The 57671-nt window shown below is 67.3% G+C and carries 49 protein-coding genes and 1 pseudogene (1 of these 50 only partly in view); 28 read left to right on the top strand and 22 right to left on the bottom strand.

The window, feature by feature from the left end:
• Positions 1 to 18: 18 nt before the first annotated feature.
• The 5 genes from ACFXNW_RS17710 (at position 19) to ACFXNW_RS17690 (ending at position 5228) form a co-directional block, all read left to right on the top strand.
• A complete protein-coding gene (locus ACFXNW_RS17710; RefSeq protein ID WP_379418772.1) occupies positions 19 to 1050 on the top strand; it encodes a FecCD family ABC transporter permease in 1032 nt (343 codons plus the stop codon).
• Between the two features lie 46 nt (positions 1051 to 1096).
• Positions 1097 to 1900, top strand: coding sequence for an ABC transporter ATP-binding protein (locus tag ACFXNW_RS17705; RefSeq protein ID WP_379418771.1), 804 nt, complete (start codon positions 1097 to 1099; stop codon positions 1898 to 1900).
• A complete protein-coding gene (locus ACFXNW_RS17700) occupies positions 1897 to 2922 on the top strand; it encodes an ABC transporter substrate-binding protein (RefSeq protein ID WP_379418770.1) in 1026 nt (341 codons plus the stop codon). Before ACFXNW_RS17705 ends, ACFXNW_RS17700 begins: the two co-directional genes overlap by 4 nt.
• Positions 2923 to 3174: 252 nt before the next feature.
• Complete coding sequence (locus tag ACFXNW_RS17695) at positions 3175 to 3660, top strand: MarR family winged helix-turn-helix transcriptional regulator (protein ID WP_379418769.1); 486 nt, start codon at positions 3175 to 3177, stop codon at positions 3658 to 3660.
• Positions 3657 to 5228, top strand: a complete 1572-nt coding sequence (locus ACFXNW_RS17690; protein WP_379418768.1) for a DHA2 family efflux MFS transporter permease subunit — start codon at positions 3657 to 3659, stop codon at positions 5226 to 5228. Before ACFXNW_RS17695 ends, ACFXNW_RS17690 begins: the two co-directional genes overlap by 4 nt.
• Before the next feature lie 80 nt (positions 5229 to 5308).
• Here ACFXNW_RS17690 and ACFXNW_RS17685 read toward each other — a convergent pair whose 3' ends face one another.
• The 5 genes from ACFXNW_RS17685 to ACFXNW_RS17665 all read right to left on the bottom strand — a co-directional run bounded on the left by ACFXNW_RS17685 (position 5309) and on the right by ACFXNW_RS17665 (position 10841).
• On the bottom strand, positions 5309 to 6379 hold the full coding sequence (locus tag ACFXNW_RS17685) for a phage tail tip lysozyme (protein WP_379418767.1): 1071 nt from the start codon (positions 6377 to 6379) through the stop codon (positions 5309 to 5311).
• Positions 6380 to 6595: 216 nt separating this feature from the next.
• Complete coding sequence (locus ACFXNW_RS17680; RefSeq protein WP_379418766.1) at positions 6596 to 8191, bottom strand: GMC oxidoreductase; 1596 nt, start codon at positions 8189 to 8191, stop codon at positions 6596 to 6598.
• A gap of 244 nt (positions 8192 to 8435) precedes the next feature.
• Positions 8436 to 9116 (bottom strand): dethiobiotin synthase, encoded by a 681-nt coding sequence (gene bioD / locus ACFXNW_RS17675; RefSeq protein ID WP_379418765.1) that lies wholly within the window; start codon positions 9114 to 9116, stop codon positions 8436 to 8438.
• Positions 9117 to 9144: 28 nt separating this feature from the next.
• Entirely contained in the window at positions 9145 to 10293 is a 1149-nt protein-coding gene (locus tag ACFXNW_RS17670) for an 8-amino-7-oxononanoate synthase (protein ID WP_379418764.1), read from the bottom strand.
• 71 nt (positions 10294 to 10364) lie between these two features.
• Positions 10365 to 10841, bottom strand: a complete 477-nt coding sequence (locus ACFXNW_RS17665; protein WP_379418763.1) for a MarR family winged helix-turn-helix transcriptional regulator — start codon at positions 10839 to 10841, stop codon at positions 10365 to 10367.
• A gap of 60 nt (positions 10842 to 10901) precedes the next feature.
• On the opposite strand from ACFXNW_RS17665, the gene ACFXNW_RS17660 reads away from it, so the two are divergent.
• A complete protein-coding gene (locus tag ACFXNW_RS17660; protein ID WP_379418762.1) occupies positions 10902 to 11276 on the top strand; it encodes a cupin domain-containing protein in 375 nt (124 codons plus the stop codon).
• 62 nt (positions 11277 to 11338) lie between these two features.
• Here ACFXNW_RS17660 and ACFXNW_RS17655 read toward each other — a convergent pair whose 3' ends face one another.
• The gene (locus tag ACFXNW_RS17655; protein ID WP_379418761.1) at positions 11339 to 12610 is read right to left on the bottom strand and encodes an adenosylmethionine--8-amino-7-oxononanoate transaminase; all 1272 of its coding nucleotides are present in this window, start codon (positions 12608 to 12610) and stop codon (positions 11339 to 11341) included.
• A 197-nt stretch (positions 12611 to 12807) separates the two neighbouring features.
• On the bottom strand, positions 12808 to 13242 hold the full coding sequence (locus tag ACFXNW_RS17650) for a MarR family winged helix-turn-helix transcriptional regulator (RefSeq protein WP_379418760.1): 435 nt from the start codon (positions 13240 to 13242) through the stop codon (positions 12808 to 12810).
• 35 nt (positions 13243 to 13277) lie between these two features.
• On the opposite strand from ACFXNW_RS17650, the gene ACFXNW_RS17645 reads away from it, so the two are divergent.
• The 3 genes from ACFXNW_RS17645 to treY all read left to right on the top strand — a co-directional run bounded on the left by ACFXNW_RS17645 (position 13278) and on the right by treY (position 18564).
• The gene (locus ACFXNW_RS17645; RefSeq protein WP_379418759.1) at positions 13278 to 13820 is read left to right on the top strand and encodes a cupin domain-containing protein; all 543 of its coding nucleotides are present in this window, start codon (positions 13278 to 13280) and stop codon (positions 13818 to 13820) included.
• A 170-nt stretch (positions 13821 to 13990) separates the two neighbouring features.
• Positions 13991 to 16108 (top strand): glycogen debranching protein GlgX, encoded by a 2118-nt coding sequence (glgX, locus tag ACFXNW_RS17640; RefSeq protein ID WP_379418758.1) that lies wholly within the window; start codon positions 13991 to 13993, stop codon positions 16106 to 16108.
• A 59-nt stretch (positions 16109 to 16167) separates the two neighbouring features.
• Positions 16168 to 18564: a malto-oligosyltrehalose synthase gene (gene treY, locus ACFXNW_RS17635; protein WP_379419082.1), complete on the top strand. Its 2397-nt coding sequence runs from the start codon at positions 16168 to 16170 to the stop codon at positions 18562 to 18564.
• Positions 18565 to 18582: 18 nt separating this feature from the next.
• On the opposite strand, the gene ACFXNW_RS17630 is transcribed toward treY, so the two are convergent.
• Entirely contained in the window at positions 18583 to 19398 is an 816-nt protein-coding gene (locus tag ACFXNW_RS17630) for a helix-turn-helix domain-containing protein (protein WP_379418757.1), read from the bottom strand.
• 83 nt (positions 19399 to 19481) lie between these two features.
• Here ACFXNW_RS17630 and ACFXNW_RS17625 point away from each other — a divergent pair, with 83 nt between their 5' ends.
• The gene (locus tag ACFXNW_RS17625; protein ID WP_379418756.1) at positions 19482 to 20921 is read left to right on the top strand and encodes an MFS transporter; all 1440 of its coding nucleotides are present in this window, start codon (positions 19482 to 19484) and stop codon (positions 20919 to 20921) included.
• Between the two features lie 13 nt (positions 20922 to 20934).
• Here the strand turns inward: ACFXNW_RS17625 and ACFXNW_RS17620 are convergent, their stop codons facing one another.
• Positions 20935 to 22074, bottom strand: coding sequence for a DUF2235 domain-containing protein (locus ACFXNW_RS17620; RefSeq protein WP_379418755.1), 1140 nt, complete (start codon positions 22072 to 22074; stop codon positions 20935 to 20937).
• Positions 22075 to 22240: 166 nt separating this feature from the next.
• Between ACFXNW_RS17620 and ACFXNW_RS17615 the strand changes: the two genes are divergently transcribed.
• The 3 genes and pseudogenes from ACFXNW_RS17615 to ACFXNW_RS17605 all read left to right on the top strand — a co-directional run bounded on the left by ACFXNW_RS17615 (position 22241) and on the right by ACFXNW_RS17605 (position 24973).
• Positions 22241 to 23176: an alpha/beta fold hydrolase gene (locus ACFXNW_RS17615; protein WP_379418754.1), complete on the top strand. Its 936-nt coding sequence runs from the start codon at positions 22241 to 22243 to the stop codon at positions 23174 to 23176.
• Between the two features lie 66 nt (positions 23177 to 23242).
• A complete protein-coding gene (locus ACFXNW_RS17610; RefSeq protein ID WP_379418753.1) occupies positions 23243 to 23983 on the top strand; it encodes a MerR family transcriptional regulator in 741 nt (246 codons plus the stop codon).
• A pseudogene (locus ACFXNW_RS17605) lies at positions 23914 to 24973 on the top strand (FAD-binding protein). The gene ACFXNW_RS17610 and the pseudogene ACFXNW_RS17605 overlap by 70 nt, the downstream one beginning before the upstream one ends.
• Positions 24974 to 25337: 364 nt before the next feature.
• Here ACFXNW_RS17605 and ACFXNW_RS17600 read toward each other — a convergent pair.
• Positions 25338 to 26960: a DUF222 domain-containing protein gene (locus tag ACFXNW_RS17600; RefSeq protein ID WP_379418752.1), complete on the bottom strand. Its 1623-nt coding sequence runs from the start codon at positions 26958 to 26960 to the stop codon at positions 25338 to 25340.
• A 406-nt stretch (positions 26961 to 27366) separates the two neighbouring features.
• Between ACFXNW_RS17600 and ACFXNW_RS17595 the strand changes: the two genes are divergently transcribed.
• A complete protein-coding gene (locus tag ACFXNW_RS17595; protein WP_379418751.1) occupies positions 27367 to 27843 on the top strand; it encodes a DUF1772 domain-containing protein in 477 nt (158 codons plus the stop codon).
• A gap of 118 nt (positions 27844 to 27961) precedes the next feature.
• Positions 27962 to 28360, top strand: coding sequence for a PPOX class F420-dependent oxidoreductase (locus ACFXNW_RS17590; protein ID WP_379418750.1), 399 nt, complete (start codon positions 27962 to 27964; stop codon positions 28358 to 28360).
• 25 nt (positions 28361 to 28385) lie between these two features.
• Here ACFXNW_RS17590 and ACFXNW_RS17585 read toward each other — a convergent pair whose 3' ends face one another.
• Positions 28386 to 28595, bottom strand: coding sequence for a DUF397 domain-containing protein (locus ACFXNW_RS17585; RefSeq protein ID WP_379418749.1), 210 nt, complete (start codon positions 28593 to 28595; stop codon positions 28386 to 28388).
• Positions 28592 to 29473 (bottom strand): helix-turn-helix domain-containing protein, encoded by an 882-nt coding sequence (locus tag ACFXNW_RS17580; RefSeq protein WP_379418748.1) that lies wholly within the window; start codon positions 29471 to 29473, stop codon positions 28592 to 28594. Before ACFXNW_RS17580 ends, ACFXNW_RS17585 begins: the two co-directional genes overlap by 4 nt.
• A 290-nt stretch (positions 29474 to 29763) precedes the next feature.
• Between ACFXNW_RS17580 and ACFXNW_RS17575 the strand changes: the two genes are divergently transcribed.
• Entirely contained in the window at positions 29764 to 30084 is a 321-nt protein-coding gene (locus ACFXNW_RS17575) for a hypothetical protein (protein ID WP_379418747.1), read from the top strand.
• Positions 30081 to 30362, top strand: a complete 282-nt coding sequence (locus ACFXNW_RS17570; RefSeq protein WP_379418746.1) for a hypothetical protein — start codon at positions 30081 to 30083, stop codon at positions 30360 to 30362. Before ACFXNW_RS17575 ends, ACFXNW_RS17570 begins: the two co-directional genes overlap by 4 nt.
• 204 nt (positions 30363 to 30566) lie before the next feature.
• Here ACFXNW_RS17570 and ACFXNW_RS17565 read toward each other — a convergent pair whose 3' ends face one another.
• The 4 genes from ACFXNW_RS17565 to abc-f all read right to left on the bottom strand — a co-directional run bounded on the left by ACFXNW_RS17565 (position 30567) and on the right by abc-f (position 33919).
• Positions 30567 to 30983, bottom strand: coding sequence for a hypothetical protein (locus ACFXNW_RS17565; RefSeq protein WP_379418745.1), 417 nt, complete (start codon positions 30981 to 30983; stop codon positions 30567 to 30569).
• A gap of 30 nt (positions 30984 to 31013) precedes the next feature.
• Positions 31014 to 31373: a nuclear transport factor 2 family protein gene (locus tag ACFXNW_RS17560; protein ID WP_379418744.1), complete on the bottom strand. Its 360-nt coding sequence runs from the start codon at positions 31371 to 31373 to the stop codon at positions 31014 to 31016.
• A 223-nt stretch (positions 31374 to 31596) separates the two neighbouring features.
• Positions 31597 to 32253, bottom strand: a complete 657-nt coding sequence (locus ACFXNW_RS17555) for a CatB-related O-acetyltransferase (RefSeq protein ID WP_379418743.1) — start codon at positions 32251 to 32253, stop codon at positions 31597 to 31599.
• Positions 32254 to 32305: 52 nt separating this feature from the next.
• Complete coding sequence (gene abc-f, locus ACFXNW_RS17550; protein ID WP_379418742.1) at positions 32306 to 33919, bottom strand: ribosomal protection-like ABC-F family protein; 1614 nt, start codon at positions 33917 to 33919, stop codon at positions 32306 to 32308.
• A gap of 156 nt (positions 33920 to 34075) precedes the next feature.
• Between abc-f and ACFXNW_RS17545 the strand changes: the two genes are divergently transcribed.
• Positions 34076 to 34717, top strand: coding sequence for a TetR/AcrR family transcriptional regulator (locus ACFXNW_RS17545; protein WP_379418741.1), 642 nt, complete (start codon positions 34076 to 34078; stop codon positions 34715 to 34717).
• Positions 34718 to 34868: 151 nt separating this feature from the next.
• On the opposite strand, the gene ACFXNW_RS17540 is transcribed toward ACFXNW_RS17545, so the two are convergent.
• Positions 34869 to 35354, bottom strand: coding sequence for a carboxymuconolactone decarboxylase family protein (locus ACFXNW_RS17540; protein WP_379419081.1), 486 nt, complete (start codon positions 35352 to 35354; stop codon positions 34869 to 34871).
• A gap of 167 nt (positions 35355 to 35521) precedes the next feature.
• Here ACFXNW_RS17540 and ACFXNW_RS17535 point away from each other — a divergent pair, with 167 nt between their 5' ends.
• Positions 35522 to 36451 (top strand): RNA polymerase sigma-70 factor, encoded by a 930-nt coding sequence (locus ACFXNW_RS17535; protein ID WP_379418740.1) that lies wholly within the window; start codon positions 35522 to 35524, stop codon positions 36449 to 36451.
• A gap of 95 nt (positions 36452 to 36546) precedes the next feature.
• Positions 36547 to 39327: an AAA family ATPase gene (locus ACFXNW_RS17530; protein ID WP_379418739.1), complete on the top strand. Its 2781-nt coding sequence runs from the start codon at positions 36547 to 36549 to the stop codon at positions 39325 to 39327.
• A 128-nt stretch (positions 39328 to 39455) separates the two neighbouring features.
• On the opposite strand, the gene ACFXNW_RS17525 is transcribed toward ACFXNW_RS17530, so the two are convergent.
• Positions 39456 to 39692: a hypothetical protein gene (locus tag ACFXNW_RS17525; protein ID WP_379418738.1), complete on the bottom strand. Its 237-nt coding sequence runs from the start codon at positions 39690 to 39692 to the stop codon at positions 39456 to 39458.
• Between the two features lie 128 nt (positions 39693 to 39820).
• On the opposite strand from ACFXNW_RS17525, the gene ACFXNW_RS17520 reads away from it, so the two are divergent.
• Both ACFXNW_RS17520 and ilvA read left to right on the top strand, forming a co-directional pair.
• On the top strand, positions 39821 to 40255 hold the full coding sequence (locus tag ACFXNW_RS17520; RefSeq protein WP_379418737.1) for a nitroreductase family deazaflavin-dependent oxidoreductase: 435 nt from the start codon (positions 39821 to 39823) through the stop codon (positions 40253 to 40255).
• A 66-nt stretch (positions 40256 to 40321) separates the two neighbouring features.
• A complete protein-coding gene (gene ilvA, locus ACFXNW_RS17515) occupies positions 40322 to 41662 on the top strand; it encodes a threonine ammonia-lyase IlvA (protein ID WP_379419080.1) in 1341 nt (446 codons plus the stop codon).
• 114 nt (positions 41663 to 41776) lie between these two features.
• On the opposite strand, the gene treZ is transcribed toward ilvA, so the two are convergent.
• Positions 41777 to 43507 carry a malto-oligosyltrehalose trehalohydrolase gene (treZ, locus tag ACFXNW_RS17510; RefSeq protein WP_379418736.1) on the bottom strand — a complete coding sequence of 577 codons (1731 nt, stop codon included), beginning with the start codon at positions 43505 to 43507 and terminating at the stop codon, positions 41777 to 41779.
• Between the two features lie 211 nt (positions 43508 to 43718).
• Between treZ and ACFXNW_RS17505 the strand changes: the two genes are divergently transcribed.
• Complete coding sequence (locus tag ACFXNW_RS17505) at positions 43719 to 44333, top strand: class I SAM-dependent methyltransferase (RefSeq protein WP_379418735.1); 615 nt, start codon at positions 43719 to 43721, stop codon at positions 44331 to 44333.
• Between the two features lie 572 nt (positions 44334 to 44905).
• Positions 44906 to 45379 (top strand): helix-turn-helix transcriptional regulator, encoded by a 474-nt coding sequence (locus tag ACFXNW_RS17500; protein ID WP_379418734.1) that lies wholly within the window; start codon positions 44906 to 44908, stop codon positions 45377 to 45379.
• 32 nt (positions 45380 to 45411) lie between these two features.
• Here ACFXNW_RS17500 and ACFXNW_RS17495 read toward each other — a convergent pair whose 3' ends face one another.
• Positions 45412 to 46611, bottom strand: a complete 1200-nt coding sequence (locus tag ACFXNW_RS17495; protein WP_379418733.1) for a cytochrome P450 — start codon at positions 46609 to 46611, stop codon at positions 45412 to 45414.
• Positions 46612 to 46828: 217 nt separating this feature from the next.
• Here ACFXNW_RS17495 and ACFXNW_RS17490 point away from each other — a divergent pair, with 217 nt between their 5' ends.
• Entirely contained in the window at positions 46829 to 47401 is a 573-nt protein-coding gene (locus ACFXNW_RS17490) for a TetR/AcrR family transcriptional regulator (protein ID WP_379418732.1), read from the top strand.
• An 84-nt stretch (positions 47402 to 47485) separates the two neighbouring features.
• Complete coding sequence (locus tag ACFXNW_RS17485; protein WP_379418731.1) at positions 47486 to 48706, top strand: Cmx/CmrA family chloramphenicol efflux MFS transporter; 1221 nt, start codon at positions 47486 to 47488, stop codon at positions 48704 to 48706.
• A gap of 15 nt (positions 48707 to 48721) precedes the next feature.
• On the opposite strand, the gene ACFXNW_RS17480 is transcribed toward ACFXNW_RS17485, so the two are convergent.
• A complete protein-coding gene (locus tag ACFXNW_RS17480; RefSeq protein WP_379418730.1) occupies positions 48722 to 51310 on the bottom strand; it encodes an AAA family ATPase in 2589 nt (862 codons plus the stop codon).
• Between the two features lie 206 nt (positions 51311 to 51516).
• On the opposite strand from ACFXNW_RS17480, the gene ACFXNW_RS17475 reads away from it, so the two are divergent.
• Complete coding sequence (locus ACFXNW_RS17475; protein ID WP_379418729.1) at positions 51517 to 52716, top strand: styrene monooxygenase/indole monooxygenase family protein; 1200 nt, start codon at positions 51517 to 51519, stop codon at positions 52714 to 52716.
• Between the two features lie 19 nt (positions 52717 to 52735).
• Here ACFXNW_RS17475 and ACFXNW_RS17470 read toward each other — a convergent pair whose 3' ends face one another.
• On the bottom strand, positions 52736 to 53983 hold the full coding sequence (locus tag ACFXNW_RS17470) for a cytochrome P450 (RefSeq protein WP_379418728.1): 1248 nt from the start codon (positions 53981 to 53983) through the stop codon (positions 52736 to 52738).
• A gap of 347 nt (positions 53984 to 54330) precedes the next feature.
• Here ACFXNW_RS17470 and dnaE point away from each other — a divergent pair, with 347 nt between their 5' ends.
• Positions 54331 to 57671 carry the 5' portion of a DNA polymerase III subunit alpha gene (gene dnaE / locus ACFXNW_RS17465; RefSeq protein ID WP_379418727.1) on the top strand. 220 nt of this gene lie beyond the right edge of the window, so 3341 of the gene's 3561 nt are visible here — the first part of the coding sequence; its start codon is at positions 54331 to 54333; its stop codon lies off the right edge, out of view.

Below are 57671 nucleotides of genomic sequence, written 5' to 3'. Positions count from 1 at the left end.
ATCGATGGTGCGCACGCGATGACCCGTGTCCATACAACGATCGTGGTACCGGTACTGCTGGCCGCGCTGGCGGTGGTGATGGTCCTCGCCACCGGGTTCGGCGCCGAATCGCTGCCGGTGTCCGGCGTGCTGGAGGTCTTGGAGCACCGTCTGACCGGGCGGATTCCACCGGACCCGGGAATGGACACCATCGTGTGGCAGCTGCGGGTGCCGCGCACCGTACTCGCCGCGATCGTCGGTGCCGGGTTGGCCCTGGCAGGCGCGGCCATGCAAACGCTGGTGCGCAATCCGCTGGCCGATCCGTTCCTGCTCGGTGTGTCCTCCGGCGCAGGCGTCGGCGCGGCCACGGTGATCACTTCCACGGCGTTCGCGGGCGCCGGAATCTGGGCGTTGTCCGGGGGCGCACTGGCCGGGGCTTTCGCGGCGGCGGCGCTGGTGTTCGCGATCGCGGTGAGCCAAGGTGGGCTCACGCCACTGCGGCTCGTGCTGACCGGCACGGTGCTCGCCTCGGCGTTCTCGGCGATGACCAGCTATCTCATCTTCCGCAGTACCGATCCCGCCGCGGCGCAGTCGGTGCTGTTCTGGCTGCTCGGCAGTCTGGCGGGCGCGGACTGGACGCGGATCGCGGTGCCGTTGGCGGTGGTCACGGTCAGCGCCATCGGTTTGATCGCGGCGGCGCGCTGGCTGGACGCACTCCATCTGGGCGCCGATACCGCCGCGTCGGTCGGCGTACCGGTGCGTGAGCTGCGAATCGCGCTGTTCGTACTGCTGGCCGTGCTGGTGGGTGTGCTCGTCGCGGTGTCGGGCGGGATCGGTTTCGTCGGGCTCGTGGTGCCGCACGCCGCCCGCCTCGTCGTCGGCCCCCGCCACCGCGCGCTGCTGCCCACCTGCGCACTGCTCGGCGCGGTGTTCTTGGTGATCGCCGATGCCGCGACGCGAGTCCTGGTGCGGCCCACCGAGATACCGGTAGGTGTGCTCACGGGTTTGATCGGTGCGCCCGCGTTCCTCATCCTCATGGGCCGGCGGTACTACCGGTTCGGTGCGTCGTGAGCAGCCGGCGCCGAACCGACGGCGTGGATACACACCGGAGCGCTCGATGACCGCAGACAAGGGCACGCGAGGCGCGATCGTCGCTGCCCATGATCTGGCCTGCACGGCCGGGCGGCGGGAGGTCCTGACCAACGTCTGCTTCGAGGTGCGCCCCGGCGAGATGATCGGCATCGTCGGACCGAACGGCGCAGGTAAAACGACGCTGCTGCGCACGCTCGCGGGTCTCACGAAGCCGCAGCGCGGGCGCGTCCTGGTCGGCACCGACGACCTGCATGCGCTCTCACCGCGGCGGCGGGCGCGAACTGTCGCACTGGTGGCCCAGGACGAACGCCCGCCCGACGATCTGCTGGCCTGCGAAGTGGTCTCACTCGGCCTGACACCGTATCTACCGCCATGGGGTGCGGGGTCGGCCCGCGAACGCGCGATAGTCGACGACGCCCTGGCCGCGGTGGATCTCGCCGGTTTCGGCGACCGCCCGGTGCACCGGCTCTCCGGCGGCGAACGGCAGCGAGTGCTGCTGGCACGCGCACTCGTCCAGGACACCCCGGTCCTGCTGCTGGACGAACCGACCAATCATCTCGACATCACCCACCGGCTCGAGCTACTCGCCCACGCCAAGCGGCTCGATCGCACCGTGATCGCCGCGCTGCATGATCTGGCGCTGGCCGACCGCTACTGCGACCGGGTGCTCGTTGTGCACGACGGGCGTGCCCATCCGCTCGAACCCCCCGAGATCGCCCTGCACGCCGACATCGTCGACACCGTGTTCGGAGTCAGAGCCACCCGCGTCCCGCATCCCGAGACCGGCGAGAACCACCTGTTGATCACCCCGCGAGAGGCGGCGTCATGAAACACCCGATCCGAATGCTGTCCGCGGCCGCGCTGGCCGTGACGCTGGCCGCCTGCGGCAGCCCGAACGCGGCGACCGGTGATCTCGCCGTGCGCAACTGCGGTGTGGAGTCGCGCTTTCCCGCTCCCGCCCAGCGCATGTTCGTCAACGACAGCAATATGATCTCGATGGCGCTGGCGCTCGGCGCTCAGGACCAGGTGGCAGCCGTATCGAGCATGCAGCAGGACGTCGAGGTGCTGCGCAACCATTACGGCCCCGCGGTGGACGGACTGAACTCGGTCGCCGATGAATCCCCCTCGCGCGAAACCGTCCTCGCGCAGGGCCCGGACGTCGTCGTGGCCGGATGGAACTACGGCTACGACGAATCCGAGAACCTCACCCCGGAGTCGTTGCGCGCCGCGGGCATCGCCGCCTACATTCTCACCGAAAGTTGCAGGCAGCAGGCCGGGCAACGCCCCCGCGGCGTGGTCGAGCCGTGGGCGGCGTTGCGCGAGGACCTCACCAACCTCGGCGCCATCACCGGCCGCGCCGATCGCGCCACCGAACTCGTCGACGATCTCGATCGCAGGCTCGCCGCGCTCGAGGCCGCCCCGCAACCGGAGCGGACCCCGCAGATCTTCCTGTTCGACAGCGGTAGCGACACCATCTTCTCCAGCGGTAGTTTCGGTGCGCCGCAGGCGATTCTGGACGCTGCAGGCGGTCGCAATGTCCTGTCCGACGTGCCCGACACCTGGACCGCGGTCTCCTGGGAGCGGCTGGCAGGCGCCGACCCGGACGCGATCATGTTCGTCGATTACCCGATGCAGAGCTACGCGCAGAAGGTCGAGATGCTGCGCGCCAAGCCCGGCATCAACCAGCTACGTGCCGTCACCGAGGGGCGTTTCCTCAATCTGCCCTACGCCATGTGGACGAGCGGACCGCTCAATATCGATGCGGCCGAACAGATCCGCAAGCAGCTCGAACAGTGGGGACTGGTGCCGCCGTCGACCATCGAGCCACGCTCGGACGACGCGATCCGCTGACCCTGGCTCGGCCCGGCGGCTCGCGTCCCGTTCATCACACTCACGACGTGACCCTCACCACATTTGCACAGGTAGAGCGGCATTTCGTGAAATCTCACACGCAATGTGTCCGACCCCGGGTCTAGCGTCGACCGAGTGAGGCATACGTCGCACGGCCGCCATCATGCCGCCCCACTCAACGGGCGTGACGTTAGACACAAACACGCAATATTCGCTTGCACGCGACTATCGCACTCGCAATATGATCGCGCGGTGGCGAGTGAATTGGGATTCGGGGACGCCCTCGAGCGTTTCCTGACGGGCCTGTTCAGTGCGAGCCGATCCGAGGGCGCCGACAAGCTGGTCGAATTGGATCTGTCGCTGTCCCAGGCACGTACCCTGTTCGTCCTCGGCCACGACGATCGTCAGCAGTTACCCATCCACACCATCGCCGAACGACTCTCGTTGTCGGTGACAGCGGCGGGGCGCAATGTGGATCGGCTCGTCCGTCTCGGCTTGCTGACCAGGGACGAAAGCCCAGAGGACCGGCGGGTGAAACTTGTCGGCCTCAGCGAACGCGGCCGTGAGCTCATCCGCGAACAGATGATGTGCCACCGCGCAGCGGTCGACCGGCTGGTCGAACGCCTGCCGGACAACGTTCGTGACGATCTGCACGCCGCCCTCATCGGCGTGCTCGACTCCGGGGCACTCGCCTCGGTGCCAACCATCCCAGCCGTATCGACGGGAGACCCCTCGTGAGCAAGTCCGCCGGCAGCACCGCCGCAGCGGTACCCGACAAGATAGACGGCGCCGTACTCAAGGTCGCCGGTGTCGTCGTTCTCGGCGCCATCATGTCGATCCTCGACATCACCGTGGTCAACGTCGCGCTGCCGACGTTCCAGACCGAGTTCGACGTCGCCAACTACTCCACGGTGGCCTGGACGGTCACCGCCTACACCCTCGCCCTCGCGACGGTGATCCCGCTGACCGGCTGGGCCGCCGACCGATTCGGCACCAAACGCCTCTATCTGAGCGCGCTGGTGCTGTTCACCGCCGGTTCGGTGCTGTGCGCGCTGGCCTGGAACATCGAGGCGCTGATCGCGTTCCGCGTGATCCAGGGCCTCGGTGGCGGCATGCTGATGCCGCTGGGCATGACGATCATGACCAAGGCCGCCGGACCCGAGCGTATCGGCCGCCTCATGGCCATCCTCGGTGTCCCGATGCTGCTCGGCCCGATCCTCGGCCCGATCCTGGGCGGCTGGCTGCTCGACAACGCCACCTGGCACTGGATCTTCCTGATCAACCTGCCCATCGGCGCCATCTCGCTGGTGTACGCCTACATGGTGCTGCCGAAGGACGATCCGCAGCCGAGTGAGCGCTTCGACTTCATCGGCATGCTGATGCTCTCGCCAGGTCTGGCACTGTTCCTGTTCGGCGTCTCCACGATTCCGGAGGAAGGCACCGTCACCGCGCCGAAGGTGTGGGCGACGATGCTCATCGGCGGACTGCTGGTGATCGCGTTCGTGTTCTACTCGTTCAAGCCCAAGCATCCGCTGCTGGACCTGCGGCTGTTCAAGAACTTCAACCTGTCGATCTCGACGATCACCATGTTCCTGTTCGCGGCCTCCTTCTTCGGCGGTCTGCTGCTGGTGCCCACCTACTTCCAGCAGGTGCGCGGTGAAAGCGCGTTGATGGCGGGTCTGCTGGTCGTACCGCAGGGCCTCGGCACCATGCTGACCATGCCGCTGGCGGGTGCGCTCGCCGACAAGCTGCCGGTCGGCCGGATCGTCCCGATCGGCATGGCGGCGATCACCGCCGCCATGTTCGGCCTCTCGCAGACCGATGCGCACACCTCCTACCCGGTGCTGCTGGGTCTGCTGTTCGTCCTCGGTCTCGGCATGGGTGGCACCATGATGCCGCTGATGACGGCCGCGCTGCGGACCCTCACCGAGCACGAAGTGGCACGTGGTTCCACGCTGCTCAATATCGCGCAGCAGATCGCGAGTTCGGTCGGTGTCGCCATCATCTCGGTGGTGCTGACCAACCAGTTCAAGGCGTCGGAGCCGGTGTCGGCGGCGCAAGCCGTCGGTGAAGCCGAACGCACCGGTACTCCGCCGGATCCGTCGATCCTGGAGTACATCCAGTCGCTGGGTGCGAAGTTCGAGTCGATCGTCCTCGACGATATGGCTTCGGCGTTCTCCACCAGCTACCTGGTCGCGGCGTTCCTGTGCCTGGTCACGCTGGCCGCGTCGTTCTTCCTGCCCCGCAAGAAGGAAGCGGCACCGGCCGAGGGTGAACAGCCCAAGGCGCCGGTCATGATGCACTGAGCCGAGCAATCGGCGAGCAGTCCACGATCCCCGCGTGAATCATTCACGCGGGGATCGTCGCTCTCATCGGCCGAAACCGGCTATGCGGCGACGTTGGTCATGGCTGTCGCGACATTGTTCGCATTCGCGATCCGCTGATCGCGCATCTCTCCAGAGCTTCTTTCGTAGTAGTAATCAAACACCGCCGCCGCGGCCCCGGGCGTGTCTGTGGCCTTCAGCCTGTTGAAGGCCGCGGATTCTTTGCCGCCCAGCTCGTGCATCATGAAATCGACCTGGGTTTCCCAGTCGCTGACCGGTTTTCCCTGGGCTGCGGCAAAGGCGTTCAGGTTTTCGCGCCGCCCGCCCAACCACTGGCACAGTCCATAGGCGCCCTCCTTCGGGTTGTACGCACCGGTATTCAATCCGGGCGCCTCGACCTGCATATTGCCTATGATTCCGGCTGCCTGTGCAGGCGTGAGACCGTATTTGTCGATGAGTCGCCGATAGATGTTCTCCGCGGAAGCCCGCTCACCACCCTCCAACGGCGCTGCGGTCGCATCCGTCGCCGGGTCCCCGCCGGTATAGGTATCGGCGGGCAGGTTGCTCCCGAAACTCGGCGTCCACGGCGGCGCCCCGCCGCTCGGCGCACCGCCGCCGTTTGTATTCCCGCCTCCTGGAGGCGAATTCCACGCCTGTCGATCCAGCTCGTTGAACGCGGCCCAGACGGCGTCGACAGCTTTGCCGATGACCTTGTCGATCGCCTCGACCGCGCCGACCTGCTCGACGGCAGTCGGGCGGTCCGGCGGGTCGTCGACAACGTCGGCCAGGATGTCTTTGACCGCACCCTCGAGGATGTCGACCTGAGTGGTCACGTCATTGGCGACGTCGGCCGATACAGCAGCCAACTCGGCGATCTGATCGTCGAGTGAGTTCCATTGGTCCTGGTAGTCCTTGACGTCGTCGGCGCGAAGCTTGTATCCCTGCTTCAGCTCTCCCGCCCCAGGCATTTCGGCACCACCGAGACCGTCCAGGTATTTTGCCGTGATCCGGGACGCGTTCTTGTCACCGAGCCCCTTCTTCAACGCCACCAGCGTGGCTTCCGCCCGGGCTATGTAGGGATTCAGAATGGGGGCGTCAGTAAATCGCCGAAACTTCACTGGTTCCGGAGCCATCGTCAACCTCCACCACACGATGCCGCAGCACTGCGCAACCCTGCCCTTATTCGGCGCAGGTGACCACGCCCCTGCTCACAGCTCTCGGTATGAATAACAGAAATCGCCCGGCCGCACTCTCGCCGATATTCCCGACAGTGAGAAGCCCTCCTTGACGGCAAGGTCGGCGCCGAGTGGGTCGCGCCGGCACGGGTTCGGTGAATGTCGACGCGTCGATCAGATCACCGTGCCGACGTCCTCGGTGACGAGCTGGTCGAGCGCGCGTTCGGCCACCGCCGCAATGGTCATCGACGGATTGCAGGCGGCGGTATTGCCCGGCATGAGCGCACCGTCGAGCACGTAGAGTCCGCGCTGGCCGTGCACCCGGCCCTCCAGATCGCAGACAGTGCCCATACTCGCGCCGCCCAGCGGATGCCAGGTGGACGGGAAGGCGGCGTTGGTGTCGAGCAGGGCGGTGCCTGGACCGGCGATCCGCTGCGCGAGCGGTCCGATGTAGTTGTTCTGGATGACGGAGTCGCCGTTGGACGGCCAGCTCAGCACCGCCTGTTCGGCCGCCGAATCGTAGCTGAACGTGCCACGTCCGTCGCTGACGCCGTACCCGACCATCATCGTGGACTTGGGATCGATCGGCAGCGGCGGAATCGATGCCTGGATGAGAGTGCACGCGTTCTGCGGGTCCGACCAGTTCAAGCTGCCGTAGACGACCGGCCCGCCCTGTGCGGGACCGAAATTCGCTGCCGGGTTGGTCCACACATAGATCCGGTCGGCGTTGGTGCCCCAGTTCTGGCCGAGCGCGTCGGGCAGGTCGGGAATCAAACCTCTGGCACCGGCTCGCACCAGCAGCTTGGTGGTGTTGAGGCTGCCCGCGGCCAACACGAGGGCGCCGGTGGTGATGACCTTGTTCTCCCGGACGACGCCGGAGGTGTCGATGCGATCGACGTGGACGATCCAGCGCCCGTCGGGGCCGCGCTCGATATCGGTGACCTCGTGCTGGGTTCGCACCTGCACCCGTCCGGTCGCCTCCGCGGCCGCGACATAGGTGACGTCGACGGAGTGTTTGCCGCCGTTGTTGACGCCCATCGCGCCGTCGCCGTTGGTGTAGGAGGGTTTCATCTCCCCGCGCAATTCGGCCAGCGCGAAGTCCCAGTCGATCGGCATCGGAATCTTCGACAGTGGCAGCCCGGCGCGGCGCACATGGTCGGCGAACACGCGCGCTGCGGCGTAGTTCGGGCTCGCCACCAGCTCATCGGGTGCGACCGCGAGGCCGAGCATCCGCGCGACCCGCGGATAGTGCACGCGATCCATCGTCGCCCAGTCGAGCCCCGCCGGGAAATGCGCGTTGAACACCGCCTCGTCGGGCTGCAACGACATGCCCTGGTAGATCAGCGAACCGCCGCCGAGCCCCGCCGCGCACAGGGCCGTCATGTTCTCCCCCGGCACCGCCTCGACCAGGCCGGTGTAGGGCTCGAAGGCCAAGGGCTGGCCGAACAGGTTCGGGCTGGATCGATGCCACAGGATGCGCTTGTCCGGCGCCGAGGCCCTCGGGAAGGTCTCCGCGTCGGGCCCCGTCGGCCAGCGCATCCCCCGCTCCAGCAGCAACACCGGCACACCGGCCTCGGCCAGCCGCAACGCCGTCACCCCACCACCGAACCCCGACCCGATCACGACGACCCGATGTTCCTCTCTGGTGAGCGGAACACCGTTGACCCGGGCGGCGATCGCGGGTTTCGGGTCGAATGCCCGCGCACCGGCGAGCACGGCGCCTGCGGCCACCGCCCCGGTCAGCAGCGAGCGGCGGGAGATCACTGACATGGAAGATCCTTACGACGAGACAACTGCCAAGGCGCCACACGTCAGCGCCGGTAACCCAGTTACCGAGTAACGAAGTTACTGCACGGCTGCTCATGCCGAAGGAAATTCGACAACTTCGATCCGCGCTCGAACGGAGGAACAGAGACAGATGGACGGCGATCCGCATATCCACGTCGAGCGGCAGATCGAGCAGTTGAGCCGGACGACCGGCATGGACGTCACCCCGGAGCCGGCAGTGGTTCGGTCAGACGAGCAGGTAACGGTCGGCCCAGTCTGCGTCGAACCAACTGGCCGCATCGGCCCGGAACCCGTTCGGCGATCGCGTACCGGCACCGGCCGGGATCATGCCGACCAGATCGACGCCGGTCACCCGAGGCAGATCGGTGCGGTTGGTTTCCATGGCCAAGTCGGGAGTCTCGGGCCACGAGCCGATCACCAGACCCGCACACTCCACCCCGGCCGCCGCGAGGGCGCCGGTGGTGAGTTCGGTGTGGTTGAGAGTGCCGAGGCCGGGGGCGGTGACGACCACGACCGGCGCGGCGAGTTTTACCGCCAGATCGAGGAGGGTGAATTCGCCGATGCGGACCAGCAGACCGCCGGCACCTTCGACCAAGACGACATCGGCGGTGAGTTCGGTGATGGCCGAGAGGGTTTCGTCGAATGTGAGCAAGGGTGCGCCGCACCGCCGGGCGGCCGTATCGGGAGCCAGCGGTTCGGGATAGCGGGCCAGTTCGACGGTGCGGGCGACGCCGGAGAGTTGCGCGATGGTCGCGAGATCGCCTGGCTCGCCCGGCGCGACACCGGTCTGGGCGGGTTTGCATACCGCGACCGAGCGCCCGGCAGCGGTGGCGGTCGCGGCCAATGCGGCGGTGACGATGGTCTTGCCGACATCGGTCGAGGTTCCGGTGACGAACAACAGCGTCATCGGGTGCTCCCCTGATATTCGACGCACCTCACGCAGGCACCGCCTGACGTGCGGTGGACAGCACCTCGCCGAGAACCGTGGCGATGACGTCGACTTCGGCGGGAGTCAGATTCGCGCGAGCGGTCAGCCGCAGCCGGGAGGTGCCCTCGGGAACCGACGGTGGGCGGAAGCAGCCGACATCCAGCCCCCGCGCCCGGCACTGCTGGGCAGCGTCGAAGGCCACCTGCGCCTGACCCAACACGACCGACACGACTGCTGAATCCGGTTGCGGCACACCGGCGATCCGCGCGATATCGGCGGCGCGATCCAGCACCCGCTGTGCGATGTCCGGGTCGCGGCGCAGGATCTGCAACGCAGCGCGCGCCGCGCCGACGGCAGCGGGCGCCAGCCCGGTATCGAAGATAAAAGTGCGGGCCGCGTCGATGAGGTGCGCGCGCACCCGGCCGCTGGCCAGCACCGCACCTCCCTGTGCCGCAAGGGCTTTCGACAGTGTCGCGGTAATCACCAGATCTGGTTCACCAGCAAGGCCTGCTTCCTGAACCAGCCCACGTCCGCCCCTGCCGCGCACGCCGAGGCCGTGCGCCTCGTCGACGACCAGCACGGCACCGTTCGCACGGGTCACGCGGTGCAGTTCGGCCAGCGGCGCCAGATCACCGTCGGCGCTGAACACCGAATCGGTGAGCACCAGTGCGCGTTCCTCGACACGCCCGGCCAGCAACCGATCCACCGCCGTGACATCGCAGTGCGGCGCGATCTCCACCCGCGCCCGCGACAACCGGCACGCGTCCACCAGCGAGGCGTGACTGCCCGCATCGGAGACGATCAGCGAGCCGCGCCCGGCCAGCGCCGTCACCACACCGAGGTTGGCGGCGTATCCGGAGGCGAACACCAGCCCCGCCTCGGCGCCCATGAACTCGGCGAGTTCGGCTTCGAGCAGTTCGTGTTCGGCGGTCGTCCCGGTCACCAGCCGCGACCCGGTCGACCCGGCGCCCCACCGACGCACGGCGGCCACCGCACCCTCGATCACCTCGGGATGCCGCACCAGCCCCAGATAGTCGTTGGACGCCAGATCGATCGACGGCGACTGCGGCTCCCGTGCCCGCAACTCCCGTCGAAGCCCCGCCCCCACCCGCTCGGCAGCACGCTCGTCCAGCCAGCTCAATGGATCGGTACTCACAGCTGAACACCATACTTGAACGGCGTTCAGGAGCGCGATCGGGGCCACCCGCGGGTGCACGGTCAGCGCGTTCAGCCGCCGAACCAGCTGGGCATATCGGTGCGGAAGAGTTCACCCGGCGCGAGCGTCCGAAGATCGGCTTCGAGTGCGGCCATCCGATCGGCTCCCAGCGTGCCCGACCACCGTGCATGAACGCGGTCGAAGGTCTCGGCAGACTTGTCCAGGAAGTCGATGCCGCGATCGCTGAGCGTATAGACCTTGCGCCGCGCGTCGGCCGGATCATGGCCGCGCCGCACATACCCGAGGCGCTCGAGATTGTCGATGTGCTTACCCGCGGCTTGCTTGGAGATGCCGAGCGCACGCCCGAGGTCGGCCGCGGTGCAACCTCGCGGCCCGGAGCGCGCGATCGCCTGAAACAGGAATCCGTGCAACGGCCGCAGATCAGGGTGCCCGCGTTCGGCGAGATCGGCGTGTACTTCGTCGATGGCCGCACGGAAGGCGGCCAGCATCCGCAGCGGCAGCTCGTAGCCACCCGCATCCCTTGACATATTGGACAACCTCGTTGACTATATGGACAACTTCATTGTCTATCCTAAGGGCGCGCATCCATGACCGTCATCCGACACTCCGAAACCCGCCGCACCGAAACCCCCAGCGGCATCATGACCACCCTCGCCTCCCCCAACCAGGGCGGATCCTCGCTGTCGCTGTGGCGGGTCGAGATGGGGCCGGGCAAGTCCGGACCGCTGCACTTCATCGACGTCGAGCAAATCTGGACCATCGTCACTGGTCGCGCCGAGATCGACCTGAACGGCACCGACCTCGTCGCCGAGGCAGGCGACACCGCAGTCCTCCCCGCCGACGTCCTACGCCAGATCACATCCGGCCCCGAAGGCGTCACCGCCATAGTCACCGCCCCCGCCAACGCCCGAGCCGGCACCCCCGACACCGATACCACCGTCGTCCCACCATGGATCGCCTGACGAGGGGGACATGAGACTGCCCGCAACGGCGTGTCGCCGGTCTGATGCCCCCCTCGTCAGGCCTACGCCACCGCGGCGGCGGCGCGCATCGCTGCGGTGATGGTGGCGACGTCGGCGGTGCTGCTGATGAACGGCGGCATGCAGTAGATGAGGTTGCGGAAGGGGCGCAGCCAGGCGCCCGTCGCAACCGCCGCATCGGTGGCGGCACGCATATCGATCGGGTGGTCGAGTTCGATGACGCCGATCGCGCCGAGCACCCGCACCTCGGCGACGCCGGGCAGCTCTCGCGCGGGAGCCAGACCCGCTTCGAGCTCGCCCTCGATCCGCTTCACCTCGCCGCGCCAGTCGCGCGAGAGCAGCAACTCGGTGGAGGCGACGGCGATCGCGCAGGCCACGGGGTTGCCCATGAAGGTGGGGCCGTGCATGAGGCCGCCGTGTGCGGCGCTGAGGGTTTCGGCGATCTGCTCGGTACACAGGGCCGCGGCGAGGGTCAGGTAGCCGCCGGTCAACGCCTTGCCGACGCACATCACGTCGGGGCTCACCCCGGCCTGTTCGGCGGCGAACAATGTTCCGGTGCGGCCGAATCCGGTGGCTATCTCATCGAAGACGAGCAGCACGCCGTTGGCGTCGCACAGCCGGCGCAGTTCGGTGAGGTAGCGCGGATCGTGCCAGCGCATACCGCCCGCGCCCTGGACGACCGGTTCCACGATGACGGCGGCGAGCTCATCGGCGTGCTCGACCAGCGCGCGCTCGAGTTCGGCGACATAGCCGAGGTCGAAGTCTCGCGGCGGGGCGGGCACGAAGACCTGCTCGGCCAGGATGTCGGTCCACAGCGAATGCATGCCGCCTTCGGGGTCGCACACACTCATGGGGGTGAAGGTGTCGCCGTGGTAGCCGCCGCGCCAGGTGAGCAACCGTCGTTTCCCTGGGCGCCCGAGCGCGCGCTGATATTGCAGGCACATCTTGACCGCGACCTCCACCGACACCGAGCCCGAATCGCAGAGGAACACCTTGTCCAGCCCGGGCGGGGTGAGCCGAACCAGCAGCTCGGCCAGCCGTGCCGCGGGTTCATGGGTGAGCCCACCGAACATGACGTGGCTCATCCGCTGCGACTGCACCAGCAGCGCGGAGTCCAGCACCGGATGCCGATACCCGTGCACCGCCGCCCACCAGGAGCTCATCCCGTCGACCAGCTCGCGCCCATCGGCCAGCGTCAGCCTGGTCCCCGACGCCGAGGCCACCACCAGCGGCTCGGTTGTCGCCGGAAACCCGCCGTACGGGTGCCACACGTGTTTCGCGTCGATGGCGGTGATCTCGTCGGGCGTCAGCACCACAGCAGCAGCAGTCCTTTACACAGCGAACGTCCCGCTCCGAGCCGGAGCGAGCTTGAACACTGTTCAAGTTAGCATCGGACCTCGTACTCCTCCATGGCGGTCGGCCGAGACGGGGGGCGACTGCGCAGGGTCGCCGGTTCTGCGCGGCTGCCATTCAGGTCCGCAATAGACGACCGCACGAACCGGCACGCGACGACTCACGCTTGCGAACCGGCGAACGAGTCACACACCACCGCCAACCCGGCCCGCAGCACATCGAACTCACCGGCTCCGAGCTGGGCGCGCAGCTCGTCCTCGATGCGCCTTATACGATCGGCGGCCAGTTCCAGCGCCTGGCGCCCCGATTCGGTGAGAACAACCAGACGGGCTCGACGATCGGCGGGGTCGACGAGGCGTTCGACGAGCCCCTGGCGTTCCAGATGGGTAATGAGTTCGCCCATGGACTGCTGGGTCATCCCCGCCGCATCAGCCAGCGAGGTAACCCGCGACCCCGCCGGGTCCAGGTACCGAAACACCGCGTAGTGCGCGGGCCGCAGGTCGCCACCCAGCACCGCATGTAGTTCACGGTTCAGCTCCCGTTCGACAGCTCTCGTCGCCAAGGTCAGCAATTTCAATACCGAAGCTTCAGCCATTGACACAATAGAAAGGTTACCTTTATATCTTGAGGATGCCCGAACAGACCCTCACCTTCCGCAACGGCCACCGCGTGACACTGGTCGACGAAGGCGTCGACGACGATGGCCCCTACCTGCGCCTCCAACATCTGCTGCCCGTCCCCAAACGCCAGGCCGGCCCACACTGGCATCCCGAACTCGCCGAACGCTGGACCATCCGCGCCGGACGGATTCGCTTCCGCATCGACGGCCGCGAGGTCATCGCCGACCCCGGCGACACCGTCACCGCTCCCCCACGCACGGTGCACGAATTCTGGAGCGAGCTGCCCGATACGGTCATCGACCACGAGATCCGTCCGCCGCTGCGCCACTGGCAGATGTTCCAGTTCTGGTCCAACCTCGACAATGCGGGCAAGACCACCGCCGCGGGCCTCCCCCGCAACCCGATCGCCCTCGCCTTGCTGTGGGACCTCCAGGACGGCTACCTCGCGAATATCCCGGCACCCGTCCAACGAGTCCTGCTGGGTGGCCTGGCCCGCCTCGCCCGCGCCACCGGCTACTACCGCCGCCGACTGCCTCTCGCCGAGCCGGCCTGAGTCAACGCCTGCCCGGTGATTGCCGCCGCCACGCGGCACGTATCGACGTACCCGGCCTTGCGCATCCGACTCGCGCGCGCCGACGTCGGGGCGCGCTACCGCACACCCCCCGCCCGCTCAACGCGCAGGGTCGCAGCGGCAGTGCGGTGACGCCCGATAGTGTCGTTGCCATGGTTTCGCCCGACTCCGCTTCCGCCGCGGCACCGCTCGGTGTCTGGCCGGGTAGCGCATATCCGTTGGGCGCCACCTATGACGGAGCGGGGACGAACTTCTCGGTGTTCACCGAGGTCGCCGACGCGGTGCAGTTGTGCCTGGTCGACAAGCAGGGCGGCGAGACGCGGATCGGGTTGGACGAGGTCGACGGGCATGTCTGGCATGCGTATCTGCCGGGTGTCGGGCCAGGGCAGCGCTACGGGTTCCGGGTGCACGGCCCTTACGATCCGGAGCGGGGCCTGCGCTGCGATCCGAGCAAGTTGCTGCTCGATCCGTACGGCAAGGCGTTCGACGGCGCGTTCGCCGACCATCCGTCGCTGCACACCTACGGTCGGGATTCGCTCGGCCACACCATGACCGGCGTGGTCATCAACCCGTTCTTCGACTGGGGTGCCGACCGTCCGCCGAAACGGCCCTATCACGAGACGGTGATCTACGAGGCCCACGTCAAGGGCATGACCATCACCCACCCCGATGTGCCGGAGGAACTGCGCGGGACCTACGCGGGCCTCGCGCATCCGGCGATCATCGAGCATCTGCGCGGTCTCGGTGTCACCGCGATCGAGCTGATGCCGGTGCACCAGTTCCTGCATGACCGCATCCTGCTCGACCAGGGCCTACGTAACTATTGGGGTTACAACAGCTTCGGCTATCTGGCCCCGCATCACGAATACGCGGCCGGGCGACGGGCTGGTGCGGCGGTCACCGAATTCAAGGCGATGGTGCGGGCATTGCATGCCGAGGGCATCGAAGTGATCCTGGATGTGGTGTACAACCACACCGCGGAGGGGAACCATTTCGGGCCGACCATCGGTTTCCGTGGCATCGACAACGCCGCCTACTACCGGCTGATGGACGACGAGCCCGCGCACTACATGGACTACACCGGCACCGGCAACAGCCTCAATGTGCGCCATCCGCACACCTTGCAGCTGATCATGGATTCGCTGCGCTACTGGGTGCTGGAGATGCACGTCGACGGGTTCCGCTTCGATCTGGCCGCCACGCTGGCGCGTGAGCTGCACGATGTGGACCGGCTCTCGACGTTCTTCGATCTGGTGCAGCAGGATCCGGTGGTCAGCCAGGTCAAGCTCATCGCCGAACCCTGGGATGTGGGTGAGGGCGGCTATCAGGTCGGCAATTTCCCGAGCCTGTGGACCGAGTGGAACGGCAAGTACCGCGACACCGTCCGCGATTACTGGCGCGGTGAGCACGCGACGCTCGGCGAGTTCGCGTCCCGGTTCACCGGTTCCTCGGACCTGTACGAGGCGACCGGGCGCAGGCCGAGCGCCTCGATCAACTTCGTCACCGCCCACGACGGGTTCACCCTGCGCGATCTGGTGTCCTACAACGACAAGCACAACGAGGCCAACGGCGAAGGCAACCGCGACGGCGAGAGCCACAACCGGTCCTGGAACTGCGGCGTGGAAGGCCCCACCGATGACCCGGAGGTCCTCGCGGTGCGGGCCAGGCAGTCGCGCAATCTGCTGGCCACGCTGATCCTGAGCCAGGGCACCCCGATGCTCACCCACGGTGACGAGATGGGCCGCACCCAGCTCGGCAACAACAATGCCTACTGCCAGGATTCGGAACTGACGTGGATGGATTGGTCACTGGCACACAAGAATGCCGATCTGCTCGAATTCACTCGCGCCGCGATCGCGCTGCGCACCGCCCATCCGGTGTTCCGTCGCCGCCGCTTCCTCGCCGGTGGTCCCATCCATGAGTCCGGCCATCCCCGCGATATCGCCTGGATGACGCCCACAGGCGCGGAGATGACCGACGCGGACTGGGACAGTGGATTCGGCCGGTCGCTTGCGGTGTTCCTCGACGGTGACGGCATCCCGGAACCGGGCCCGCGCGGCGAACCCATCACCGATGATTCGTTCCTGCTGTGCTTCAACGCCCACGACAGCGCCCTTGATTTCACCCTGCCCGCCCATGATTTCGGCGCCGAATGGTCGGTCGCCCTGGATTGTTCGACCCCCGACGGACGCGCCGAGGCCTGCTATGCCGCGGCGAGCACCGTCACCGTCCCCGCCCGTTGTCTGCTCGTCCTCCGCCGCACCGCCTGACCGATACGAACATGACCGAGAAGAACCTGACCGCCACGCATCTCACCGATCCGCAGTCCATGCGCCGCCCGGCACGGTCGACGCCGCTGCGCAGTACCTACCGACTGCAACTACGCCCGGACGCGCTGACCTTCGCCGACGCAGCCGCCATCGCGGAATACCTGCAACAGCTGGGTGTCTCGCATCTGTACCTGTCGCCGGTGATGACCGCCGCGCACGGGTCGACCCACGGCTACGACGTCACCGACCCGACCACGGTGTCGGCGGCGCTCGGTGGGCCAGGCGGGCTCAAGGCGCTCTCGGACGAGGTGCGCAGCCGTGGCATGGGGTTGATCATCGACCTGGTCCCCAACCATGTGGGCGTGGGCGATCCGCGGCAGAACGCGTGGTGGTGGGATGTGCTTCGACACGGCCCGGATTCGCAGTTCGCGCACTACTTCGATATCGACTGGAGCCCGGCCAACGGTGCGGGCGGGCGGCTGGCGCTGCCGGTACTACAGAACGAGAACGATCCGGCGGCGCTGACCGTCGACCGGTCCGGTCCGGAACCGATGCTTGCGCTGCACGATCTGCGCTTCCCCATCGCCCCCGACACCGACGGCGACAACGCGCTGCGCATCCACGACAAGCAGCACTATCGGCTGGTCAGTTGGAAATCCGGGCTGTGCAGTTATCGCCGGTTCTTCGCGGTGAGCGGTCTGGCGGCGCTGCGTCAGGAGGATCGGGAGGTCTTCGAGGCCACTCACCGCGAGCTGGCGGCGTGGTGTGAGCACGAACTGATCGACGGTGTGCGGGTCGATCATCCCGACGGCCTGTCCTATCCCGCGGCCTACCTGTCGCGGCTGCGCAGTCTCATCGGCCCGCACCGCCTGCTGCTGGTGGAGAAGATCCTCGCGAACCGGGAACCCCTGGACGCGACACTGCCCATCGACGGCACTACCGGCTACGACGCCCTCGCCGATATCGGCGGTGTGCTGATCGACCCCGACGGCGAACGGACGCTGACCGAGCTGTCCCAGCATTTCGCCGGGCACGGCAGCGACCGCGCCTGGATCGGCGAGAAGCAGCACCGCATCAAACGCGCCGTCGCCGAGAGCATTCTGGCGCCCGAGATCCGGCGACTGGTGGCGGCTGTCAAACGCGACGCGGGCGTGAACGGATTCGACGCCTCCGGCATCAGCGATATGGCATTGACCAACGCGACCATCGAGGTGCTGGCGTTCCTGCCGGTGTACCGGGTGGACTACGCCCCGCTGGCGGGGATGGCCGGGGCCGTCGTCGCCGACGTGGAGAAACGCAACAGCGAACTCACCGCACCGCTGTCGGTGCTGGTGGCGGCATTGGCCGCCGGTGGCGAGGCGGCGGTACGGTTCAGCCAGGTCGGTGGTGCGATCACCGCCAAGGCCGTCGAGGACACCATGTTCTACCGGGCGGCACGGCTGGTGTCGCTGCAGGAGGTGGGCGGCAACCCGGGCCGGTTCGGGCATTCGCTCAACGAGTTCCACCTCGCCAACAGCGAACGCGCACAACGCTGGCCTGCCACCATGACCGCGCTGTCCACCCACGACACCAAACGCGGTGAGGACGTGCGCGCCCGCATCGGAGTGCTGTCGCAGGTGGCGACGCGGTGGGCGCGGTCGGTGGCGACCTGGCAGAAGTCCACCCCCGGCCCGGACGGCGCGACAACGCTGTTCCTGCTACAGAACATGTTCGGAGTGTGGCCCGCCGACGGGCGCCCCGCCGCATCGGTGCCCGGACTGCGGGATCGACTGCATCGGTTCGCGGAGAAGGCGATACGCGAAGCCGGCGAACACAGCTCATGGGAGGAACCCGATCCCGAGTTCGAGGCCTCGGTGCACACCTGGCTGGACGCGGTGATCGACGGCCCCGTCGGCTCCGGTCTCGGCGACCTGGTGCACGAACTGGCGCCGCACGCGTGGACCGACGCGCTCTCGCAGAAACTGCTGCAACTGTGCGGGCCCGGCATCCCGGACATCTATCAGGGTTGCGAACTGTGGGAAGACTCGCTGGTCGACCCGGACAACCGGCGCCCGGTGGACTTCGCGACCCGTGTCGGCATGCTGCAATCACTCACCGGCACACCCGGTTTGGACACCACCGGCGCTGCGAAGATGTGGATCGTCGCCTACGCGCTGTGGTTACGCAGGGAACGGCCCGACTGCTTCGTCGGCGGCACCTATCTGCCATTGTTCGCGACCGGTGAGCAGGCGAGCAAGCTGGTGTCCTATGCGCGTGGCCGCACCGGCGAGGCGCCGGAGATCATCGTGGCGGCGACCCGGCACAGCGTTTCCCTCGCCGAGAACGGGTGGGCGGACACGGTCATGGATCTGCCGCCCGGCACCTGGACCGACCGGCTCACCGGGCACACCTTCCAGGGACGGGCCCGGCTGGAGAAGCTGTTCGCCCGGCTGCCGGTGGCGCTGCTGGTGCGCTGAGCGCGCCTCCCCTCTGAGTCAGTCCGCGCCCGCACTCCGCCGGTCGGCGGTCGCACCCGCGACCAGGTCGGCCCCGTGGCGCCCGAGATATCGTCCCGGCGAGGTTCCGACCGTGCGCCGGAAGGCCGCGAGGAAGGCACTGGCGGTCCCGTACCCGACGTCGTGTGCGACCCGGGACACCGGCCTGCCCTCGGCCAGCATCACCAGTGCCGCCTGGAGCCGCACGTGGGTCCGCCACCGTTCGTAACTCATGCCGGTGTCCTGTACGAACAGCCGGCTGAGGGTACGCCTGCTGACTCCGGCTGCCCGCGCATGCGCGTCCATGCTCCGTGGGTCGGCAGGGTTGTCCAGCAGTCCGTCGGCCACCGCACGCACCCGCTCGTCCACGGGCCGCGGAACGACGATAGGCGTGACGGGCAGCGGGCGAAGCAGGTCGACGACCACTGCCTCGGCACGTAACCGCATGTCATCGGGCAGACTCCGTTGGGCGAGGTGGGCGATCAGATGTGCGAGCAGACCATCGACCGCCACCACGGTGGGCTCGGTCCATGCCACCTCGCAGCGGCCGGGTTCGAAGTAGAGGCTGCGCAGGACCGCATCGCGGGTCGCTCCGGTCCGATGCACGACACCGGCGGGTAGCCAGAGCGCCCGAGTCGGCGGCAGCACCCAGTACGCGTCGTCGACAGCGACGCCGAGCACGCCGCTGCGGGTCCAGGCCAGTTGGTGCTGCGGGTGGTAGTGCGGCGGTATCCACTGGCCTGCGGGCAGCGGAAATCTCCCGACGGCGATCGCACCCACTCCGGTCGGCGCGGTTCCCATCACAGGCTCGGACACCCTCCCAGGGTATGTCCTCAACTCGATATCAGATGGCCTGGTGGCCTATCGCGGCCACGATGCCCACCTGACACGGTGGTTTCATGACAATGATTTCCACTACGGACCGGGGCGTGGCCCCGGGCGGCGGGCGGCGCCGAATGGCTCTGATCGTGCTGTGCTTCGTGCAGTTCATGCTGGTGCTCGACGACAATGTGGTCAGTGTGGCGTTGCCGACCATCCGCGACGAGCTCGGATTCAGTCATGCCGGTCTGCCCTGGGTGGTCAATGCCTACTTCCTCGCCTTCGGCGGGCTGTTGTTGTTGTCCGGTCGAATCGCCGATCTGATCGGCCGCCGCCGCGTGTTCCTCTGCGGTGTCGCGCTCTTCGGCGCCGCGAGTGCGCTCTGCGGATTCGCGCAGGAACCCTGGCAGCTGGTGGCGGGCCGGTTCATTCAGGGGGCCGGTGCGGCGATGGCGAGCCCGGCCGCACTCGCCCTGCTCACGCTGCTGTTCCCGGGAGCCGGGGAGCGCGCGAAGGCCATCGGGATCTGGGGCGGAGTCGCGGCGCTCGGCGGCAGCCTCGGCTTGGTGATCTCCGGTGTGCTGACCGGGCTGACCTCCTGGCGCTGGGTCTTCCTGATCAATCTGCCGGTGGCCCTCATGGCCCTCGTGCTGGTCCCCCGCCTCGTCGCAGAAAGCCGAGCCGCATCCCATCGCCGGATCGACGTTCCCGGGGCCGTACTGATCACCGGCGCACTGATGCTTCTCGTACACGGACTGTTGCAGGCATCCGAAACCGGTTGGGGTCATATGGCTTCCACGATCCCACTGGTCCTCGCCGCCGTGCTGGCCGTGGTATTCGCGGCCGTCGAGACACGTACCGCCGAGCCACTTGTGCCGTTGTCCTTTGTGACCGTCCGGCCCCGCGCCGTGGCCAATGGCGTGATCCTGTTGTTCTCCGCCGCCTTCTATGCCATGGCATTTCTGTTGATGCTGCACATCCAGACCGTGCTCGGCTACGAGCCACTCATCACCGGCCTGGCCTACCTCCCCTTCGGCGCGGCGATTCTCGCGGGGATGTGGCTGTCCTCGCGCGCGGTGCTACGGCTCGGCACCCGCCCTGCGCTGGTCGTGGCGCTGCTGATCAGCTCGGCGGGACTGTTTCTGCTGTCCGGCGTCGGCCCGTACGACAGCTATGTCTCCGGGGTGCTGCCCGCGCTACTCGTCACCGCGCTCGGGTGCGGTCTGAGCCTGCCCGCGCTCACGGTCGTCGCACTCAGCGGCACCACCGAGGAGGACGCCGGACTCGGCTCCGCCGTGCTCGGCTCGGTCCAGCAACTCGGCGGGGCGGTCGGTATCGCGGTACTCGTGACCCTCGCCGCGCACCGCGCCGACACGTCGGACGCTTCGCTCGACCAGCGGCAGGCTGCGACGGAAGGGTTCTCCTACGCACTCACCGTCGCCGGCGTCCTCGTCGCCGTCGGGGCCGTCCTCGTGGCCACGCTGCTGCGAGACCGACCGAAGGCCCGCACAGCTGCCTGATCCGCACGCCTGATCACTGCCCCAGTTCGGCGCTCACCGGGACGGTCTTCTCGATGAGATCCTCCGGGAACATCCCGCCGAAGTCCTCGCGCCAGCGACGGATATTCACCGGACCGTAGTCGCCGTCCTGGGTGCAGGAGGCCAGGCGGATGCCGATATCGTCGGCGACGCCGAGCTTGCGCCAGGAATCCCAGTGGAATCGCGGGCTTCGCGGATTGCGCAGCGTACGCATCAGATTCAGGATGCGGTAACCGATGCCGAGCGAATCGTGCCTACGCATATGGTCGGCGCCGCCGCAGCGTTCGGACAGGCTTTCCAGCCGGTCACGATCGAACACCAAACCCGCCGATTCGGCCTCCGCCACCATCCAGCGCAGCGTGATGTCCGACAGCCCGCATTCGGCGTAACCGCCGCCGATATCGCTGTGCACGCCCTCGAACCACACCTGCTTGACCCGTTGGAAACCCCTGCGGTACTTTACATTCGGCTCCACCGGAACCTCCCACAGGCAGGGTTCGAAATTGCGGCGGCGTTCGTCGATGGCCAATGCCTGCCGGGCGCAGTGCACGTTCGTACCCAACCGGACGTCGTGGAACTTGTGCCGCAGCGATGTCAGCCCGGGCACGCCCAGCGCGCCGACGGTGTCGAAGACGCCGAGGAAATCGATCTTCGCCGGGCCCGGATGGCAGTTCTCGCGACGGAAGTCCTCCCACTGCGCAGGCGTGACCCCATCCGGCGGCACCGGCTGTTTGTGGATGGCGAGCGCCTGCGGATACTTGCCGTCGATCATCGCCTCCGGCGTCATGATGCCGATCCGCCCGATCAACCCGGCCAGGCTGCGGGCGGTGTAGGCGCCGCGGCTGAAACCGAAGATGAAGATCTCGTCGCCGGGCTCCCAGTTCAGCGCCAGATGCCAGTAGGCGGCCGACAGGTTCGCCTCCAGCCCCAGCCCGAACGCGCCGCCCATCAACCGGTCGGCGATAAACCCTTGCGTGCCCGGCCCTGGCACATAGGTGACCCACTGATGGACGGGCGTGCCCTCCGCATCCGGTGTCTCGAACCGAATGGTCTGCGCGATCTTGATGATGTTGGATACCGTCGTGCTCGACTCGGCCTTCCAGGTGCCGTCGCAGCACACCACAAGACGTTTCATAACCCGATCCTCCCGCCGCGCCCCCTCCGGGACCCGCGTACTCGACTACCCGAATATTCGTTCCCGCCCCCGGGGCTGTTAATCACCCGAATACCTGTGCCACCGTAACCACCCGGACGCTTCCCGGGTTGACCTTGACCCTGCGTCAGGGTTGGAGTCTTGTCACATGACCAACAACAGCACTTCCCCCACTCGGTTCACTCCCCCGGTCGGAGCGTTCCAGGAGGTCGACGGCCGCCGCATCTTCGTGCACCGATCAGGTAGCGGCGGCCCGGCCGTGGTGTTCCTGCCGGGCGCCAGCGCGGTGGGCCTGGACTATTTCGGTGTCCAGCAGATGGTTTCGCAGTTCACGACCGCGGTGGTGTACGACCGCGGCGGCACCGGTTACAGCGACCCCCTATCGCTGCCGCGCACCGCCGCCGCGGTTGCCACGGAACTGCACGAGCTGCTGCGCGCCCAGAACATCGCCGGCCCCTATGTTCTCGCCGCGCACTCCCTCGGCGGGTTCTACGCGCATCGGTTCGCGCAGCTGTACCCGCAGGACGTGGCGGGTCTGGTCTGGCTGGACGCCCTGCACCGCGACTGGGACGAGTTCATGCCCGCCGAGGCGAGCCTGGCCGCCGCCGAACAGTCCGCACCCGATCTGGAGCAGCTCGAACAGATGCGCCCGGCCCTGCGCGCGATGTACGCCGAGTCGCTCGCGGACTACCCGGAGCATCTGCGGCAATCGTTGATCACCGCCAAGCTCAGCGACGAATGGGCACTCGTCGGCGTCGCGGAGCGCAGCGGTTTGGCCGCACTCGCCACCGAACTGCGGGCCGGGCCGGATATTCCCGACGTCCCGATGGTCGCTCTCAGTGTGGTGGGCACCGATTCCGCTCAGCAGGCGATGATCTCGGAGCAGACGCTGCAACTCATGCATGACGGCAGGACACGAATGGACGCGACCCTGGTGAACGCCGTCTCGCATGGTGAACAACGCATCATCTCCGACACCCTGCACCACCGGCTCTGCTTCGACCGCCCCGATGCCGTGGTCCGGGCGATCCGCGACGTCCTCGACCAGGTCGCTCGCGCCGAGTTCACCCCAGCGACTCCGTAAAGCTCCGCCGAGGTGCCATCCCCCTAGACTCGCCACGATCATCTTTCACAATGCCCGAGGAGGACGGTGCTCACGATCGGCCAGCTCGCGGCGACCGCCGGCGTGACCGTGCGCGCCGTTCGCCACTACCACCACGTCGGCCTGTTGCCCGAGCCCGAACGTGATGCCTCCGGCTACCGCCGCTACAGCGCGCAGGCGGCGGTGGATCTCATCCGGATCAAAACCCTCGCCGACGCCGGTGTTCCGCTGGCCCGCATCGACGCGCTGCTGCACGCCCAGCCGGGCGAGTTCGCCGCAGCAGTCACCGATATCGACGCCGAATTGCAGCACAAGATCGACCAACTCACCGAAAACCGCCGCCGGATCGCTGCATTGGCCGGCGGCGAAAGTCTCGTCCTGCCCGCTGAGGTGGTCGCCATTCTGGACCGGATGCGCAGTCTCGGGGTCAGCGAGCGCAGGGTGCAACTCGAACGCGATTCCTGGATCCTGATGCAGGCGGTCGAACCCCGCGCGATACCGCAACGCATCCGGGACAAGAACGCCGCCCTCGACGACCCGGAAACCACGCGCCTGTACCGCACCTGCGACGAGTCGGTCGATTGGAACCCGCACGATCCACGCCTGGACCAGCTCATCGACGACCTGGACGCCTGGAAAATCCGACACGAGAAGGACACCGGCCGGACCGGGCACCTGAAACTCGTTTTCTCCCGGATCTCCGAGGAACCCTCACCGGCCTGGCAACGCATCGTCGAAGCGCTCTCCTACCGCGCCGAACGCCGCCGCGCCGCCGGGCAGGAGAGCTGAGGCGGACTGCCGGTCCGCGAGGGGTGATCGCTCGTGGGCTCGGCCGCAGCTATGGCGATCCGGCGCAGAATGGTGGCGGGCTGGTCGTCGACATGACCGCCTTCGATCGCATCCATGTGATCGACCCGGATGCTGCGATCGTCGAGGCCGATGCCGGGGTCAGTCTGGATCAGCTCATGCGGGCGGCACGACCCCACGGACTGTCGAGACCATGGAGTTGCTGACCAACGGCTCCGACGAAGGCTATGAGTATTCCGTCGCTGTTCCGGACACGATCAGCACCGGCCCGAAATTGGGGCGCGCAGGATTCAGTCGAGGCTCCCTGGCCACTGTCGACCAGCTGCCGGCGAAGTTGCGCCGGAATCCTTTGCATTTCAACGCGCCTCAGCTGCTGACCATGCCGGACCTTTTCCCCAACGGCATGGTCAATAGCCTCACCACCCGGATGGCCGGCGAGGTCGCGTTGCGCACCTTCAAGAAGAACCAGCGCGGACTCATCCAGAACATCACCCAGTTCCTGCACCCGCTCGACCTACTCGGCGAATGGAACCGCGCCTACGGCCGCGGCGGATTCCTGCAGTACCAGTTCTCGATGCCGTTCGGCGCCGCGGACCAGCTCGCCGACGCGGTACGCGCTATCGCCACTCCGGACACCACTCGTTCCTCAACGTCTTCAAGCGCATGGGCTCGAGCAGCCGGGCGCCGCTGTCCTGGCCACATCCGGGCTACATGCTCAGCCTGGACTTCACCATGAAAGCCGGGATGAACGAGTTCTGTACCGAACTGGACCAGCGGGTTCTCGCCGCCGGCGGGCGCTTGTACTTCGCGAAGGAATCCCGGACGACACCGGAGATGGTGCGAGCCATGTACCCCCGTCTGGATGAGTGGCGACGCATCCGCGACGCCGCCGACCCGGAGCGGGTGTTCGTCTCCGACCTCGCCCGCAGGCTCCGGCTGGTCGACGACGAGCCGGGTGGTATTCGCTTGTGACGCCGAACGCCCTGTGCGAGTGGTGATCTCTCGTGGTCTCGGTCGGTACATCCAGCGGATCGGCCGGGAACAACCCCAGGTAGCGCACATCGCCGAACTGGAGGGCGAACCCGAGCCGGTTGTAGGCGCGGCGCCGGAAAGCGATCACCGCAGATGGTGACAACAGGATGTCGGCACCAGGGCATACCACTCCGCCGCAGATCTTCGATCGGAAGTGCTGCGCCGACCGACCTGATGCCGGCGGCTGAGCTGCGGTTACACGGCGTGCCGGTGCTCGTGCTGGACAAGGATGACGGTCGGGCTGTGTGCAGCAGGAGATCGTAGGCCACACCCAGACCGTGTGCGCCTCAGGACATCCCGGCTGTCAGGCCGCCGCAGGTTGTGGCTGCGTTTGTTGGCGGCGCCATTGTCGGTGTTGTTCGCGGGCGTGTTCGTTGCGAACGTGGATGCGCGACAACGCTTGGGCGAGTAGTTCGTTTGCGTGATGCCGATGGTTGATGCGCGGTTTCTGCTGCGGGTCGATATGAGGTGGGGCAATCCACGCCGTGCGCCCGGCATACGGGGAGCGAGGGCCTTCGATACGGGTTTTCCAGCCGCCGGGCCCGTCATGGATCAGCGCGTGGCACGCATCGCAGGCCAGGGTGAGGTTCTCGATGTCGGTGCTGCCGTTCTTGCGGTAGTCGAGGACGTGGTGGACCGCGCACAGGCTCGCCGGAGCATTGCAGCCCGGGCGCGAGCAGCCCTTCAGCGCAGCGATCAACGCCAACCGCTGATCCCGCGAGGCAAGGCGTTTGGTTCGGCCGAGGTGTAGTGGTGTTCCGGTGTGGTCGAAGACCGCCAGCCATGGTTGTGACCGTTCGGCCATTGCCAGGGCGTCGGGGATCGGGACGGTGCCGCCGGTGGCGGTGGTCGCTACCCCGGCATCACGTTCGACATCGTCGATCGCCATCGTGAGGATCGTTGCCACTGGTACTCCGCGGTGGGTGCCGAGTTGGTCGGCGATGACGCCGGATTCCAGTAGGGCCTTGAGCGCGTCGTGGTTGCGTTGGGCGGGAGAACGGTGGTCGCGGGCAGCAGCTTCGGCCAGCACCGCCGGGTCCACCGCTGCCGAACCGGTGGCGGGGCGCTCGGGCCACGTCGCCGCGGTGGTGCGTGGCGCTGGGTGAGCGGGTCCGGGTGCCGGGCTGTTGGAGCATGCGACGCGGCCGGTCGCCGGGTTGCCGACATCTTGTGCCGGTCCGGTGGCGCTGATGGTTGGGCTGGTGGGGTCGTCGGGGTTGCACATGCCCGGTCGTGCGTACTTGGCCAGCAATGGATCCAGGAGTGCGCGCAGGACGGGGTCGATGTCGCCGCGGATGGGGCTCATGCCGTCGGGGCGTTGGCGGCCGATGGTGATGCCGCGCATGCGGGCGCGGTCGTGGTCGGTGGTGAGGTGGCCGTCGGGGTCGAGGTAGGCCAGGATTTTGTCGCCGACCTTGCCGATATCGTCCGGTGAACCGGAGCGGGCGAACTCGGTCAGGACCTCCTCGGCCGCCGCGCGGTCATCGGCCGAAGCGCCGCGCGGAACCCGATTGAGGACGGTGGTGATACCGCGGGCATGGTCGGCGGAGATGTCGCCGGCCGTCAATGCTTGTGCGGTGTGGGGTAGTAGCGGGTCGACCGGCTCACCGGCCATGTCGTGGAACGTAGCCACCGTCTGTGCCTGGTGTACGCGGGCGCCCGCGTCCGCGCCGGCGAGGTTGAGGGTTTCCATCAGGAACCGCTTCAATGATTTCGACCCGTATCGGGCGGGCAGGGATCGATCGGAGGCTTCGACGAGCAGGCGGTGGCGCACCATGGTCAGCATTCGGGTGCAGCGTTCCACGTCTCGCATCAGGTCGATGACGCCGTCGTCGGTCAGCGGGGTCAACGGTTCGTCGAACAGGTCGGCGATGGCGGCATGCAGCCGGGCGGCTGCGCCTTCTCCGATTCCCACACTCGAACTCATGTTCGAATTCTATCCCAAGCTACGCCCCAGCAACAGCGAAAACCCCATCTGATATCTACATCTTCACACTGGACAAATGTCCGAATTGCGTTGCTGCACCGAGTTATTGAATGGTCCAGTGCCACGAACCGGTGGACCCGTCCGATCGGTGCGCTCGACATGCGGCGAATGAACGTGCTTCTACGGGGGCAGCGACACGTGATCGCGAGGGGCACTCACCCGAGTCAAGGCAGGACCTGCCGGGCAACAACATTCACTCGACCGGAACAGGCATGTGCAGCTTGCCGATTCGAGCGCGACCCGCAGTCGCGAGACGAAATCTAGCAACGCTAGACAGCGGGCGTGGACGGATGCTACCGTTGCTCCAGTTTCTAGCGCTGCTAGAATATGGGAAGGGAAGCTTGAAATGCTCATTGTCACCGGCCAGATCATCGCCACCGTCGCCGTTCTCGCCAATGCCGTCGTCTATGGCACCGATGTCTGCGGGGCCGTGATCACCCGGTCCGTGTATCGCAAGCTCGATGATGCGACCGTGACCATCAGTGCGGGATGGGGTCACTATTACGGCGACAAGCGCATGCCGGTTTTCGGTGCGGGCGGTGTGGTCACCGCGGTGCTGACGTTGCTGATCGCGCTGTTGGCCGGGCAGATCGGCGCCGCTGTCGCGGCGGGGATCACGGTGGCGGCACTGCTCACCTGGCTCGCCTTCTACGTCCGCATCGCCAAGCCGATCAATTCCCAGCAGACCGCCGCCGCCCAGAGCGGCATCATTCCGGCCGATGCCCGTGCGCTACAGGACAAGTGGGACAGCATCCTGAAATACCGGGTCACCCTGCAGTTCATCGCCATCGCCGGACTGTGTGCCGCGCTGATCCTGTTCTGATCTCGGAGCACGGGGCAATTCGGAGTCGCGAGGCGACAGCTTGCGCTTGTCCCACTCAACAGCTCCCGACTGATCGCCGGGGGCACACCTGATATCGAATTCACTGAGGAGTACTGACATGACCTTCACCATCGCCGAACAGCAGTTCCTCGCCGAGGCCGGGATCGGCCGGCTGGCCACGGTGTCGTCCGACGGCGTCGTACAGAACAATCCGACCGCCTATCGGGTGAACGCCGACGGCACGATCGACATCGGGGGCATGCGGATGCGTACCAGTCGGAAGTACCGCAACGTCGAAGCAGGCAGCCGGGTGTCGTTCGTCATCGACCAACAGGTTTCAATGGAGCCATACGTAATTCGCGGCATCGAGGTACGCGGCACCGCCGAGACGCTCGATGACGAGGAGCCACCGTTTCCACCCCAGGAACGCACGATCATCCGAATTCACCCCGAACGGATCATCTCCTGGGGCATCGACGGCGGATCCTTCGACTTCACCAGCCGCAGCGCCGAGTAGTCAAGCGTCGTGGGCGATGAGTGGATCACTCAGGGTTGAGTGATCCACCAGCGCGCGTGCCCGCAAGGAACGCGTCCCACTCGCCCGGAGTAAAGACGAGAGCAGGGCCCGTGGGGTTCTTGGAGTCCCGGACACCGACGATGCCGCTGTCGAGGTGGGCTACCTCGACACACTCCTTCGAGGAATGAGATCGGCTGCTCTTGAACCACCGGGCTCCGGATAGATCGACAGTCACTGTCTGCACTCCTTTGCAACATCCAAAAGCCTGCGTCGGCTCCGATCCTGATCCAACGCTACACGCTGGATATCCCTGAGCGCTTGTCGATATTGGGCCAGCTCAGGGTCGCTCTCGATGTACAGATCACCTGTATAGCCCTCGACGTAGATAACCGGAGGCTCAGGTTCTTTCGACACCGACAACGCCGGAAACTCCAGGAGCAGGACATTGCCGACCAAAGCTCCGGGGTGGCTGGCCGCGTTGAACGGAACGACCCGAACTGAGACATTCGGACGCTCGGTGGCCTGCGCGAGCAGGTCCAACTGATCGGCCATCACCGCTGGCCCTCCCATCTGCTCGTGCAGAACAGATTCCGACAGAAGGACATCCATCGTGAAACCAGGATCGTCCAGTCGAGACTGGCGACGCGTGGCCATGGCGATCCGTCCTTCGATCGTCTCCGTATCCAGATCCGGCGACTCTGCCCAAGCGACAGCGCGCCGATACTCGGGCGTTTGAAGCAATCCCGGAACGATCGCCGACTTCCACGCCGTGATCCGGTTGGCAGCATCCTCCAACGCCAGATAGTGATCGAAGCCCGCGCTGAGCTGATCAGCAAACGCCCTCCACCATCCACCGCCCGACTTCTGCGCCGTCCGGAACTCCTGAAGCAGCCCCAACAGCACCCGCCGATCGCGGTCGCTCGCCGTGTACCGATCACACAGCGCGTTCACCTGTAGCGACGAGACCCGCGTCCCGTGCCCCTCCTCGATGCGTCCGATGCTCTGCGGCGACAGTTCGATGGCTCTTGCCGCCGCCGACTGACTGATTCCCGCTCGTTCCCGCAATTTGCGCAGTTCCCGCCCCAATGCCCTGCGCGGAAGCGTAGTTCCCACCCTGCTCACCTCTCCGTACTGGAATGCTCCGAATTGGAACGCTTTGACCTAGAGATGCCCGCACACGCAGTCTGGCAGGGTACGGCCGGAAAAGCCACTGTGCCGGTGTGGTTTTCGGCGCGTCGCGTGTCTACTGATTTCAGCGCACGACGGCGGGAAAGCTTCGCCGCACATCCGGCATCGAGTCCGGAGTACTCAGTTCTCGGATGGTTCACCGGGGCCCCGCCCGCAGCACCCCGTTGAACCCCGCCGTCGTGCGCCCCATCAAACCACTCACACCGAGGGCCGATATGAAAGCCGTTGTGTACCTGAATGCCTCATATTGCGAGAAGCGTCAGCAAGGCTACGAAATGGAAGCGCGTGCCTTCGCCGCCAAACACGGCTATTCCGTCGCCAGAACCGTGGTCGAATCCAAGAACGAGGCCCTCCCCTGGCTACTGCTGAAAGCGAAACAATTACAGGTGACCGCGATCGTGACACCTTCCATCGATCACATCGGCCCTCGCGTCCAAGACGTCCTCGACCGCTGCGACCTCCTGATCGTCTACCCCAGCGGCTTCCTCCCCCGCGGCACCCGCCTCGCCACCCCGGCCCACGGTGCCCGCCCATGACCGGCCCCTACGGCCCAGACCTCTTCCCCTCCACCGACCCCCCGATCAACCACGACGCACCGAAACCCGGCGCCGGTTTCTTCCGCGACGAACTCGAATCAATGCTGTCCTACCACACCACTTGCGCCCCATGCGCTTTCAAGACAGAACTACTGAACGTGCTGAAAATAATGAATCGGCATGGCATCGACTTCGCTCGCGTGGTCTCTCAGAAAGAAGTCGGCGGATCGGAACTACCGCGAGACAGTATTTCTGACGTGGATGACGGCGCTGAATGACGCGCTGAACCTCCATGTATCGCGGCGAATCGCGACCGATAGGCTGATCGAAGCCGAATCCGAATACCGGCGCCTGCGACGCTCATGCGCCGCCCATTTCGCCGCGCCGGTCACCGACGCCGACCGCCGCGCATGCCGAAATCCGGTCGGGCAATGCCGACCGGATTTCGGGTATTCGATTATGGTTTCGAGCTTTTCGACAGATCAGGCGCGCTTCAGGCCGACATATTGCAGGGCTGCGAAACCACCGACGACGATCGCTTGGAGTACGGCCCAGATCGCGCCTACCACGGTCAGGTCCAGGTCGGCAGCGATGAGAGCGACCAGACTGAGGACGACCCAAGCAGCGTTGCCTGCGATGACGGCTCGGACGGCTGCGGTGTTGATGTTCGCCGGGATGCCGACTACAGCGACACCGATACCGTAGAGCAGCAGGAAGATACCGATCGGGATGCCGACAGCGGTGTCGAGTCCGAGCAGCGATTCGATCGGGCCGGACAGAGCCAGGTATGCGAGGCCGTTGGCGGCGGTCACCACCGCGTCGAGGCGCAGCGAGAACCGCAGCAGGGTGGGCCCGGGGGCGAGCAGCGTGGACAGGTGGCCGGGTGCGGTGGTGGTCATGATTACTCCTGGAAGATTCGGGGGGTCGGGTCAGGCGGCGGCGGCGGGGACTTTGTCGAGGAAGCCGTACACGCTGGCGATGCGGCCGTCGGCGATGATCGCGACGTCGAAGCCGACGACGACCGCGGGGCCGTCGGCGGGGCCGAGCTCCCAGGTGAAGCGCACCTGGTCGTGGTGGCCGTCGACGGGGCCCGCGGGCCGGAACTCCCAGCCGGGGAACTGGGCCTGGACGCCCGCGATGGCGGCGGCGAGCTGCTCGTGGCCTGCGACCGACACCAGCGGGTCGACGTAGGTGGCGTCGGGGGTGAAGACCCGTTCGACGGCGGCGGCGCGGTCCTGCGCGTCGGTGGTGTTCCAGGCTTCCAGGTACTGCGCGACGAGAGTGTTCATCCTGTCCTCCATAACGTCTGATCTGCGGTTTCTCCGCTCGATCGGTTGATGAGAACTACGTTATGGGCGGGCAGGGGGTCGCCGAATCAGTCATCTATAAGTACTTTTCGACAGCGGTTACCTATGTCGGTTCGGGGCGCCTGGTCGGGCGATGCCGGTGCCCACCCGTGCCCGATCGAGCAGGGCCGCGGCGGACTACCGGTCGACAGCGCTCCCCCGGCCCTCAGATAGCCGCGGCGGCGGCTTCGAGTTCGTCGATGCTGCCGGACATGATCGTGCGCACATGCTCGGTGATGTGCTCGAGCGGCCAGTCCCACCACGCCACCGCCAGCAGCCGCGCGACGTCGCGCTCGTCGTAGCGCGTGCGGATGAGGCGGGCCGGATTGCCGCCGACGATGCCGTAATCGGGGACGTCGGCGGTGACCACGGCGCCGGCGCCGATGATGGCGCCGTGGCCGATCCGCACGCCGGGCAGCACGGTGGCGCCGTTGCCGATCCAGACGTCGTTGCCGACCACGGTGTCACCTCGGTTCGGCAGGTCGGTGAGCAGGTCGATGTGGTCGGACCAGGCGCCGCCCATGGTGGGGAACGGGAAGGTGGATGGCCCGTCCATGCGGTGGTTGGCGCCGTTCATGATGAACCGCACCCCGGTGGCGAGCGCACAGAACTTCCCGATGATCAACTTCTCCGGGCCGTAGTGGTAGAGCACGTTGCGGGTTTCGAAAGCGGTCGGATCGTCCGGGTCGTCGTAGTAGGTGAACTCCCCGACCTCGATGAGCGGTGAGGTGAGCAATGGTTTCAGCAGCACCACCCGTGGCTGTCCAGGCATGGGGTGGAGGACGGTGGGCTCTGTCGGGAGGCGAGTCGAACGGTTGGGCATGCGGAATCTCCTTAGGGCGGTGAGGTTTTCGGGTCGGTGAGAGCGGGATAGGTCAGACAGTGACCGATACCGGCGCCGCCAGGGCGAGCTCGTTGCCACGCCATCGCTGACGCAGCCTGCGGTCGTGGCTCACGATCACCAGCGCACCCCGGTAGTCGGTCAACGCGGTTTCCAGCTCCTCGACCAAGCCCGGTGAGAGGTGATTGGTCGGCTCGTCGAGCAGCAGGACATCGGTCGGCTCGGTGAGCAGTCGCGCCAGGGCCAGCCGCTGCCGCTGCCCCGTGGACAGGTTCGCCACGGGCGTGGCGAGCTGGGTGCGGTCGAACAAGCCGAGCGACATCAGCCGTTCGGTGTGCTCGGCGGGTTCGCCTGCCCGGCCACGGGCGAACGCCGCCAGCAGCGTCTGTCCCGGCACGGCGGGCGGGGGCTGCTGGGTGAGGTAGCCGATGCGACCGCGGCGGGTGACAGTGCCGCTGTCGGCAGCGAGTTCGCCCGCAACCACCCGCAGCAGGGTGCTCTTGCCCGCACCGTTCGGACCGGTGATCAACAGTCGATCCCCGGAGGTCAGCGTGACACCGACGCGGCCGAGCCGACCCGCTACCGCGACATCGGTGGCCTCCACGACGGCACCGCGCGCCGCGCCGGTCCGCAGCGTCGGCGTGAAACGCAGCGGTTGCGGTGGCGGCGGCACCGGATCCGCGAGCAGCCGACGCAGCCGTTCCTCGGCATTGCGGACCCGGCTCGCCAGCGACTGCTGCACTCGGCCTGCCGCGCGGTCGTAGGCCATTTTGTTGTTGTCGCGCATGGCCCGTCCCGGCGCGACCTGCCGCGCGGTGGTCGCCGCGGTCTCGCGCAGCCGGGCGATATCGGTCTGCCATTGCGCATGGGCCTGCGCCCATCGCTGCCGCGCCGCGGCCTTGTCCGCGAGGAACCCGGCGTAGCCGTTGCCGTGGCGCACGACCTGACGTCGATCGGCGTCGACCTCCAGCAGACTCGTCGCCACCCGGTCGAGGAAGACCCGGTCATGGGAGACGGCCACCGTCGTACCGCGCCGGGCCCGCAGGTGGTCTTCGAGCCAGGTCAGGGCGTCGTCGTCGAGATGGTTGGTCGGCTCGTCGAGCAGCAGCACCTCGGGTCCGGCCGCGAGCAGGGCGGCCATGCGCAACCGGACCTGTTCGCCGCCGGAAAGACCACCCACCTTGCGCGACCGATCTACCAGACCGAGCCCGAGGCCGTGCAGTGCTTGCTCCAGCCGAGCGTCGGCGTCATAGCCGCCGCGCAGTTCGAACAGGGTCAGCAGTTCGCCGTATTCGGCCATCGCTGACTCGTCGCCGTCGGACATGGCGAGTTCCAGGCGCCGCATGCGCCGTTCGATCGTGCGCAGCTCGCGCATGGCACGGTCGACGACCTGCTGAACGGTCAGCCCCGGCGGCAGCTGTTCATCTTGGGCCAGATAGCCGACGCCGCCGTCGGACTGGACGACGATTTCACCCGCATCGGGCTGCTCGGCACCGGCGAACAGGCGCAGCAGGGTCGACTTGCCGGACCCGTTCTCGCCGATGATCCCGGTGCGCTCACCCGCGCCGAGCGAGCAGGAGATCTCGTCGAGAACGCGCCTGCCGTGAAAGGACTTGGTGACCGCGCGCGCGGTGATCTGGGTTGGCATACACACACTCCGAAGCATTCGAGGACGACGCGGCCATCTGGGACCGCAGGGTCGGGTGAACACTTCGAATGAGCATCGGCAAACCTCACTAGTGCGACAACTGTCGTAATAGGATGACAGGACAGACCCATTCCGTCAAGCATCGGATGACCGACGATGAATTCCGCACCGGAAAACGCCCGGCAGACCGCAACACCCCGCCCCAGGCCGGGCGGCCGAACCGCCCGCATCCGCACCCAGGTACTCGACGCGGTGCATGCGGAGCTGACCGAACACGGCTACGACGCGCTCACCATCGACACCGTCGCCGCTCGCGCCGGAGTGCACCGGGCGACGGTGTATCGCCGCTGGCGCGATGTCGGCGGGCTGATCGCCGATGTCTTCGCCGCGGCAGCCGATATCGACTGGGAGCCCCTGGACTCCGGCTCACTGCGGGGCGATCTGGCCGCACTCAACGAAGAGATCCAGGCGTCGCTGACCGAGCAACCCTCGATCGCCGCTGCCCTGATCGCGGTGTCGTTCCGGTCCGAGGAAGCCGCCCGCGCCCTGCGGCAGTTATGGGAGAGCCGGTACGCGCAGTGCGAGATCGTCGTCGAGCGGGCGGTCCGCCGCGGTGAGATCCCGGCCGATACCGACGCTCGGGCGGTGCTGATCGCGGCGACCGCGCCGCTGTATCACCAGCTGGTGCTGCTGCGCACGCCGGCGGACCCGGGACTGCCCGACCGGATCGCGGACAGTGCCGCGCGTGGGGCGGCCGCCGGAGCGTTCACGCAGCAAGACTCGACCGACGCCAGCTGATCACCACCGCTGAATACGCGGTTCGCCGTGAGCATGTGCGGCGCTCGGGCAGATATCCGCGGATCCGAACACCTCCGGGTCACCTCGTCGGCCCCGGCGTCAGCCGTTGCGGCCCGGACCGAATATCTGTGACCCGGGCCGCGATTCACCTTCAGCCAGCGACGCTGTCGAACGTTCCCGCTTGGTAAGAACCGCCCTTGGTCTTCGTAATCACCAGCAGCCGGTTGGCGGCGTTGATCATGGCGACCAGGTAGACCAGTGCGGCGATCTGGTCGTCGTCGTAGTGCTTGCGCACGTGGGCCCAGGTCTCGTCGGAGACGCCGTGGTTCGCGTCGGCGAGGCGGGTGCCTTCCTCGGCTAGTGCCAGCGCGGCGCATTCGGCGTCGGTGAACACGGTGGATTCGCGCCAGGCGGCAACCAGATTGATCCGCACCGCGGGTTCACCGGCAGCCGCGAGCTCCTTGGCGTGGGCGTCGACGCAGAAACCGCAGCCATTGATCTGGCTTGCGCGCAGTTCCACCAGCTCGATCAGAGATTTCGGCAGCGACGACTGCATGATCGCCAGGCTGGTGTTGGCAAATCGCTTGCCGATCTTGGCGCCGAGCTCGTTGGCATTCAGGTCGAAACGGGGGTCCATGACGTCGTCCTCACTCGTGGTGCTGAATTGAACGACCATGAGACGAGGGTGATCCGATCCCCGTAACGACGAACTCGAGTGACGTGCGCCACTACCGTATCGGTGTTACGAAACGGCGGTGTGCGGCGTCTGGTGCGTGAGACAGCCGAGAGGAACAGGAGCCACCCATGGCCGGTACGGCGCAGCACACATCAGGCGATCACGGCGCCGGAACGAACCGGCCGGACCCCGCCACCGAGGCGTTCGTCGCCCACCGCAATCTGCTGTTCACCGTCGCCTACGAGATGCTCGGCTCGGCGGCCGACGCCGAGGACGTATTGCAGGAGACCTGGTTGCGGTGGGCGCGCGTCGACCTCGGCACCGTGCAGGATCACCGTGCGTACCTGGTTCGGATCACCACCCGGCAGGCACTCGACCGACTGCGCACGCTCGGCAGGCGCAAGGAGTCCTATGTCGGGCCGTGGCTGCCCGAGCCGCTGCTCACCTCGCCCGATGTGGCCGACGACATCGTGCTGGCCGACAGTGTGTCGATGGCGATGCTGCTGGTGCTGGAGACCCTCGCACCGGTCGAGCGGGCGGTGTTCGTGCTGCGCGAGGTGTTCGATCTGGGGTATGCGGAGATCGCCGAAGCCGTCGACCGGAGCCCGGCCGCGGTCCGGCAGCTCGCCTACCGGGCCCGGGCACATGTCGCCGCACGACGGCCGCGCGGTGGCGTGTCCGAGGCCGAGACACGGGGAGCGCTCGAGGCGTTTCAGCGGGCGGTCGACACCGGCGAATTGCAGGGACTGCTCGACATACTCGCGCCCGACGTCGTCTTTCTCGGCGATGGTGGCGGCGTCGCACGCGCCGCGCTGGTGCCCATCGTCGGGATCGACGCGGTGGCCGGGCTGCTGGTCGCCGGGCTCGGCAACCTCGCCGCCGGGTCGCTGGAGCCGGCGCAGGTCAACGGCTATCCGGCGCTGATCCTGCGGCTCGACGGTGCGGTCGACACCGTCTTCGCGGTACGCATCGACGACGGCCGCATCACCGGGCTCTACTCGGTCCGCAATCCGCAGAAGCTGTCGCGGGTGCAGCGCGAAACCATCCTGTTGCGCTGAGCGGCACGCCCGTTGCACCCTCGGCACAGGCGACCCCGAGCGGACCCGGAGTGCGCACTGACCCATTTCTCGGCAGCGAACGCTACCGTGGGCGCATGCTGCATGGGCGCGAAGCCGAACAAGCCGAAATAGACCGGCTGCTCGAGGCTGCACGTGCGGGACGCAGCGGGGCGCTCGTGTTGCGCGGGGACGCCGGGATCGGGAAAACCGCGCTGCTGGATTATGCGGCGGCGCAGGGTATTCCGGCGGCGCGCAGCGCGGGAATCGAATCCGAGGCCGAGCTGCCGTTCGCCGGGCTGCACCTGCTTGTCCGGCCGGGCATAGAGCTGGTTGACCAGCTACCCGAGCAGCAGCGGGACGCGTTGCGCGGCGCGTTCGGGCTGGCACCGCGCGATCCGGGCGACCGCATGCTGATCGGCCTGGCGGTGTTGACGTTGCTGGCCGAGGAATCCGCCGACGGGCCGCTGCTGTGCCTCATCGACGATGCGCACTGGCTCGACCGCGCCACCGCCGAAGCGCTGCTGTTCGCCGCGCGCAGGCTCGATGCCGAGGGTGTGGTGATGTTGTTCGCCACTCGCGCAGGCGATTCCGATTTCCCGGCGCCGGGGCTGCCGGAGCTCCGGTTGACCGGCATACCTCAGGACGCGGCAGCCGCCCTGGTGGACAGCCGGGCTCCCGACCTCGCGCCGGTCCTGCGGTATCGGCTGCTCACCGAGGCGGCGGGCAACCCGCTGGCGCTGCTGGAGCTGCCCGCGCTGCTGGCGGCCGAAGCACCCGATGCGGGCCCGAACCCGCTGCCGCTCACCGACCGGCTGCGGGTGGCGTTCCACGGGCAGGTCAGCGGGCTGCCGGAACCCACGATGACGTTGCTGCTGGTCGCCGCCGCCGCGCATTCCGCCGACCTGGCGACGGTGCTGCGCGCGGCCGAAACCTTGGGCGCTCAACTGGCCGATCTGGGGCCTGCCGAGGATGCCGGGCTGGTGTACAGCGATGGTCCCGGCCTCACCTTCCGTCATCCGATGCTGCGATCGGCGGTCTATCAGGGCGCGGGGCTGACCCGCAGGCTGGCCGTCCATCGCGCGCTGGCGGAGGCCGCTACCGCCGAGGAAGACGCCGACCTGCGCGCCTGGCATCTGGCCGCCGCAGCGACCGGGCCCGACGAGACGACCGCCGCCGCGCTGGAGGGCACTGCCGAGCGGGCTCGCAGGCGCAGCGGATACCACGGGGCAGTCGCCGCGTATGAGCGCGCGGCAGGGCTGAGCACCGATTCCGGTGCCCGGGTACGGCGGCTGGTGCTCGCCGCCGAAACTGCGGTGGAGGCAGGGCAATTCGACCGCGCTCGAGCGTTGGCCGAACGAGTGGGAAGACGGGCCGGGGCCGGCTCACTGTCCGCGCGGCTCGATCATGTGCGCGGCACCGCCGAATTCGGCGCGGGCCGTCCACGCACCGCGCATGAGCTGCTGCTGGCCGCCGCCGACGCCACTACAGATCCGTCACGGACGGCACGCATCCTGGCCCAGACCGTCCACGCCGCCTGGTATCTCGGCGCCGACGAGCTCGCCGAAGTCGCCGATCGGACACTCGCACTCCAATTGCCCGCGACCGATCCGATGGCGCCGATCGTCGACTATCTTTTCGCCGCCACGCTCAATGTCCAGCCCGCAGCGCGGCGGCAGAACTCCCCCGCGAGCGCCGCACCTCGAAACGATTTGCCTGACAGCACACCCCGATCAGAAGTGCGCACGACATCCCCGCGTATCGACCTGCGCACCGCGGCCGCCGCTGCGCGCGGCAACGGTGCCGACAGCCCTCGTGATCTCGTGCAGATGTGCGGCGCGGGATTGGTCGTCGGTGCGGATGAGCAGGTCGGTGAGCTGGCCAGGGATCTGCTTGCGCAGTGTCGCGAGCAGGGCCGGATCGCGCTGCTGCCACCCCTGCTGTTCTTCCGAGCCGAGGCCGAATTGTTCCTCGGCAGGCCACGGGAATCGCGGGTCGCGGCGGCCGAGGGGTTGCGGATTGCCGAGGACATCGGCAACGGGCACTGGATCAGCCAGCTGTGTGGATTCCTCGCCTATCTCGGTGCGCTCGAAGGTGCCGAACGCGAGTGCGCCGAGTTGGTCGGCAAGGCGTTGGCTGATGACCTCGGTGGTCCGGACGCGGCCGGGGCGACGTGGACCCACGCGGCGCTCGGCCTGCTCGATCTGGGGCTCGGCAAAGTCGACGGGGCGTTGTCACGACTCACCGCGCTCACCGTCGAACCGGCGCGTCATCAGGTGATCGGGTTGCGCGTGCTGCCGGATCTGGTCGAGGCGGCGGTGCGGGCCGAGGAGCCACGGCAGGCCGCCGAAGCGCGCGAACGGCTGACAGCGTGGGCTCAGGCCACCGGCGCCGACTGGATCACCGCACTCGACCACCGCGCCCGCGCACTCACCACACAGGACGCGGCCGGCGAACAACATTTCCGCGATGCGCTCTCCCCTGGTGGCCGCCCGTTCGACACAGCACGCACCCAGTTGCTGTTCGGTGAATGGTTGCGCCGCGACAAACGCAAGACCGAGGCACGTACCCAGCTCGAGGCCGCCGCCGAAACCTTCGATCGACTCGGATTCACGCCGTGGGCGCAGCGAGCCAAGGGCGAACTCGCGGCGCTGGGCGTCGGCGCGGCATCTCGCCCGGCGCGGGGTCCCGCCGCCGGTTTGACGCCGCAGGAACTACAGATCGTGCGGTTGGCGGCCCAAGGTATGTCGAATCGGGATATCGCCGCGCAGCTCGTGCTCAGTCCACGGACGGTCGGGCACCACCTGTACAAGGCGTATCCGAAGCTGGGTGTGGTGTCTCGCGGAGAATTGGTGGATCTGCCGCTGGGGCCGGACTGAAACGGACGGCTCGACCACCGCTCCCGTTCGGCGGAGTCAGCGGTTCGGAATGCGGGTCGGTGGTCTGAGTTCGCGGTCGCGCCGCCACGATGGAGCGCAGCTCAGCGCCGGACCAGACGAGCCGACAGTCAGGAATGCGCGCGAACCAGGCCGACGACCCACACCAAGCTACTGACGGCAGCTGCGGCAAGCACCGCGACCTGCGCGGAGCCGACGATCAGCGCCAATGCCAGACCGGCAAGCAAGCCCGCGACCAGTGCTTCCAGTTTGTACACCGGCCAGGCGCTACCCGCGATATCGATGCTCGCGGGGCGAGCCGGCAGTGCGCGGCTCGTGTCGCGAAGTTCGGGGTGGTACGCGGTCATGTCCTCAGGGTATACGGACAGCAAAGTTAGGGCCAGCGAACTTTTTGTCGCGGGCGCCACAGCAACACGCAGCGGACCACGGTCCGGATGCGGGAATATTCGGCGCCTCACTGTGGTTCGATTGGGGTATGCCACTTACTGGGGAATACGCACCGAGCACCTCCGACTGGGCCCGCAAGCAGGCCGAGACCTACGAGAACTCCGCCGGAGAGAAGGGCACGACGCTCCAGGGCGTCCCGGTCGTCCTGCTCACCACTCGCGGCGCGAAGACCGGCAAGCTGCGCAAGACACCGCTGATGCGGGTCGAACACGACGGTGAGTACGCCGTGGTCGCCTCGCTGGGCGGGGCGCCCAAGCATCCGGTCTGGTACTACAACCTCAAGGCCGAACCACATGTCGAGCTGCGGGACGAGACCTCCACCAAGGACTACACCGCGCGTGAGGTCGTCGGCGAGGAGAAGGCGCTGTGGTGGGAGCGTGCGGTCGCGGTGTGGCCGGACTACGCCAACTATCAGACCAAGACCACCCGCGAGATCCCGGTCTTCGTCCTCACCCCGCGCTGACCTTCACTACCACCCGCCGCAGCGTCGGCTCGCGGCGGGTGACACCATATTCGAGTGTCGGATCCGATCCATGTTCTCGCTGAACTGTCCACCCGTCCGCCGTTGAACGCGGACGAGATCGACGCGGCCGCGAAGCGAATTGCCGACATTATCGAGCCGACCCCGCTGCAGCTGTGCCCGCGCCTGTCCCAGCTGACCGGCGCGCAGGTCTACCTCAAGCGCGAAGACCTCACCGTGGTCCGTTCTTACAAGCTGCGCGGCGCCTTCAACCTGGTCGTCCAGCTCAGCGAGCTCGAACGCACCGCGGGCGTCGTCACCGCCAGCGCGGGCAACCATGCCCAGGGGGTGGCGTTCGCATGCCGCGCCATGGGCATCAACGGCCGTATCTACGTCCCCACCACCACGCCGAAGCAGAAACGCGACCGCATCCGCATCCACGGCGGCGAATTCGTCGAGCTGATCGCGGTCGGCGAAACCTACGACGCGGCCGCCGCGGCCGCCGCCGACGATGTGGCGCGCACCGGCGCGACCATGGTGCCGCCTTTCGACGACACCCGCACCGCGGCCGGTCAGGGCACCATCGCCGCGGAGATCCTCGACCAGCTCGGCCGCACCCCCGACCTGGTGGTCGTGCCGGTCGGCGGCGGTGGCTGCCTGGCCGGTATCGGCACCTACCTGCGGGAACGCTCGCCGCGCACCGCGATCCTCGGCGTCGAACCCGCGGGCGCGGCCTCGATGACGGCGGCGCTGGTCGCGGGCGGCCCGGTGACGCTGCCGGAGATCGATCCATTCGTCGACGGCGCCGCGGTGCGCCGGATCGGCGATGTGCCGTACGCGGCGGTGGCCGGATTCGGTGGCCGGGTGGTCACGCATGGCTCGCTGCCGTTGCTGGTGGCGACCGAATCCCCGTCGGGTGCGGGATCGTTTCGGATGTTGCAGGTCGACGAGGGCGCCATCTGCACCGCCATGCTCGAGCTCTATCAGAACGAGGGCATCATCGCCGAACCCGCGGGCGCGCTCGCGGTGTCGGCACTGGCCGGTATCGAGGTCGAACCGGGGTCCACGGTGGTGTGCCTGGTGTCGGGCGGCAACAACGACGTCTCCCGCTACGGCGAGGTCATCGAACGCTCCCTGGTGCATCAGGGCCTCAAGCACTACTTCCTGGTGGACTTCCCGCAGGAACCGGGCGCACTGCGCCGCTTCCTCGACGAGGTCCTCGGCCCCGACGACGACATCACCCTGTTCGAATACGTCAAGCGCAACAACCGAGAGACCGGCGCCGCGCTGGTCGGTATCGAACTCGGCGCTCCGGAAGAGTTGGAGCCGCTGATGGCGCGCATCGACGCCTCGCCGATTCAGTGCGAGCTTCTGGAACCGGATTCACCGGCCTACCGCTATCTGACCTGAGGTCCCGGCCCCGTCGTGCCGCGTTGCATGCGCGACGGGGTACCTGGCTCGGATCCCCGGTTGCGCAGCAGGCGACCGATATCGGTGTGCGGTGGGCGGCGAATCGGCGCGGTATCACGGCAAGTCGGTATCGAGGATCACGAAAGAATGGCCGTCGAGCACGGTGTCGCCATCACCCTGGGTCGGCGTGCCCCAGCAGAGCAATGCGGTGCCGGATACACGCAACGTCACCGGGTCGGCCGCCACATTGCAGGCCAGAATCAGTGTGCCGCGGCGGACCACGATCCAGCCCGCTTCCTCGTCGTAGTCGATGTCGGCGGCCGATGCCCAGGAGGCGGTGATCTCCTGGCGGCTGCGTCGTAGGGCGATCAGGTCGCGGTAGCAGGTCAGCAGGCGGGAATGGGCGGGCTCGTCTGTTTCAGACCAGTCCAGCTTCGAGCGTTCGAAGGTCGCCGGGTCCTGCGGATCGGGGACGTCGTCGGTGGACCAGCCGTGTTCGGCGAACTCGGCGCGCCGCCCGGCCGCGGTGGCCGCGCCGACCTCGGGGTCGGTGTGCGAGGTGAAGTACTGGAACGGTGTGCGCGCACCCCACTCCTCCCCCATGAACAGCATCGGTGTGAAGGGCGAGAGCAGGATCAGCGCCGCCTTGACGGCCAGCTGACCGTCGGACAGGTAAGCGCTCGGACGGTCGCCGGTCGCCCGGTTGCCGATCTGGTCGTGCGTACAGGTGTAGGCGAGCAGCGCGGAGGCGGGGATCAGCGCACGGTCGAGCGGCCTGCCGTGCGTGCGACCCCGGAACGTGGAAAACGTTGCGGCATGGAAGAATCCGTGCGCCCAGGTCTGAGCCAGACAGGCCATGGAGCCGAAATCGACGTAGTAGCCCTGCTGTTCGCCCGACACCGCGGAGTGGACGGCGTGATGCAGGTCGTCGTTCCATTGGCCGCTCAGCCCGTAGCCGCCCGCCGCGCGCGGGGTGATCAGTCTCGGATCGTTGAGGTCGCTTTCGGCGATCAAGGTCAGCGGCCGGCCGAGATGCGCAGCAAGACGGCCGGTTTCGGCGGCCAGCTCGGCGAGCACATGGGTCGCGGTCGTATCGGCGAGAGCGTGCACCGCGTCCAGGCGTAGTGCGTCGATATGGAAGTCGCGGAACCAGCGCAGGGCGTTGTCGATGAGGTAGCGGCGCACCTCGTCGGAGCCTGCACCGTCCAGATTCAGCCGCTGCCCCCAGCTATTGCGCTGCTCGGCCAGGTACGGCCCGAACCGCGGCAGATAGTTGCCCACCGGGCCGAGATGGTTGTAGACGACGTCGAGCGCCACCGCCAGACCACGCCCATGACAGGCGTCGACGAACCGGCGCAACCCGTCGGGTCCGCCGTACGGCTCGTGCACCGCATACCAGAGGACACCGTCATAGCCCCAGTTCCGCGGCCCGTCGAAGGCGTTGACCGGCATCAATTGCACCACCGTCACGCCGAGCGTCACCAGATGGTCCAGGCGTTCGATCGCCGCGTCGAAGGTGCCCGCCCGCGTGAACGCGCCGATATGCAACTCGTAGAAGACCGCGCCCGGCAGCTGCCTGCCGGTCCAGTGGGTGTCGGTCCAGTCGCTCTGCTCGATGTGGTGCAGTGCCGAACGGGCGTGCACACCGTCGGGCTGACGGGGCGAGCGAGGATCGGGCAGGACCGTCGGGTCGTCGTCGAGGAGATAGCCGTAGCGGGCGTCCGGTGTGGTGTCGACCTCGGCGCGCCACCAGGCGTCGTGGGATCGCGTCATCGGGTGCACTGCGCCCTCGATGTCCAGCCGCACCAGATCGGGAAGCGGGGCCCACACCTCGAACTTCGTCACCGCGTCAGCATCGCACGGGCCGTTTCGCGGCAGCGCTGCTCGGCCCGCGCTCCCCGTCTGATCTGCGCCTGTGCGGCTGCCGCGAAGCCCACGACGTATATCCGGGGCCGCGCAGGTCGCGGGCACATCCAGCGCGGCGTCGCACCGGGTCGCGACTGCGGACCGGCTGCGCACCTGGTGCGCGGGTGTGGTTGCTGACACAGTGGAGGGCGTGGGTATCTACAACGATCGTTTCGTCCCCCGGCTGGTCAATGCCTTCTGCGGGATCAAGGCCAACGACAAGCTGCGTGGCCGGGTATGTGGCGGGTTGTCCGGACGGGTCGTGGAGATCGGGTTCGGGTCGGGACTGAATGTGCCGTTCTATCCGCCGGCGGTGCGGTCGGTGAGCGCAGTCGAACCGGCCGATCTGGGCTGGAAGCTCGCGGAAACGCGGGTGGCCGCGGCTACGGTGCCCATCGAGCGCGCGGGATTGGACGGCCAGTCACTGCCCTTCGACGACAACAGTTTCGACGCGGCGGTGTCGACCTGGACCATGTGCACCATCCCCGATATCGACGCGGCACTGGCGGAAATTCGACGCGTGCTGGTTCCCGGCGGCACACTGCACTTCGTCGAGCACGGACTCGCTCCCGACCCCAGTGTGCAGACTTGGCAGCACCGACTCAATCCGATCCAGAATGTGGTCGCGGGTGGTTGCAACCTGGACCGCGATATCCGTGGGCTCATCGAGACCGCTGGGTTCGACATCCGCGATATCGACGTCTTCTACGGTGGCTGGCCGAAGTTCATGGTCGCCCAGACGCTCGGGGTCGCCGTCTCGCCGTAGGCGCCGGACCGGGCGCTCGACATGTCCTCACGGCAGGGAATTCATGGCCGCGGGCGGTGGGTGCTGTGGCTAGGATTCGGCTGATCCACGAACGGGGGACGGTCACGGTGCGTTGGTATGAAGTAGTTGCGAGCGGTCCCGAGTCATGGTCGGCGCTCGCCGACGGGTTCGTTCCGATGGATCACGAGTTCCACGATCCGCAGCAGTGGCGTGCCAGTCTGACCGGCCAGGAGACGAGCGCGTATCGCCTGTTGCGCTGGGATCAGCGCGGAATCCGCGTGGCCGACCGCAGACCTTGCCACATTCGGAAGGATCCTGGCGACGGGTTCTACTGGGTCGTCATTCCTGAGCGGGGCTCATACTCGGTGCGGTTCGCCGATGACGTGGTTCGAGTTCCGCCCGGTCGCGCGATCCTCTCCGGTCTGGAGGTGGCCTGCCGTCTGTACATCCCCGACTCCGCCGCCTTCGCATTCCAAATACCACGGACCGAGGTCGATCACCGACTGCGACCGGGCAGCCACCTGCGTACCGTCGTCGATACGAGCCGTGGCCTCGGCCGGGTCGCAGTCGAGATGATCCGCGCGGCGTACGCCGAACAGGGCGACCTCACCGACCGGGAGTTCAATGCGATCTCTGATCGCATCACCGAGTTGCTGTGCATGCTGTGCGTCGGCGATACGCAGCCGCAACACGTTCTCCATGCCGAGGTGGCCGAGAGCATTCGGCGATATCTTCGCGAGCACATCGGGCACGGCGACGTGCGTTTGCCCGCCGTCGCGCAGGCCCTCGGCTGGTCACCGCGTCAGCTGCGTTTTGTGTTGGGACAGAACGGGACGACCTTTCGCGACATGAGGCGAGACGAGGCGTTGCGCGTCGCTCGGGATCTGCTGGAAGACCCGCGCACAACCACGACTGTCGCAGAACTGGCGACCCGATGCGGTTTCACACCCAACTGGTTTTCCGCAGCGTTCAAAGAGCGTTTCGGACAGGCGCCCAGGGAGTTTCGGAAACGCAGGCTCGAGGAAATCGCCGGCGAGCAACGCTGACAGCAGATGCTCGCCGACGCGGATCTCGGCCGTTACTTCGTCGGGATCAAGCGCACCGGAAGCGCGAGCGGACCGACTGTGCTGATCTGCGAGATGTACTCGATGTGGGCAGGATCTATGGCGAGGGTGAGGTCGGGGTACCGCCGGAAAAGCGCCGAGAGCGCAATTCGGCTCTCCAGTCGAGCCAGCGGCGCACCCAGACAGAAATGTGGTCCGTGCCCGAACGCGAGCTGATCGGAATGATCGTGGTCGATATCGAAGGTATCGGCGTTCGGGTTGCGCAGCAGATCTCGGCCGACACCGCCGTGCCACAGCATCATGCTGCCGGCCGGAATGTCGACGCCGGCTACCTTCACGTCCGCGCGGGCGTAACGCATGAGCGCGCCGACTACCGAAGAGCGATAGCGCAAGACCTCCTCGACCACATCGTCCCATCGGTTCTCGGCCTGCGCTTTGGCAAGTTGCTCAGGATGTTCGGCCAGCGCGACAACCGCGTTGCCGAGCAGGTGCACAGTGGTCTCGTGCCCGGCGACGATCAGCAGCCACATCATCTCGACGAGTTCCGCATCGGCCAGCTCGTTCTGGTCGTTCGCCGCGAGCAGGGCAGAGGTGAGATCGTCGCCCGGAGCGCTTCGTTTCCGTTCGAGCAGCTCGGTGAAGTAGCCGATCATGGCAGCCATCGCAGCGTGCGCTTGTTCACCGGTGCTTGCCGTGGAAACGATCGTGAGAGTCCACTCCTTGAGTCGCGGCTGCTCGTCCTGCGGCACACCGAAGAGTTCGCAGATCACGCGCACCGGCAGCGGAGTCGTGTAGTTCGATATCAGATCGATGTCGCCTGCGTTCGGAAAACCGTCGATGAGCTCGGTCGCGATCTGCTCGATACGCGGCTGCAATCCCGCGATCCGGCCGGGGGTGAACGCTTTGTTGATCGTTTTGCGCAGCCGCCGATGCTGGGCGCCATCCTGGTTCAGCATGTGCTGCATATCGGTCAAGGCACGCAACGGCCAATCTGCGGGAATCCTGCCGTCCCGCAATGCGGGGCAGTGCGCCGCATTCTTGGCGAACGCATTGTCATCGAGGATTTCGCCGACGGCGCGATGGCTGACCGCAAGCCATGCGGGCACCCTTCCCGGCAACTCGATCGGGACGACCTCACCTGCACGGCGGATTCGGTCGTGCGTGTCGAGGATGGACTCGCCAGGCGTCGGCAATTGGATCAGCGGTTCGGTCATGTTGTCTCCCAACGTGTTCAGCCAGTGTCCGCCCATCCTCCTATGACGCTCCTTGCCGCACGCGTGTTGCGGATTACCCTGCCCAATAACGGTATTCACCGAAACCGGAACGTAGAAGCTCGCCATCGACCGGCGCGGGCCGGGCGTGGGGAGGCGCCGCGCCGGCGGTTCGCCGACGGTATTGAATTGATCGGTCCAAAACTGCTACGGTTGCCCCATGGCACGACCACGAGGCTTCGACGAGGACAAGGCGGTCGACGCGGCCATGCGCGCGTTCTGGTCCGCGGGCTACGAGGCCACGTCGACCCAGGACCTGTGCACAGCAACAGGGCTCGGCCGCAGCAGCATCTACAACACCTTCTCCAGCAAGCACGACCTGTTCGAGCGCGCGCTCGGCCGATACATGGCCGTCAAGAACGCTGCCACCGAGGAGGTCCTGGACGCAGACATTCCCGCCAAGGACAAAGTGCGCGCACTTCTGTGGCGAACCGTCGACGCGCCCGAGGACGATCCGATCGGCTGCCTGGTGGTCAATTCGACCGTCGAACTCGGTCCACGCGACACCCAGGTAGCCGCGGCCCTGCGGGCGGATCAGCGGTATCGGCTCGGGCTGCTCACAGCCGTCATCGAGAGCGGCCAACGCGCCGGTGACATCAGCCGGGACAAAGAGGCCCGCACCCTCGCCTTGTTCGTGATCGCGACGATCGGCGGCATCCAGGTCTCCGCACGCGGTGGCGCCGACCGGGAGGAACGGGCAGCCATCGCAACCACCGCGCTCGACGCCCTGTAACCCCCACTCCCCCTGGCGGCTTCCGAGCCGCCTTCTTTCTGCTCGCATTTTGGACTGATCAATTCAAAACAAGGAAGGTCTCCCGTGCCGGTAGCCATCTACATCCTGGGCTTGTCGATATTCGCCCAGGGCACTTCCGAACTCATGCTCGCCGGTCTGCTCACCGAGATGTCGGCCGACCTCGGCGTCTCGGTTCCGCAAGCCGGGCTGCTGATCTCGGCCTTCGCACTCGGCATGCTGGTCGGCGCACCCGTTCTCGCGGTGCTGACCCTGCGCTGGTCGCGGCGCACCGCCCTGCTGGTGTTTCTCGCGGTATTCATCGCGGCGCATATCGTCGGGGCGCTGGCCACCGACTACTGGGTGCTGTTCGGCACGCGCGTGGTCGCGGCGTTCGTCTACGCCGGATTCTGGGCGGTGGCGGCGTCGACCGCTGTCGGTCTGGTGCCGCAGAACATGCATGGACGCGCGATGAGCGTCGTGGCGGGCGGGCTGACCGTCGCCACCGTCGTCGGACTGCCGTTGGGTACCGTCATCGGCCAGCATTTCGGCTGGCGTGCCGCGTTCTGGGCCGTCGCGGTGCTGTCGGCGCCCGCCGTGCTCGGCGTGCTGGCGAAGATTCCCGGAGGACGTCCCGCCCAACCGCCGCGGGTGCGCACGCAATTGAGCGCCATGGCCCGGCCGAGCCTGTGGCTGTCCTACGCGATGACCGCCGTGGCGACCGGCGCGCTGCTGGTCACCTTCTCCTATCTGGGCGCCATGCTCACCGACACCACCGGCCTGCCCGAATCCTGGGTTCCCGCGGTCCTGGCCGGATACGGCGCGGGCGCGCTGCTCGGCATCATTGCCGGCGGACGGACCGCCGACACACAGCCGATGCGCACGTTGACCGTCGGCGTCATCGGGCTGATCATCACCTCGGTGCTGATCGCACTCACCGCCACCCATATCGCACCGATGGTGCTACTCGCAATCGCCTTGGGCGCGTTCGGTTTCGGCACCAACCCGGTCCTCAACTCCCGGGTCTTCGCCCTCGCACCCGATGCGCCGACGATGGCGGCGGCGGTGAACACATCCGCGTTCAATGCCGGCATCACGGTGGGGCCGTGGCTGGGTGGGGTGGCGCTCACCGCCGGATTCGGTTATCCGACGACGGCATGGATCGGTGCAGCGCTCGGTGTGGTGGCATCGGGTCTGGTGGCGTGGGTGGTGGCCCTCCAGCGGCGCGACGGATTCGTCCTCGCCGACAGTGCGGAGGCCGGTGACGAGTCGGCATCCCCGCCGGTTCCCACGCCGGTCGGTGTCTGAGTGGCCGGTCCGTGTCTAGGGCGCCGGTGGTCGTGGTTCCCGTTTCCGCGCTTTGTTCGGCCGACGGGCCGCTTCATTGGCGACCTGCGCCCGGCGCTCGGCGGGGACGAGGGCGATGATGTCGTCGCGGGAGGCGATGGTGAGCTTCTGGAAGATCGCGGCCATCTGGGCGTCGACGGTTTTGAAGGAACTGCCGCGGCGCGCGGCGATCGCGGTATTGGTCCAACCGGCTGCCGCCAGGGTGGCCACGTCCTGCTCCGCCGCCGACAGCTCCTGCCAGCGCGACGGGCGATGCCGCCGGACCGGATGATGCACCGGCAGCACGTCCAGCGACAGTGTGCCAAGCGCCAACTGGGCCACTTCGTCGAGTTCGGGCCGCAGCATCGCACCCTCTCGCTCGGCGGCGGTGAATGCGGCCTCCCCGAGCACCGAGCGCGCGATCTGCGCGGCCCGCTCGGTTTCGACCCGGAACGAGGTGAGGTGGACCAGATCCACGCCGAGCCTGCGACGCAGCGACGCGGCCCCGCCGAGGATCCAGGCGATCTCGAGCGCGCATTCACGCGGCGGTCCACCCGTCCCGGACGGCTGCCCGGCCCCGTCGGCGAGCTTGCGGGCGAGCGCCCACGCGTACATATGCACCGCCCAGACCGTGCCCCACCGGTCCCGCATGGCGAGCTGATCGGCCAACGTGCCGCGCACCCTGGCCAGGGCGGACTCGGCGTCGCTGTTCTTGATCAGAGCCAGAGCCCAGCCGAGTTCGGCCCACGACATATCCCACGGCGCCCCGGATCGGCTCGAGGCCTCGAGATGGCGACCGGCGATATCCAGGGCATGCTCGGGTGTTCCGGCGAACCCGGTGGCGAGCACTTCGAACATCTCGCTCAACGACGCGGCACCGCGATCGCCGGCCGCCAGGAACTTGCGCCGGGCCCGCGCCAGCACCTCGATCGCGCGAGGGTCGTTGTGTACCAACATCAACAGGCTGCCATGGGTGAACTCCACCGGCGCAGGCAGGGCGAGATCGACTTCCGGTTCTCGGCGTACCCGCGTCACCGCATCCGGCCCGGGCAGGCAGGCTTCGATGCATTCGTCGAGCAGCCGCTCGGCATCGGCCGGAATGCCCTGGCACATGCTGATCCAGCCGATCATGGCCATCGCGGTCACCTGCAACTCGACCGGCTGCGGGGCCGGTATGCGGGTGGCGGCGAGCGCGCGTTCGGCCAGATGACGCGACTCGCGCAGCGACCCCTTGAAGAACGGCACCCGCAGGGCGATCAACCCCACCATGATGTCCAGACCCACCGCCGCCTCGCCCGGCGTCGCCTCGGCGCTGTCGATCGCGCACAGCAGGTTGTCCCATGCGGCGCGCGCCCAATCCAGCAGCTGCTGCTCGCGGGGGCCGAGCCATTCGCGGTGCGCCTGCGCCACCTTGTCGCGGTAGTAGCGGCGGTGCCGATCGCTGAACCGTGCCAGTTCCGCACCGCCGCCGCGTTCACGCAGCCGCTGCTGGGCAAACACCCGGAAACTCTCCAGCAGGGAATACCGCACCGCGTCGGCGGTCAGGTGGACCGAAACCAGCGATTGATCTACCAGGCGCTCCAGCAGGCCCTCGACCTCCGCACGGGCGATGCCGTCCTGGCAGGCGCGGGGATCGTCGTCGGAACACACCGCTTCGATGGCCTCGAGTTCGGCGCCGATATCGCGCGCACCGGCCTCACCGGGGTCGGGGTCGTAACCGGCGGCGAAGACCGACAGCCGCTCGAACAGCAGCTGCTCCTTGTCGTGGCACAGGTCGTAGGACCAGGCGATGACGTCGCGAATACCTTGATGCCTGCCATCGGCGCCGACCCGATGCCCCGGCGACCAGCCCAACCGGCGATCGGAGGCCTCACCGGTGAGATCGCGCAGGATTATCGACAACGGTTGCCTGCGCAGCCGGGCGGCCGCCAGCTGAATCGACAGCGGATGATTGTGCACGTGATGGCAGATCGCCGCGGCCAGTGCACGATCGGCCTCGCCTGCGACGGTGTGCCCGGTCAGTTCGGCCCGCCCACGGAACATGGTCAGCGCCTGCTCCCCCGACAGCGACCCGACCGGCACCAGATGCTCATCGATCCAGCCGATCGCTTCGCGGCTGGTGGCCACCACGGTCAGGCCGGGCACCGCGCCGATCAGATCGGCGATCACCCGGCCCGCGCCTTCTAGGACGTGCTCGCAGTTGTCCATCACCAGAATGGTCTGCAACCTACGCCCGACGGCATCGGTGCGGGTGAGGGTATCGGCCAGGGCGTCCCAGGCCGGTCGCCCGGAGAAGTCGTCGTGTACCAGCGACTGGGCGAGTTCGTTCTCGATCGCGGCGGCGTCGGCATGGTGGGGCAGCCGAGCCAGCCGGGCCCAGTGCACCGGCACCCGTTTGGCCTTGTGGAACCGATGCACCGCCTCGGTCGCCAACCGCGTCTTGCCGATACCGCCCGCACCGATCACCGTGATCAGCCGGGTCGAGCCGAGCAGCAGGGTACCGATCTTCTCCAGCTCACGCTCGCGGCCGATGAAATCACTGGTGGCCGCCGGCGGAGCACCGGTGCGCGCGGTTCTGGCCGTCACGGTGGTGCAGCATAGCGCTTCGGCACTGCCGAAAATGCCGTTGTCGCCACGGATGTACGCGATCTACCTCGAGGCGCCAGGTGAGAGGCCCCCTGCCGTCCAAGGCATCCGGCTGCGCGGGTGCCGACATCGTCTACCGATGTACGCGCCCTACCTATCATCCGACGATTCCGGTACACGCCTATCGATACCGGAAGGATCCGTACATGGGACAGATACAGGTGGTGGGTGCCGGCGAATGCGGATTGCCGCTGGCGCTGCGCTTGCAACGCGGCGGTCGCGACGTCACCCTGATCACCGACCGCGACGCCGAGGCGGTGCTGGCAGGTTCGGTCACCAGCACGCAGGTCAAGTTCGCGCGCACGGTGGCGCTCGAGGAAGAGGCGGGCCTGGACTACTGGGCAGGCACCGCGCCCGCGATCGCGGGCATCCGATTCACCATGGTCGTGGACCGCACGGCGGTGGCCGGATGGTCCGGACGGTTCAGCGCACCGGCCCGCAGCGTCGACCAGCGCACCGTCTTCGCACGGTGGTTCGCCGAGTTCGAGGCGAGCGGTGGCCGGGTCGAGCTCGCCGAACCGTCGGTCGACGACGTCGACCGCGGCGCAGCCGTTCACGACCTCACCGTCGTCACCCGCGCCTCCCGCGAGCTGGCCGCGCGCTTTCCCGTCGACCCCTCGCTGGCCGTACCCAGCACGCCGGTCCGCAAGCTGGCCGCACTGTACTTGGACGGCGTCATCCCGGATCCCGACGGCCTCGGGACCTACGTGGCGCTACCCGGGCTCGGCGAGATGGTGTCCACGCCCGCCCTCACCGGCGCACCGGGGCAGGAAAGAGCCTGTGCCACTGTGATGTTCGAAGCACTGCCGGGTGGTGGACTCGATGTGTTCGACTCCGCAGACACGCCCGCCGAGCGGTGGCGGCTGGCCCGCGAGATCATCGACCGCCATCTGCCGCACGCACTGGCGGCGCGGTTCCGCGACGCCGAACTCACCGACGCCGGAGCGACCATCGCCGGAGCGGTGACACCGGTGGTGCGGCAGCCCGTCGGGACGCTGCCGTCGGGCCGGGCAGTACTCGGCGGCGGCGATGTCGTCTGCCGGATGGACCCCGGCGGCGCGCAGGGCGCCAACAGCGCCGCCCAGTGCGCCGCCTACTACGCCGCCGCCGTGCTCGACAGCCCCGACCGCAGCTTCGACGCCACCTGGATGGCGGCGACGGCCAAGCCGTGGATCGCCGATATCGCGCGGCCCGCGGCGCTGTGGACGATGACGCTGCTCGACCCTCCGCCCGCCTTACAGCGGCTGATGGACGCGGCCAGGCACGACCAGGCGCGGGCCGACGCGTTCGCCGAGACCTTCATCGTCCCGGCCAACATGTCGCAGTTGGCCCTGCTCCAGCCCTGACCCGGCGGCCGGTCGTCTGTCACGCCGGGGATGCGGGAAAGACGACCGGCAACGCGGCCAGGGCACGGTGAAACGGCCCTGGCCGCCAGGACAATTCGTGCACCGGCACCGCCAACCGCACCTCGGGTATCGCGTCCAGCAGCTGGTCGACAGCGTCCTGCGCGATCAGATAGGCGACGGTATCGGCCGGACAGGCGTGCGGCCCGCCACCCCAGGCCAGATGCGATCGGTTGCCGGTGATCGGGCCCGCACCGATCTCGGGATCGTTGTTGCAGGCGGCCAGCCCGATCACCACCGGTTGATTCGCGGGCAGCCAGGTGTTGTCGATCAGAATCGGCTGCCGCGGATAGGTGACGCTGAAATTGGCCATCGGCGGGTCATGGAACAGCACTTCATCAAGGGCGTCCCGGGTCGAGAGACTGCCATCGAGCATGCTTCCGGCGAACCGTTCGTCGGTGAGGATCAACAGCAGCGCGTTGCTGATCAAGTTCAGCATGGGCTCGGTTCCGGCTCCGTAGAGAATGCCGAGTTGGTGGATGAGCTCCTCGTCGGTGAAGCCGGCCGGGTGGGCGATCAGGCGGGAGGTGATGTCGGCGGCGGGTTCGGCCCGTTTCTGTTCGATCAGCCGCAGCATTGCCGCCGCGAGCCGTTGATCGCTGCGCGCGGTGTCGACGCCCTCGAAGATCGCCGCCGTCGCCGCCGCGACCTCGTTGCCGATCTCCGGCGGACAGCCGAGCAATGCGTTGATCGCTTGGAAGGCCAGCGGCGCCGCATAGTCACGATGCAGGTCGGCGGCGCCGGTCGGGCGGAAGGTATCGATCAAGGTGGTAGCGACGCCTTCGACCATGCCGCGCAGACCATGCAGATCCACGCCCGCGATGCCCGCGACCGCCGCCCGGCGATACCGTTCGTGTTCGGTACCCGCGCTGCGTAGGGCGTTCGGGCGCCAGGACAGGATCGGCAGCACCGGGCAGTCGGCCGGGACGCCGCGCTCCCAGGCGCGCGGATCGGCCGGGAAATGCTCCGGGTCGTGCATGATCCGCACCGCGGTGCGGTAGCCGATCACCAGCGTCGCCGGCACACCCGGCGCCAGCTCCACCGGCACCATCGAGCCGTATCGGGCGCGCATGTCACGGTAGGCGCGATGCGGGTCGGCGGCGAATTCCGGGGTGAACAGCGCGACCCGGTCGTGGTCGGTGTCGACCGGCGAGCTGTGATGGGGAATCGGGCACTGCCCGCGACGATCGGATTCCTGCGGTATGCGCAACGGCGGGGCTCCCCACGGTAGAGCGGTCGACGACCGACCGAGAATGCGCCGATAGGTATACCGACGGCATCGGTAGGCGCCGGAGTTGTCGCAGTCGCGCCGTCGTCGGCTGGTGTCCGATCGAGACAGCGATCGAGGCTGCCACGCGGTCCGGCGAACGACGCGCCGAGGACCAACTTCGGCGACACGCCGGGCAGCATATGACGGACGGATTCGCCAGGTTCCGACCGGCAACAGATAGGCGCTGACCAGCTGTTTTCCGTCGATCTGTATCATCGTCGCGACAAATTACATCGGTGTCATCAGCCGACTTGCCATCGACGTGCCAGAGTGCCTAAGTTGTGGTAGTGAATGCGCCGTCTTCCTCCTCCGGATCGTTCGTTCACCTGCACAACCACACCGAGTACTCGATGCTCGACGGCGCGGCCAAGATCTCGCCGCTGTTCGCCGAAGCCAATCGGTTGGGCATGACGGCGGTCGGGATGACCGACCACGGCAACATGTACGGCGCCTCGGAGTTCTACAACTCCGCGAAGAAGGCCGGGATCACCCCGATCATCGGCATCGAGGCCTACATCGCGCCCGGTTCCCGGTTCGACACCAAGCGCCAGCAGTGGGGCGATCCCAGCCAGAAGGGCGACGACGTCTCCGGCTCGGGTGCCTACACCCATATGACGATGGTCGCCGAGAACGCCACCGGCCTGCGCAACCTGTTCAAGCTGTCCTCGCTCGCGTCCATCGAAGGCCAGCTCGGCAAATGGGCGCGCATGGACGAAGAGATCATCGCCCAGCACGCCGAGGGCATCATCGCGACCACCGGCTGCCCCTCCGGTGAGGTGCAGACCAGGCTGCGCCTCGGCCACGACCGCGAGGCCCTCGAGGCCGCCGCCAAATGGCAGGAGATCTTCGGGCCCGAGAACTTCTTCCTCGAAGTCATGGATCACGGCCTGTCCATCGAGCGCCGCGTGCGCGAGGGCCTGCTCGACATCAGCAAGAAGCTCGATATCCCGCCGCTGGCCACCAACGACTGCCACTACGTCACCAAGGACCAGTCGACCAACCACGAAGCGCTGCTGTGCATCCAGACCGGTAAAACGCTCAGCGACCCGACCCGCTTCAAGTTCGACGGTGACGGGTACTTCCTGAAGTCCGCCGCGGAAATGCGCGCCATCTGGGATGCCGAGGTTCCGGGCGCGTGCGACAACACGGTGCGCATCGGTGAGCGCGTGCAGTCCTATGACGATGTGTGGGAGCACCGGGACCGGATGCCGATCTTCCCGGTGCCCGAGGGCGAGACCCAGGCCAGCTGGCTGCACAAAGAGGTCATGCGCGGTCTGGACCGGCGTTTCCCCAACGGTGTGCCGCACGAATACGTCAGCCGCGCCGAGTACGAACTCGGCGTCATCTGCGAGATGGGCTTCCCCGCCTACTTCCTCGTCGTCGGCGACCTCATCAGCCACGCGCTCGAGGTCGGTATCCGCGTCGGGCCCGGTCGTGGTTCGGCGGCGGGTTCGCTGGTCGCCTACGCGATGGGCATCACCAATATCGACCCGATCCCGCACGGACTGCTCTTCGAGCGATTCCTCAACCCCGAGCGCGTGTCGATGCCCGATATCGATATCGACTTCGACGATCGCCGTCGCGGTGAGATGGTCCGCTACGCCACCGATAAATGGGGTAGCGACCGGGTCGCGCAGGTCATCACCTTCGGCACCATCAAAACCAAGGCCGCGATCAAGGACTCCGCGCGAGTGCTGTTCGGCCAGCCCGGTTTCGCCATCGCCGACCAGATCACCAAGGCGCTGCCGCCGCCGATCATGGCCAAGGACATTTCGGTGTCCGGCATCACCGACCCCGACCACGAGCGCTACAAGGAAGCCGCCGAGGTCCGTGAGCTCATCAACAACAATCCGGACATCGCGAAGATCTACGAGACGGCCCGCGGGCTGGAAGGCCTGATCCGTAACGCAGGCGTGCACGCCTGCGCGGTCATCATGTCCTCCGAGCCGCTCACCGACGCGATCCCGGTGTGGAAGCGCGCCCAGGACGGCGCGATCATCACCGGCTGGGACTACCCGTCGTGTGAGGCCATCGGCCTGCTGAAGATGGACTTCCTCGGTCTGCGCAACCTCACCGTCATCGGTGACGCGCTCGACAACATCAAGGCCAACCGCGGCATCGACCTCGATATGGATCATCTGCCGCTCGACGATCCGCCCACCTACGAACTGCTGGCCCGCGGCGACACCCTCGGTGTGTTCCAGCTCGACGGCAGCGCCATGCGCGATCTGCTGCGCCGCATGCAGCCCACCGGCTTCGAAGACATCGTCGCCGTGCTCGCGCTGTATCGCCCCGGCCCGATGGGCATGAACGCGCACAACGACTACGCCGACCGCAAGAACGCGCGGCAAGAGGTCAAGCCGATCCATCCGGAGTTGGAAGAGCCGCTCAAGGAGATCCTGGCCGACACCTACGGCCTGATCGTCTATCAGGAACAGATCATGCAGATCGCGCAGAAAGTGGCCGGGTACTCCCTCGGCCGAGCCGACATTCTGCGTCGCGCCATGGGTAAGAAGAAGGCCGAGGTCCTCGAAGCCGAGTTCGAGGGCTTCGAAAAGGGCATGATGGACAACGGCTTCTCCAAGCCGGCGATCAAGGCGCTGTGGGACACGATCCTCCCGTTCGCCGGATACGCGTTCAACAAATCCCATGCCGCCGGCTACGGCCTGGTCTCGTTCTGGACCGCCTACCTCAAGGCCAACTATCCGGCCGAATACATGGCGGGCCTGCTCACCTCCGTCGGCGACGACAAGGACAAGGCCGCGATCTACCTGTCGGACTGCCGCAAGATGGGCATCACCGTCCTGCCGCCGGACGTCAACGAATCCGAACAGAACTTCGCCTCCGTCGGCACCGATATCCGGTTCGGTTTGGGTGCGGTGCGCAATGTCGGCGCGAACGTGGTGTCCTCGATCATCGCGGCGCGGAAGGAGAAGTCGAAGTTCACCGATTTCTCCGATTACCTGAACAAGATCGACGCCATCGCCTGCACCAAGAAGGTCACCGAATCCCTCATCAAGGCAGGCGGTTTCGATTCACTCGGGCACCCACGCAAGGGTCTGCTGCTGATCCATTCCGATGCCATCGACGCGGTCATGTCGACAAAGAAGGCCGAGGCGATCGGCCAGTTCGACCTGTTCGGCGGCATGGACGACGGCGACGACTCGATGGCGTCGGTGTTCAACGTGAAGGTGCCCGACGAAGAGTGGGAGACCAAGCACAAACTCGCCCTGGAGCGGGAGATGCTCGGCCTGTACGTCTCGGGGCATCCGCTCAACGGCGTTGAGCATGTGCTTGCCGCGCAGGTGGATACGCCGATCCCCACCATCCTCGAGGGCGAGGTCAAGGACGGCGCGCAGGTCACCATCGGCGGCATCCTCGCCTCGGTGAACCGCCGGATCAACAAGAACGGCCTGGCGTGGGCTTCCGCGCAGCTCGAGGACCTCACCGGCGGCGTGGAGGTGCTGTTCTTCCCGCAGTCGTACTCGGTGTACGGCATGGATGTCGTCGAAGACGCGGTGGTGCTTGTGAAGGCCAGGGTGTCGGTGCGCGACGACCGAATCTCCTTGATCGCCAACGATCTCGCCGTCCCCGACCTGTCGGCCATCGGTGTGGCCAAACCCCTCGC

The organism is Nocardia sp. NPDC059180 (assembly GCF_042754945.1).
In the GTDB taxonomy this organism is placed as follows: Bacteria; Actinomycetota; Actinomycetes; order Mycobacteriales; family Mycobacteriaceae; genus Nocardia.
This window is presented reverse-complemented; position numbering and strand designations above follow the sequence as displayed.

Excerpts from the sequence above, each read along its gene's own strand:
- ACFXNW_RS17685 (WP_379418767.1), bottom strand. The coding sequence starts at position 6,379 with ATGGCTCCGGAACCAGTGAAGTTTCGGCGATTTACTGACGCCCCCATT.
- ACFXNW_RS17565 (WP_379418745.1), bottom strand. The coding sequence starts at position 30,983 with ATGACCACCACCGCACCCGGCCACCTGTCCACGCTGCTCGCCCCCGGG.
- ACFXNW_RS17490 (WP_379418732.1), top strand. The coding sequence starts at position 46,829 with ATGGCACGACCACGAGGCTTCGACGAGGACAAGGCGGTCGACGCGGCC.
- abc-f (WP_379418742.1), bottom strand. The coding sequence starts at position 33,919 with ATGCCAACCCAGATCACCGCGCGCGCGGTCACCAAGTCCTTTCACGGC.
- ACFXNW_RS17650 (WP_379418760.1), bottom strand. The coding sequence starts at position 13,242 with ATGGCTGAAGCTTCGGTATTGAAATTGCTGACCTTGGCGACGAGAGCT.
- ACFXNW_RS17530 (WP_379418739.1), top strand. The coding sequence starts at position 36,547 with ATGCTGCATGGGCGCGAAGCCGAACAAGCCGAAATAGACCGGCTGCTC.
- ACFXNW_RS17705 (WP_379418771.1), top strand. The coding sequence starts at position 1,097 with ATGACCGCAGACAAGGGCACGCGAGGCGCGATCGTCGCTGCCCATGAT.
- bioD (WP_379418765.1), bottom strand. The coding sequence starts at position 9,116 with ATGACGCTGTTGTTCGTCACCGGAACCTCGACCGATGTCGGCAAGACC.
- ACFXNW_RS17660 (WP_379418762.1), top strand. The coding sequence starts at position 10,902 with ATGACCGTCATCCGACACTCCGAAACCCGCCGCACCGAAACCCCCAGC.
- ACFXNW_RS17570 (WP_379418746.1), top strand. The coding sequence starts at position 30,081 with ATGACCGGCCCCTACGGCCCAGACCTCTTCCCCTCCACCGACCCCCCG.
- ACFXNW_RS17620 (WP_379418755.1), bottom strand. The coding sequence starts at position 22,074 with ATGAAACGTCTTGTGGTGTGCTGCGACGGCACCTGGAAGGCCGAGTCG.
- glgX (WP_379418758.1), top strand. The coding sequence starts at position 13,991 with ATGGTTTCGCCCGACTCCGCTTCCGCCGCGGCACCGCTCGGTGTCTGG.
- ACFXNW_RS17540 (WP_379419081.1), bottom strand. The coding sequence starts at position 35,354 with ATGGACCCCCGTTTCGACCTGAATGCCAACGAGCTCGGCGCCAAGATC.
- ACFXNW_RS17615 (WP_379418754.1), top strand. The coding sequence starts at position 22,241 with ATGACCAACAACAGCACTTCCCCCACTCGGTTCACTCCCCCGGTCGGA.
- ACFXNW_RS17525 (WP_379418738.1), bottom strand. The coding sequence starts at position 39,692 with ATGACCGCGTACCACCCCGAACTTCGCGACACGAGCCGCGCACTGCCG.
- ACFXNW_RS17560 (WP_379418744.1), bottom strand. The coding sequence starts at position 31,373 with ATGAACACTCTCGTCGCGCAGTACCTGGAAGCCTGGAACACCACCGAC.
- ACFXNW_RS17555 (WP_379418743.1), bottom strand. The coding sequence starts at position 32,253 with ATGCCCAACCGTTCGACTCGCCTCCCGACAGAGCCCACCGTCCTCCAC.
- ACFXNW_RS17625 (WP_379418756.1), top strand. The coding sequence starts at position 19,482 with ATGACAATGATTTCCACTACGGACCGGGGCGTGGCCCCGGGCGGCGGG.
- ACFXNW_RS17595 (WP_379418751.1), top strand. The coding sequence starts at position 27,367 with ATGCTCATTGTCACCGGCCAGATCATCGCCACCGTCGCCGTTCTCGCC.
- ACFXNW_RS17520 (WP_379418737.1), top strand. The coding sequence starts at position 39,821 with ATGCCACTTACTGGGGAATACGCACCGAGCACCTCCGACTGGGCCCGC.
- ACFXNW_RS17600 (WP_379418752.1), bottom strand. The coding sequence starts at position 26,960 with ATGAGTTCGAGTGTGGGAATCGGAGAAGGCGCAGCCGCCCGGCTGCAT.
- ACFXNW_RS17545 (WP_379418741.1), top strand. The coding sequence starts at position 34,076 with ATGAATTCCGCACCGGAAAACGCCCGGCAGACCGCAACACCCCGCCCC.
- ACFXNW_RS17680 (WP_379418766.1), bottom strand. The coding sequence starts at position 8,191 with ATGTCAGTGATCTCCCGCCGCTCGCTGCTGACCGGGGCGGTGGCCGCA.
- ACFXNW_RS17590 (WP_379418750.1), top strand. The coding sequence starts at position 27,962 with ATGACCTTCACCATCGCCGAACAGCAGTTCCTCGCCGAGGCCGGGATC.
- ACFXNW_RS17475 (WP_379418729.1), top strand. The coding sequence starts at position 51,517 with ATGGGACAGATACAGGTGGTGGGTGCCGGCGAATGCGGATTGCCGCTG.
- ACFXNW_RS17575 (WP_379418747.1), top strand. The coding sequence starts at position 29,764 with ATGAAAGCCGTTGTGTACCTGAATGCCTCATATTGCGAGAAGCGTCAG.
- ACFXNW_RS17665 (WP_379418763.1), bottom strand. The coding sequence starts at position 10,841 with ATGTCAAGGGATGCGGGTGGCTACGAGCTGCCGCTGCGGATGCTGGCC.
- ACFXNW_RS17495 (WP_379418733.1), bottom strand. The coding sequence starts at position 46,611 with ATGACCGAACCGCTGATCCAATTGCCGACGCCTGGCGAGTCCATCCTC.
- ACFXNW_RS17645 (WP_379418759.1), top strand. The coding sequence starts at position 13,278 with ATGCCCGAACAGACCCTCACCTTCCGCAACGGCCACCGCGTGACACTG.
- ACFXNW_RS17535 (WP_379418740.1), top strand. The coding sequence starts at position 35,522 with ATGGCCGGTACGGCGCAGCACACATCAGGCGATCACGGCGCCGGAACG.
- ACFXNW_RS17500 (WP_379418734.1), top strand. The coding sequence starts at position 44,906 with ATGATCCGCGCGGCGTACGCCGAACAGGGCGACCTCACCGACCGGGAG.
- ACFXNW_RS17710 (WP_379418772.1), top strand. The coding sequence starts at position 19 with ATGACCCGTGTCCATACAACGATCGTGGTACCGGTACTGCTGGCCGCG.
- treY (WP_379419082.1), top strand. The coding sequence starts at position 16,168 with ATGCGCCGCCCGGCACGGTCGACGCCGCTGCGCAGTACCTACCGACTG.
- ACFXNW_RS17700 (WP_379418770.1), top strand. The coding sequence starts at position 1,897 with ATGAAACACCCGATCCGAATGCTGTCCGCGGCCGCGCTGGCCGTGACG.